General features: G+C 71.3%; 52 protein-coding genes, 3 pseudogenes and 1 riboswitch. Of the genes and pseudogenes, 24 read left to right on the forward strand and 31 right to left on the reverse strand.

Annotated features, from left to right (window positions below; genetic code table 11):
• Positions 1-311, forward strand: a 311-nt coding sequence (locus ACH4U8_RS41440) for a hypothetical protein (RefSeq protein WP_395783424.1), incomplete at its 5' end; no start/stop codon positions are given.
• 432 nt (positions 312-743) lie between these two features.
• Here the strand turns inward: ACH4U8_RS41440 and ACH4U8_RS41445 are convergent.
• Positions 744-1595 (reverse strand): MgtC/SapB family protein, encoded by an 852-nt coding sequence (locus ACH4U8_RS41445; RefSeq protein ID WP_395783426.1) that lies wholly within the window; start codon positions 1593-1595, stop codon positions 744-746.
• Between the two features lie 79 nt (positions 1596-1674).
• Here ACH4U8_RS41445 and ACH4U8_RS41450 point away from each other — a divergent pair, with 79 nt between their 5' ends.
• The 3 genes from ACH4U8_RS41450 to ACH4U8_RS41460 are packed head-to-tail and all read left to right on the forward strand — an operon-like array spanning position 1675 to position 4189.
• Positions 1675-2544: a MurR/RpiR family transcriptional regulator gene (locus tag ACH4U8_RS41450; RefSeq protein WP_395783428.1), complete on the forward strand. Its 870-nt coding sequence runs from the start codon at positions 1675-1677 to the stop codon at positions 2542-2544.
• Between the two features lie 8 nt (positions 2545-2552).
• Positions 2553-3242 (forward strand): HAD family hydrolase, encoded by a 690-nt coding sequence (locus ACH4U8_RS41455; RefSeq protein WP_379990363.1) that lies wholly within the window; start codon positions 2553-2555, stop codon positions 3240-3242.
• Positions 3239-4189 (forward strand): metallophosphoesterase family protein, encoded by a 951-nt coding sequence (locus ACH4U8_RS41460; protein WP_395783430.1) that lies wholly within the window; start codon positions 3239-3241, stop codon positions 4187-4189. Before ACH4U8_RS41455 ends, ACH4U8_RS41460 begins: the two co-directional genes overlap by 4 nt.
• Before the next feature lie 1023 nt (positions 4190-5212).
• Here the strand turns inward: ACH4U8_RS41460 and ACH4U8_RS41465 are convergent.
• The 8 genes from ACH4U8_RS41465 to ACH4U8_RS41500 form a co-directional block, all read right to left on the reverse strand.
• Complete coding sequence (locus tag ACH4U8_RS41465) at positions 5213-5599, reverse strand: nuclear transport factor 2 family protein (RefSeq protein WP_379990361.1); 387 nt, start codon at positions 5597-5599, stop codon at positions 5213-5215.
• A 36-nt stretch (positions 5600-5635) separates the two neighbouring features.
• Positions 5636-7081 (reverse strand): aldehyde dehydrogenase family protein, encoded by a 1446-nt coding sequence (locus tag ACH4U8_RS41470; protein WP_395783432.1) that lies wholly within the window; start codon positions 7079-7081, stop codon positions 5636-5638.
• A gap of 147 nt (positions 7082-7228) precedes the next feature.
• Entirely contained in the window at positions 7229-8188 is a 960-nt protein-coding gene (locus ACH4U8_RS41475) for a helix-turn-helix domain-containing protein (RefSeq protein WP_379990359.1), read from the reverse strand.
• Between the two features lie 528 nt (positions 8189-8716).
• Positions 8717-9301, reverse strand: a complete 585-nt coding sequence (locus tag ACH4U8_RS41480) for a snapalysin family zinc-dependent metalloprotease (protein ID WP_395783434.1) — start codon at positions 9299-9301, stop codon at positions 8717-8719.
• Between the two features lie 740 nt (positions 9302-10041).
• On the reverse strand, positions 10042-10794 hold the full coding sequence (locus ACH4U8_RS41485) for a (2Fe-2S) ferredoxin domain-containing protein (RefSeq protein ID WP_395783436.1): 753 nt from the start codon (positions 10792-10794) through the stop codon (positions 10042-10044).
• On the reverse strand, positions 10791-11606 hold the full coding sequence (locus tag ACH4U8_RS41490) for an ABC transporter ATP-binding protein (RefSeq protein ID WP_395783438.1): 816 nt from the start codon (positions 11604-11606) through the stop codon (positions 10791-10793). Before ACH4U8_RS41490 ends, ACH4U8_RS41485 begins: the two co-directional genes overlap by 4 nt.
• A complete protein-coding gene (locus tag ACH4U8_RS41495) occupies positions 11603-12685 on the reverse strand; it encodes a FecCD family ABC transporter permease (protein ID WP_395783440.1) in 1083 nt (360 codons plus the stop codon). Before ACH4U8_RS41495 ends, ACH4U8_RS41490 begins: the two co-directional genes overlap by 4 nt.
• Positions 12682-13653, reverse strand: coding sequence for an ABC transporter substrate-binding protein (locus tag ACH4U8_RS41500; RefSeq protein ID WP_395783442.1), 972 nt, complete (start codon positions 13651-13653; stop codon positions 12682-12684). Before ACH4U8_RS41500 ends, ACH4U8_RS41495 begins: the two co-directional genes overlap by 4 nt.
• Before the next feature lie 107 nt (positions 13654-13760).
• Positions 13761-13986, reverse strand: a riboswitch (cobalamin riboswitch).
• 141 nt (positions 13987-14127) lie between these two features.
• Between ACH4U8_RS41500 and ACH4U8_RS41505 the strand changes: the two are divergent.
• Positions 14128-14244, forward strand: a pseudogene (locus ACH4U8_RS41505) (DUF2975 domain-containing protein); the annotation flags it as partial.
• Between the two features lie 42 nt (positions 14245-14286).
• Here ACH4U8_RS41505 and ACH4U8_RS41510 read toward each other — a convergent pair.
• Both ACH4U8_RS41510 and ACH4U8_RS41515 read right to left on the reverse strand, forming a co-directional pair.
• On the reverse strand, positions 14287-15006 hold the full coding sequence (locus ACH4U8_RS41510; RefSeq protein ID WP_395783641.1) for a hypothetical protein: 720 nt from the start codon (positions 15004-15006) through the stop codon (positions 14287-14289).
• Positions 15007-15086: 80 nt separating this feature from the next.
• The gene (locus ACH4U8_RS41515) at positions 15087-17603 is read right to left on the reverse strand and encodes an ABC transporter permease (RefSeq protein ID WP_395783444.1); all 2517 of its coding nucleotides are present in this window, start codon (positions 17601-17603) and stop codon (positions 15087-15089) included.
• 342 nt (positions 17604-17945) lie between these two features.
• On the opposite strand from ACH4U8_RS41515, the gene ACH4U8_RS41520 reads away from it, so the two are divergent.
• The 4 genes from ACH4U8_RS41520 (at position 17946) to ACH4U8_RS41535 (ending at position 21066) form a co-directional block, all read left to right on the forward strand.
• Entirely contained in the window at positions 17946-19145 is a 1200-nt protein-coding gene (locus tag ACH4U8_RS41520) for a sensor histidine kinase (RefSeq protein ID WP_395783446.1), read from the forward strand.
• On the forward strand, positions 19142-19801 hold the full coding sequence (locus ACH4U8_RS41525; RefSeq protein WP_360317877.1) for a response regulator transcription factor: 660 nt from the start codon (positions 19142-19144) through the stop codon (positions 19799-19801). Before ACH4U8_RS41520 ends, ACH4U8_RS41525 begins: the two co-directional genes overlap by 4 nt.
• A gap of 191 nt (positions 19802-19992) precedes the next feature.
• Positions 19993-20145, forward strand: a complete 153-nt coding sequence (locus ACH4U8_RS41530) for a hypothetical protein (protein WP_395783448.1) — start codon at positions 19993-19995, stop codon at positions 20143-20145.
• A gap of 750 nt (positions 20146-20895) precedes the next feature.
• Positions 20896-21066, forward strand: a complete 171-nt coding sequence (locus tag ACH4U8_RS41535; protein WP_395783450.1) for a hypothetical protein — start codon at positions 20896-20898, stop codon at positions 21064-21066.
• Between the two features lie 221 nt (positions 21067-21287).
• Here the strand turns inward: ACH4U8_RS41535 and vanX are convergent, their stop codons facing one another.
• From vanX to vanH, 3 genes are read right to left on the reverse strand one after another with little or no spacing between them, the layout of a single operon-like run.
• The gene (gene vanX / locus ACH4U8_RS41540) at positions 21288-21896 is read right to left on the reverse strand and encodes a D-Ala-D-Ala dipeptidase VanX (protein WP_395783452.1); all 609 of its coding nucleotides are present in this window, start codon (positions 21894-21896) and stop codon (positions 21288-21290) included.
• Positions 21893-22933 carry a D-alanine--(R)-lactate ligase gene (vanA, locus tag ACH4U8_RS41545; protein WP_395783454.1) on the reverse strand — a complete coding sequence of 347 codons (1041 nt, stop codon included), beginning with the start codon at positions 22931-22933 and terminating at the stop codon, positions 21893-21895. Before vanA ends, vanX begins: the two co-directional genes overlap by 4 nt.
• Complete coding sequence (gene vanH, locus ACH4U8_RS41550; RefSeq protein WP_395783456.1) at positions 22926-23966, reverse strand: D-lactate dehydrogenase VanH; 1041 nt, start codon at positions 23964-23966, stop codon at positions 22926-22928. The genes vanA and vanH overlap by 8 nt, the downstream gene beginning before the upstream one ends.
• 166 nt (positions 23967-24132) lie before the next feature.
• Between vanH and murF the strand changes: the two genes are divergently transcribed.
• Complete coding sequence (murF, locus tag ACH4U8_RS41555; RefSeq protein ID WP_395783458.1) at positions 24133-25476, forward strand: UDP-N-acetylmuramoyl-tripeptide--D-alanyl-D-alanine ligase; 1344 nt, start codon at positions 24133-24135, stop codon at positions 25474-25476.
• 67 nt (positions 25477-25543) lie between these two features.
• Here murF and ACH4U8_RS41560 read toward each other — a convergent pair whose 3' ends face one another.
• Positions 25544-26746: a lipid II:glycine glycyltransferase FemX gene (locus ACH4U8_RS41560; RefSeq protein WP_395783460.1), complete on the reverse strand. Its 1203-nt coding sequence runs from the start codon at positions 26744-26746 to the stop codon at positions 25544-25546.
• A gap of 86 nt (positions 26747-26832) precedes the next feature.
• On the opposite strand from ACH4U8_RS41560, the gene ACH4U8_RS41565 reads away from it, so the two are divergent.
• Together ACH4U8_RS41565 and ACH4U8_RS41570 are read left to right on the forward strand one after the other, a co-directional pair.
• The gene (locus ACH4U8_RS41565) at positions 26833-27537 is read left to right on the forward strand and encodes a response regulator transcription factor (protein WP_360317895.1); all 705 of its coding nucleotides are present in this window, start codon (positions 26833-26835) and stop codon (positions 27535-27537) included.
• Positions 27530-28660 carry a sensor histidine kinase gene (locus ACH4U8_RS41570; RefSeq protein WP_395783462.1) on the forward strand — a complete coding sequence of 377 codons (1131 nt, stop codon included), beginning with the start codon at positions 27530-27532 and terminating at the stop codon, positions 28658-28660. Before ACH4U8_RS41565 ends, ACH4U8_RS41570 begins: the two co-directional genes overlap by 8 nt.
• A gap of 650 nt (positions 28661-29310) precedes the next feature.
• Here ACH4U8_RS41570 and ACH4U8_RS41575 read toward each other — a convergent pair.
• On the reverse strand, positions 29311-30492 hold the full coding sequence (locus ACH4U8_RS41575) for a hypothetical protein (protein ID WP_395783464.1): 1182 nt from the start codon (positions 30490-30492) through the stop codon (positions 29311-29313).
• A gap of 702 nt (positions 30493-31194) precedes the next feature.
• Between ACH4U8_RS41575 and ACH4U8_RS41580 the strand changes: the two genes are divergently transcribed.
• Complete coding sequence (locus ACH4U8_RS41580) at positions 31195-31419, forward strand: hypothetical protein (protein WP_395783466.1); 225 nt, start codon at positions 31195-31197, stop codon at positions 31417-31419.
• A 730-nt stretch (positions 31420-32149) separates the two neighbouring features.
• On the opposite strand, the gene ACH4U8_RS41585 is transcribed toward ACH4U8_RS41580, so the two are convergent.
• Positions 32150-33079 carry a hypothetical protein gene (locus tag ACH4U8_RS41585; protein ID WP_395783468.1) on the reverse strand — a complete coding sequence of 310 codons (930 nt, stop codon included), beginning with the start codon at positions 33077-33079 and terminating at the stop codon, positions 32150-32152.
• 172 nt (positions 33080-33251) lie between these two features.
• The gene (locus tag ACH4U8_RS41590; RefSeq protein WP_395783470.1) at positions 33252-33701 is read right to left on the reverse strand and encodes a hypothetical protein; all 450 of its coding nucleotides are present in this window, start codon (positions 33699-33701) and stop codon (positions 33252-33254) included.
• A 179-nt stretch (positions 33702-33880) separates the two neighbouring features.
• Here ACH4U8_RS41590 and ACH4U8_RS41595 point away from each other — a divergent pair, with 179 nt between their 5' ends.
• The 3 genes from ACH4U8_RS41595 to ACH4U8_RS41605 all read left to right on the forward strand — a co-directional run bounded on the left by ACH4U8_RS41595 (position 33881) and on the right by ACH4U8_RS41605 (position 36655).
• Positions 33881-34033, forward strand: a complete 153-nt coding sequence (locus ACH4U8_RS41595) for a hypothetical protein (protein ID WP_360317907.1) — start codon at positions 33881-33883, stop codon at positions 34031-34033.
• Positions 34034-35182 carry a methyltransferase domain-containing protein gene (locus tag ACH4U8_RS41600; protein WP_395783472.1) on the forward strand — a complete coding sequence of 383 codons (1149 nt, stop codon included), beginning with the start codon at positions 34034-34036 and terminating at the stop codon, positions 35180-35182.
• Positions 35183-35989: 807 nt separating this feature from the next.
• Positions 35990-36655 carry a nitroreductase gene (locus ACH4U8_RS41605; RefSeq protein WP_395783474.1) on the forward strand — a complete coding sequence of 222 codons (666 nt, stop codon included), beginning with the start codon at positions 35990-35992 and terminating at the stop codon, positions 36653-36655.
• A gap of 333 nt (positions 36656-36988) precedes the next feature.
• Here the strand turns inward: ACH4U8_RS41605 and ACH4U8_RS41610 are convergent, their stop codons facing one another.
• Complete coding sequence (locus ACH4U8_RS41610; protein WP_395783476.1) at positions 36989-37579, reverse strand: TetR/AcrR family transcriptional regulator; 591 nt, start codon at positions 37577-37579, stop codon at positions 36989-36991.
• A gap of 209 nt (positions 37580-37788) precedes the next feature.
• On the opposite strand from ACH4U8_RS41610, the gene ACH4U8_RS41615 reads away from it, so the two are divergent.
• Positions 37789-40245: an MMPL family transporter gene (locus tag ACH4U8_RS41615; protein WP_395783478.1), complete on the forward strand. Its 2457-nt coding sequence runs from the start codon at positions 37789-37791 to the stop codon at positions 40243-40245.
• Between the two features lie 1077 nt (positions 40246-41322).
• Here the strand turns inward: ACH4U8_RS41615 and ACH4U8_RS41620 are convergent.
• Positions 41323-41868: a hypothetical protein gene (locus ACH4U8_RS41620; protein WP_395783480.1), complete on the reverse strand. Its 546-nt coding sequence runs from the start codon at positions 41866-41868 to the stop codon at positions 41323-41325.
• Positions 41869-42506: 638 nt separating this feature from the next.
• A complete protein-coding gene (locus ACH4U8_RS41625) occupies positions 42507-42743 on the reverse strand; it encodes a hypothetical protein (RefSeq protein ID WP_360317928.1) in 237 nt (78 codons plus the stop codon).
• Positions 42744-42918: 175 nt separating this feature from the next.
• Here ACH4U8_RS41625 and ACH4U8_RS41630 point away from each other — a divergent pair, with 175 nt between their 5' ends.
• The 3 genes from ACH4U8_RS41630 (at position 42919) to ACH4U8_RS41640 (ending at position 44878) form a co-directional block, all read left to right on the forward strand.
• Positions 42919-43449, forward strand: coding sequence for a SigE family RNA polymerase sigma factor (locus ACH4U8_RS41630; protein ID WP_395783482.1), 531 nt, complete (start codon positions 42919-42921; stop codon positions 43447-43449).
• Between the two features lie 47 nt (positions 43450-43496).
• Positions 43497-44393: a hypothetical protein gene (locus tag ACH4U8_RS41635; RefSeq protein ID WP_395783484.1), complete on the forward strand. Its 897-nt coding sequence runs from the start codon at positions 43497-43499 to the stop codon at positions 44391-44393.
• Positions 44394-44740: 347 nt separating this feature from the next.
• The gene (locus ACH4U8_RS41640) at positions 44741-44878 is read left to right on the forward strand and encodes a hypothetical protein (protein ID WP_395783486.1); all 138 of its coding nucleotides are present in this window, start codon (positions 44741-44743) and stop codon (positions 44876-44878) included.
• A 261-nt stretch (positions 44879-45139) separates the two neighbouring features.
• Here the strand turns inward: ACH4U8_RS41640 and ACH4U8_RS41645 are convergent, their stop codons facing one another.
• The 8 genes from ACH4U8_RS41645 to ACH4U8_RS41680 form a co-directional block, all read right to left on the reverse strand.
• Positions 45140-45904, reverse strand: coding sequence for an alpha/beta fold hydrolase (locus ACH4U8_RS41645; RefSeq protein WP_379992371.1), 765 nt, complete (start codon positions 45902-45904; stop codon positions 45140-45142).
• Positions 45905-45922: 18 nt separating this feature from the next.
• Entirely contained in the window at positions 45923-46342 is a 420-nt protein-coding gene (locus ACH4U8_RS41650; protein ID WP_395783488.1) for a nuclear transport factor 2 family protein, read from the reverse strand.
• Positions 46343-46493: 151 nt separating this feature from the next.
• On the reverse strand, positions 46494-47015 hold the full coding sequence (locus ACH4U8_RS41655) for a flavin reductase family protein (protein ID WP_395783490.1): 522 nt from the start codon (positions 47013-47015) through the stop codon (positions 46494-46496).
• A gap of 17 nt (positions 47016-47032) precedes the next feature.
• Complete coding sequence (locus ACH4U8_RS41660; protein WP_360317943.1) at positions 47033-47377, reverse strand: cupin domain-containing protein; 345 nt, start codon at positions 47375-47377, stop codon at positions 47033-47035.
• 20 nt (positions 47378-47397) lie between these two features.
• Positions 47398-48852, reverse strand: coding sequence for a 4-hydroxyphenylacetate 3-hydroxylase family protein (locus tag ACH4U8_RS41665; RefSeq protein ID WP_395783492.1), 1455 nt, complete (start codon positions 48850-48852; stop codon positions 47398-47400).
• Complete coding sequence (locus ACH4U8_RS41670; protein WP_360317949.1) at positions 48852-49535, reverse strand: DUF2848 family protein; 684 nt, start codon at positions 49533-49535, stop codon at positions 48852-48854. Before ACH4U8_RS41670 ends, ACH4U8_RS41665 begins: the two co-directional genes overlap by 1 nt.
• Before the next feature lie 10 nt (positions 49536-49545).
• Positions 49546-50364 carry a nitrilase-related carbon-nitrogen hydrolase gene (locus tag ACH4U8_RS41675; protein WP_395783637.1) on the reverse strand — a complete coding sequence of 273 codons (819 nt, stop codon included), beginning with the start codon at positions 50362-50364 and terminating at the stop codon, positions 49546-49548.
• Positions 50364-51050 (reverse strand): GntR family transcriptional regulator, encoded by a 687-nt coding sequence (locus ACH4U8_RS41680; protein WP_360317955.1) that lies wholly within the window; start codon positions 51048-51050, stop codon positions 50364-50366. Before ACH4U8_RS41680 ends, ACH4U8_RS41675 begins: the two co-directional genes overlap by 1 nt.
• Before the next feature lie 184 nt (positions 51051-51234).
• Here ACH4U8_RS41680 and ACH4U8_RS41685 point away from each other — a divergent pair.
• From ACH4U8_RS41685 to ACH4U8_RS41695, 3 genes and pseudogenes are all read left to right on the forward strand, one after another.
• A pseudogene (locus ACH4U8_RS41685) lies at positions 51235-51393 on the forward strand (LLM class flavin-dependent oxidoreductase); the annotation flags it as partial.
• 298 nt (positions 51394-51691) lie between these two features.
• Positions 51692-52065: pseudogene (locus ACH4U8_RS41690) on the forward strand (aldo/keto reductase); the annotation flags it as partial.
• 756 nt (positions 52066-52821) lie between these two features.
• Positions 52822-54048 (forward strand): RICIN domain-containing protein, encoded by a 1227-nt coding sequence (locus ACH4U8_RS41695; protein WP_395783494.1) that lies wholly within the window; start codon positions 52822-52824, stop codon positions 54046-54048.
• A 77-nt stretch (positions 54049-54125) separates the two neighbouring features.
• On the opposite strand, the gene ACH4U8_RS41700 is transcribed toward ACH4U8_RS41695, so the two are convergent.
• Positions 54126-54284, reverse strand: coding sequence for a hypothetical protein (locus tag ACH4U8_RS41700; RefSeq protein ID WP_395783496.1), 159 nt, complete (start codon positions 54282-54284; stop codon positions 54126-54128).
• 782 nt (positions 54285-55066) lie between these two features.
• A complete protein-coding gene (locus ACH4U8_RS41705) occupies positions 55067-55645 on the reverse strand; it encodes a hypothetical protein (protein ID WP_395783498.1) in 579 nt (192 codons plus the stop codon).
• A 495-nt stretch (positions 55646-56140) separates the two neighbouring features.
• Here ACH4U8_RS41705 and ACH4U8_RS41710 point away from each other — a divergent pair, with 495 nt between their 5' ends.
• On the forward strand, positions 56141-56956 hold the full coding sequence (locus ACH4U8_RS41710) for a hypothetical protein (RefSeq protein WP_395783500.1): 816 nt from the start codon (positions 56141-56143) through the stop codon (positions 56954-56956).
• The last annotated feature ends 3 nt before the right edge of the window (positions 56957-56959 follow it).

Below are 56959 nucleotides of genomic sequence, written 5' to 3' on the forward strand. Positions count from 1 at the left end.
GCGTGCGCGACGTGCTGAACCGTTCGGCGCATCGGACGAGTTCCCGGATCGTACTGCTCGACTGCTGCTACAGCGGCCTGGCCGGCGCCATGGGCTCCGGAACACTCACGCGAACCGACCTGAGGCACTCCTTGTCCGAGGACGAGGACGCGGTGGTCGTGAGCGGTGGTCGCGGCGGGTGCGGAGGGGGCCGTGCGGGCGTTGACGCCGATCGGCGCCGCGACCGGGTTCGCGGGGCGCGGGAGCGGGGTCGCCTGGCGATCAACCGCCCTGCGGGGGCGGGGCGTTCGTCGGGAGTGATGGTGCGGTGACCATCCGTCATGACATGATCCACACGAGTCGGCAGCGAGCCGGCCACACCGAGGAGTCGCCTGGTCCGAGACCACGCCCGACGCGAAGGGCCCCGCCAAGGCACGGATCTCACCCGAGGCGGCCGCGAGCCCGGAGGAACCCATGCGCCGTATCGCGCACATCCCGACCGCCTGGGCCGCCGCGACGATGACGACCCTGGCAACCGCAGCCTCGGCCCACGCCGCCTCGGGCCGCTGATCATCGACGACGTGGGCTACGAAAACCCCACCGGCTGCACCAACTCCTCGCCACCGGGCGCACTCGACATCGTGAACGACACCGACAGGGCCGTGGACGTCTATCGGTACGGGGCGCCGGCCGCGGTGATCGCGGCCTGGCCGGTCCGGGTGAGCTGCCGGATGTCGGTCCGGCCGAGCGCGCTCGGCCAGGGGTCATGCTGCGGTGGGTGGCGAGTCGCGCGTGTCGTGCGTGAGGCCGGTGGGCCCTGCGGCGACGGTGAGGATGCCGTCGAGTTCGGCGAGTTCGGCGATGAGGGCCTGGGGCTCGGCGGGTTGTTCGGTGCGTGCCGCGGTGCGTCGCTCGGTTCGTCGTCTGGGGGGTGCTTCGAGGTGGAGGACGACGTGGGTGACGCGCCCGCGGATGCGGTCGACGGGGTCGCGGGCGGCGGCCGCGGCGGGGTCGTGGTCGCGGTTGTGGACGGTGACATCGGTGACGTGGAATCCGTGGGCGACGGCGGCGACCAGGGTTCGGGGCAGTACGCCGCGCGCGGGCAGGTAGGTCAGGCGTAGCTCGGCGATCCGGTGGCCGGTGTCGGTGAAGCGCCGGATCAGTGGCGTGTAGCCGAAGACGACGACGAAGTGCAGCGCGGTGACGGCGAGAGCGTGCAGGGGGAGGCCGGCGGCGCAGGCCATGCCGACGGCGCAGGTGAGCCAGACGACGGCTGCGGTGGTCAGGCCGCTGACGCTGTCGCGGCGTACGAAGATCAGGCCGCCGCCGAGGAAGCCGATGCCGGAGACGATCTGCGCGGCGATACGGGACGGGTCGTAGCCCTGAGCGCCTGGCGGCAGGACGTCGGCGAAGCCGTACTTGGAGACCTCGACGAACAGCGCGGTCCCGACGCCGACGAGTGCGTGGGTGCGCAGGCCCGCGCTTTTGTTGCGGATCTCGCGTTCGACGCCGATGGCGCTGGACAGTACGAACGCCAAAAGGATCTCCCACAGTTGTGGCCACCCGGCGCCGTGGTGGAGGCCCGAGCCCGGGTCGGGCCCGGGTATCGCTGACATTGCGGTGATCGTCGCGCCCATGCGCACCTGCCTCGGTCGACTCTTGCGCCGGAAGAATATTCCAGATAATCATGTCTCTATGGATGATCCTTCCACAACGGTTCCCGCCGACTCCCCGCCGCTGCGTGAGCTGGTGCGCCGGGCTTCCGGCCTGTCGACCGCCGAGCAGCGGGTCGCCCGGACGGTGGCCGAAACCCCGGCCGAGGTGGTGCAGATGTCGGTGAGCGACCTGGCCGCCGCGTCGCAGTCGTCGGTGGGCACGGTCGCGCGGTTCTGTCAGAAGCTGGGGCTGCGCGGCTTCCACGACCTCAAGCTCGCCCTCGCCCGCGAGACCGCGCCGACCCACCGGCGCCTGGCCGAGGACGTGGCGCCGGGCGACGACGCGGGGCAGATCGCCCGCAAGGTGCTGTCCGGCTCGGCGCGCGCCCTCGACGACGCGGTCCGCGCCGTCGACGCGGCCATGGTCGAGGCCGTGGCGGACGCGCTGCTGGGGGCGCGGCGGATCCTGTTCGCGGCGGTGGGTACGTCCGCGCCCCTGGCCGCAGACGCGGCGTACCGGCTGACCACACTCGGCCTGGACGCGGTCTTCCCCGGCGACACGCACCTTCAGCACGTCACCGCCCGCACGCTGCGGCCGGGCGACGTGTGCTTCGCGATCAGTCACACCGGCGCGACCCGCGAGACCATCGCCGCCGTGCGGACCGCGCGGACGGTCGGGGCGAGCACCGCAGTGCTGACCAGCTTCGCCGGCGCGCCGATCGCCGACGCCGCGGACCTGGTACTGGTCGCGGGCAGCAGCGAGACCGCGTACCGCGTCGAGGCGATGAGCAGCCGCCTGGTGCACCTGGCCCTGCTCGACGCCTTGTACGTCACGGTCGCGCTGCGCCACGCCCCCGCCCGCGACGCGCTCGCGGCGACGGAAGACCTCCTGACCGAACACCGCTACTGAGGACCCGCATGCCTCCCACCGCGCACCACCCGGCGGCCCCGCCGCGCCTCGATCTCGCCGACACCCTCGTGCTGTTCGACTGGAACGGCACCCTGGTCGCCGACACCGACCGCGCCCTGCGCGCCACCAACGCCGTTCTCACCCACCGCGGCCTTCCCGGCCTGACCGCCGAGGACTTCCCCGCAAAGTGGAAACTGCCGCTGGCTGCGTTCCTGCGTGACCTGGGCGCCGCCGACCCCGAAGCCGCCGAGCAGTACTGGAACCGTGCCCTCGCCGCCGAACCGGCGCCGCTCCGGCGTGGCACCGCCCGCATGCTCGACACCCTGCGCGCCTGCGGCGCACGCCTGGGCGTGGTCTCCGCCGCGGGCGCCGCGGCCGTTGCCGACGACATCCGAAACACCGGCCTCGACGACCGGTTCGACGTCGTCCTGGCCGGAGTCGCCGCCAAGACGTCCGCCCTGCTGAGCCAACGCCCCACCCGCCCCCGGGCGTACTACGTCGGGGACACCGAGTACGACATCCACTGCGCCCGCGCCGCCGGATACCTCGCCATCGCCGTCACCGGCGGCTACCGCCCCGCCCACGCCCTCGCGGCGGTACGGCCCGACGCGGTCGTCGACCACCTCGACCAACTCCCCGGCGTCGTCACCGCCCTGCACGCCAAGACACCCGCGCCCCTCGGAGGAACCCCGGCATGAACCCGCACCTGACCCTCGGAGCCACGCCCGACGAAGCCGGCACACCCGGCCGGCCGCCCGCCCCGGGGCCCTGGACGCACCTCGACATCGCCGACGACCCCCGGCAGTTCACCTTCGCACTCATATCCGACCGGACCGGCCTCGCCCGCCCCGGCGTCTTCGAACGCGGCATCGCGGCCCTGAACCTGCTGCGCCCCGCGTTCACCGTCCAACTCGGCGACCTCATCGAGGGGTACACCGACGACGAGGACATCCTCGCCGAGGCGTGGGCCGAACTCGACCGGATCGTCGCGCCCTTGGACATGCCGCTCTTCCTGGTGCCGGGCAACCACGACGTGTCCGACGACCTCGCCCGCCGGCATTGGCTCGGCAGGTACGGCCGACTCCACCACCACTTCCGCTACAAGGACGTCCTCTTCCTCGTCCTCGACACCCAGGACCCGCCGGTCCGGCAGTCGCCCGAAGCACTCGAAGCACTGGCCGAAATGCACGCCTACGCCGAGCGCGACCCGGAGGGCTTCCGCCGCCTCGTCGAGACGTCGATCGACTGGGAAGGCGACCAGACCATGGCCTGCGTCTCCGAGGGCCAGATCGCCTGGGCCGAGAACGTCATCCGCGAAAACGCCGACGCCCGCTGGACGTTCGTCCTCATGCACCAGCCCGTCTGGCAAGGCGAAGGCCACCCCGCCATCCACCGCATCCGCGCCGCACTCGGTGACCGCCCGTACACGATGTTCGCCGGACACGTCCACAACTACAAGAACGCCGTCATCGACGGCCGCGACCACATCCGCCTCGGCCCCACCGGCGGCCTGTGGGTCAAAGCCGAAGGCGACAACGGCAACTTCGACCACATCACCCTCATCACCATGGAACCCGACGGCCCCCACATCGCCAACGTCACCCTCGAAGGCCTCCGCGACCACCACGGCAGGCCCCTCACCTGAGCAGGCACACCAGCCACGCGGCAGCGACGGCGCACGCACCCCGCCGGCGCCGGCGTGCTCGGCCGCCCTCTCCGCGAGTTCGGCCCGCCGCCGTCGACGTTGCGGGACCCGGTCGTCGTCATCGCCATGTCGGGCACATCGGTGTCCGCGTCGGGTCGGTGAGCGGCGGCCGATCGTGCCCGCGGCACGGGGCCGTCGACCGGTTCGCCCGCTGTCCGCTCGACGATCGCCGACCCGGTCCACAACCGAGCACTCCAGGGGCGGGACCGGGAACGGGCCCGAGGTGCCGAATCCGGCCTCGGGACAGGCCGTCGAGCACGATGACGGCATGCAGGCGATCATCCCGGCGGGTGGCGAACCGGTGCTCTGCTCGATCCGATGACGGATCCCATGAATGCGGCTGATTTCCGTCAGTTCGGGTGCGGGGGGCGGGCGTTCGTCCTGGCGTACTCCGCCCCGGGTGGGGCGGGTCGGTGGCGAGATACCAGGTGGGCCCGGTCGGTGCGTGCCCGGATCCCCCGCCGCAGCCTCGACGCCATCGCGAACGGCGCCACGATGTCGGCGAGTTCACAGCGAAGGCCGTCCTGGTCGCCGTACGCGCGGGCCGCGGCAACCATCCGAATGGACCCCCGCCGGCCTGCTTCGCCGCACGGGCCGGAGCGGCTGGTTCTGCAGTTTCGTGCGGAAACCGGGGTGGGCGTTCCCCTTCGCGAAGTAATGGGCCGGCGTGCAGCGGATGGTGGGGGCGCTCGTCCGCCCGACAAGTGGTCACCGCGGTGGATCCTCCCGACGGACGCCGGGTACTGCCCGCCCACGTACGGGCGTTGATCCGCTCGTGGCCTCAGGTCGACTCGGACGGGAAGAACCCGAGCCGCCGCACCGCCGGGTGCTGCGCACCGACCACCGGCTCCGCCCCTGTTCGCCCGCCCACCTCCCTCGCCGCCGCGCCGCCGCGAATCGACGACGAGAACGCCCGATGTCCGGCACGAACTCGCCCTGGGATTCGGGGCCATGGACGGGTCGTCACGTGGCCGGGCTGTGGAACGTCTTGCCGGCGATCAGCCATCGGCCGTCCGTACGCACCAGGGAGAAATGGTTGACGAAGTCGGCGCCCTGGTAGCCGTATTCCTCCAACACCGCCACCGCGACCTCGCCGTTCACCTCGATGGAGCGGATTTCCCAGGAGTACTGCGCCGACCATTGCCGCTCGCCGGACTCGGCGGCCACCACCCCGCAGAACGCCTCGATGGGCGCGGAGACGAACGCATCGCCGAGGTAGCCCCACATGTGGGCGTCGGGGTGGAAGACGGCCCGGACGGCGTCGCTGTCCCCGGCGGTCACCGCGCGCACATAGGACAGGACGGCGGCGTGGACGCCGTCGTGGTCGGGGTGAGGGTGGACGGAGGTCATATCGGGTACCCGGCTTTCGTCGTCGAAGCGGGACGCTCAGCCGTGGTGCAGCCAGACGCCCTTGGTTTCGGTGAACGCGTCGAGGGCGTACGAGCCCATCTCCCGTCCCCAGCCGCTGCTGCGAAACCCGCCCCAGGGCGCCGCCGGGTCGGGGATGGGCGGCATGTTCACGAACACCGCCCCGGCCCGGATGCCGGCCGTCAGCCGGTGCGCGGTGCGCAGGTCCGCGGTCCACACCGCGGCGGCCAGCCCGTAGTCGGTGTCGTTGGCACGGGCGATCAGCTCGTCCTCGTCCTCGTAGGTGAGCACCGGCAGCACCGGGCCGAACACCTCGTCGCGGGCGATGGACATGGTGTCGCCGACGCCGGCCAGTACGGTGGGCCGGTAGAAATTGCCCCGCGCCAGGTCGCCGCCGGCCCGGCCGCCACCGGTGACGACCTCGGCGCCCTCGGCGACGCCCGCGGCGACCATGGACTCCACCCGGTTCAGGTGCTCCTCGCTGACCAGGGGGCCGAGGTCGGTCCCGGCGGCCAATCCCGGGCCCAGTCGGAGCGCGGTGACGGCCGCGGCGAGCTTGTCGGTGAACTCCGCAGCGCGGGCGCGGTCCACGTAGAACCGGGAGTACGCCGCGCACACCTGACCGCTGTTCAGCAGCGCGCCCTGGAGGTTGCCCGCCACGGCGGCGTCGATGTCCGCGTCGCAGGCGATGATGCTGGGGGCTTTGCCGCCCAGTTCGAGCGTGACCCGCTTGAGGTCGTCGGCGCTCGTCCGGGCGATCTCCCGGCCCACCGCGGTGGAGCCGGTGAACGAGACCTTGTCCACTCCCCGGTGGGCGACCAGCGCCTGTCCGGTCTGCGGGCCGCCGGTGAGCAGGTTGACCACCCCGGCGGGCAGTCCCGCCTCCTGGCAGAGCCGGATCAGGTGTACCGAGGTCAGCGAGGTCTGCTCGGCGGGCTTCAGGATCACCGTATTGCCGCAGGCCAGCGCGGGCGCGATCTTCCAGGCCGCGATCATCAGCGGGAAGTTCCACGGGGTGATCAGCGCGCAGACGCCGACCGGTTCGCGCCGGGTGTAGTGCAGGGTGTCGGGAAAGGACACCGGGGCGACCGACCCCTGGATCTTGGTCACCCACCCCGCGTAATAGCGGAAGTGCTCGGCGGCTCCCGCCACGCTCACCGCGCGCGCCACCCCCAGCGGCTGACCCTGGTCACGGGTCTCCAACTCGGCCAACTCGGCGGCGTCGCGCTCGATCAGGTCGGCGATGCGCCACAGTAGGCGGGCCCGTTCGGCCGCGGTGATCCGCGCCCAGGCCGGATCGCCGAGGGCGGCCCTCGCCGCATCGACGGCGGCGTCCACGTCCGACCGACCGGCCGCGGCCAGCCGACCGAGCAGAGCACCGTTCGCCGGGTCGTGCGCGGGGAACTCCGCACCGTCCGCCGCCGCCGTCCACGTTCCGCCGATGAGAAGCCGGCCCTTCGCCATGCCGCCGCCCCGGTGTCACGGCGCGTCCGACGCGCGCCTCCCGGAGCGAGGATCTCCCTTCGGGGGCCGGGTCTTCTTGTCTTTGGGCGCCCGGTACTTGTCCGTGGGCGCCGGCCCGGTCCGCGTTCCGGCCGCCCACGCGACGCCTCATCCGAGCGCCGTCGCCCGATACTCGCGCGGGCTGCATCCGTACGCGCGGCGGAACGTGCGGCTGAATCGGGCCGCGTCCGTCAGGCCCCAGCGGGCGGCGACGGCCCCGACCGGGCGTTCCCGGAAGGTGGGATCGCCCAACTCGCGGCGGCAGTGCTCCAGTCGGCGATGCCGTATCCAGCCGGACACGGTCGTCCCCTCCTCCTGGAAGAGCCGGTGCAGATGACGGGTGGAGACGTAGTGCGCGGCGGCCACCCGTTCCGGGCCCAGGCCGGGATCGCCGAGCCGGTCCTCGATATAGGCCCGGATCGTGGTGATCGACACCCCTCGGCCCGTCCCGCCGGCGGACGCGACCGGGTCGAGCCGGGCCGTGACCAGACCGGCCACCAGATCACTCACCGTATCCGCCAGTCGGTGCAGCTCGGCCCCTTCGAACTCCGCGTGGTGCTGCGGAAGTTCCCGCAACAGGCTCACCGCGAGGGCACCGAAGCCGCGCTGCCCGGACAGCCGCCGGGCGGTGGCCCGGCCCATCTCTCGCAACGGGACACGCAGCAGGGGCCGCGGCAACATCACCACCAGTTGGCGGTATTCCGCCCCGAAGGACAGGCTGTACGGGCGGGTGGTGTCGTAGATCGCGAAGTCACCGGCCGCGAGCGCCACTTCCCGGCCGTCCTGGCTCAGCACGCATGCTCCGGAGAGTTGGAGGCCCAGCTTGAAGTACTCGCCACCGGACGCCGTGATCAAGCGAGGGGTCCGGTGTACCGCGTGAGCATTCGCCGAGACCTCGGTGATCTGTAGCGCGCCCAGCTCCATGGACCGCATCCGGCCCCGGAACGGCCGCCCGGAGCTGTGCGCCGGCTCGGCGCGCAGCGGGACGAAGGTTTCGGAGACGGCCGATCGCCAGTACTCGAAGCGGTCGGCGCCGCGCAGGCCGTCCGTCGTGACCACGAATTCCATGCCCCGCCAAGCCTTCCGATGTCTCGGTACGCGGTCATTGTGTCCGCCGGCTGGTATCGCGCGCCAGATCGGCGGGGCATCGCCGGCCGAGGGCGGGGCGGCGACGACCGGTGGTGCGGCTTGGTGTTGCTCGGCACGGCTTGGTGCGGCTCGGTGTTGCCCGGTGTGGCTCGGCATGGCTTGGTGCGCCGGGGAATGCCACGCGTTGGTTCCGGCTGCGGCTGCTTCCCGGAACGGTCCGTCGCCGAGACATGCGCTGGACATGGGGTGGGTGTCGCCGCGGCCGGTGGTGTCGATACCACCGGCCGCGGCGCATCGCCTCGCGGCGGCGGGTCGGGCGTCGGGCGTACCGGCGGCAATGGCGGGGCGACCGCGTCGATACGGGGCGAAACCGTTGCCGGGCGGGGTCGTCCCCGGTGGTACACACATCTCATGTGGCTGCCCCGCGCCCTCCGGTGGTTCGCGGCCGACCCGAGACCGGTGCGCGGGTCGGGCGTTGCGATCGGCGGACGCGTTCGTCGTCGGACCTCAGGGCACGTCGACCATTACCCGACCGTCGGCCGGGGTCTGCGCGGCGGCGGCACGGCCGCCGTAGGCGGACTCGACGCGGGACCGCTCGGCCGCGTCGGGGACGGGGTTCCTACAGGCGACTCCCGCGCTGGAGCCTGACATCAGCTTGGAGCACGGACCTGGTTTGGTGTCCGGAAGGCCCAGGTTGTGGCCGATCTCATGGGCCGCTATGCGGGTCTTGTCGTAGCCTTGGGCGACCGCCTGGCTGCCGAGTTCCACCCATCCCTGTCCACCCGGGCGGACAGGGCCCAGGCTTGCCTGCGGCCAACCGTTGGTGGCGATGATCCGAATCTGGGCACGAGTACCGGACGGCGCCTTCGCCAGCTTCACGTTGGTGACGTTCGCGTTCCAGGTGGCGACTCCGGCCGCGATGGCCGCTTCCCAACCACCGGCTCGGGAGTCGTCATAGTAGAGGGTCGTCGCCGCCGAAACGCTGTTCGGGGCGGCGTTGGACGGCGCGGAGGCGGCTTGCTGCGCAGGCACCATGACCATGGTGACGACCGCGGCGGTCCCGACTGCCGCGAACCACTTGGAGTGGGGCATAAGCGTCCTTCCGCTTGATTTGTCCGTGGCGGGGAGAGCACAGGTCCCTGGGTTGTCGGCGACCTGTCGACTCGTGTTCGTCTTTGGGAGTATGTGCGTGCCCGTGGGTTCACAGGCATACCAGTCGGCCATAACGTCCACGCAGGAGTGAAGACGCCGCTCGGCCGGACGCCTGTCGCGCCGAATCGCACCGCAGGTCGCGAGCCCCCGGTCGCCTCACCGACACGAGACCTCGGCCACCGCCGCACGCGTGCGGAAGGTGGCAGCGTGTGGCGCGAACCCAGGGCTACGGGCCGGAGATTCGTCACGACTTCGACCAGGCGCGACCTCGCACACGGCCGACGACCGTGCCCGAACGTCGTGGGAAAACCGTGCCCGAACGTCGGGGGAAATCGGAACCGGTGACGCCGCAGGGACAGGTCGCGGTGCGGTGTTGCCGGTCGAAGGTGAAATCGTCCTTGGCGAAACCGGGGGCGGTCCGCCGCGTGGGTCGACGCGCATCGCACCGGCTCCGAGTCCCGCAATCACGAACAACGCGAGAAGCCGGCCCCCGCGATCGCCTTCGGCGATCCGATCGCTGCGTGCGCAACCACCCGCTCGCTGCCGGGTGTCCCCGACGGCACGACGTCGCCTCCCGCGCCGCCTCCGCCCACGCCTCCGCTGTGGCAGCGCCGCGCGGAGGGGGCGGGCACGAGCGACTCCGTCGGCCGTCGGGGCATCCGTGTCACCGGGCGGACGGGTCAGTCTTCCGGCCGGTTTGCCGGCTCCTTCCTGCGCCGTGGGAGGCGATGCGTCGTGATCGGCCGGCCGCCGATGAGATGGTCGGTCACGATCGCGGTGATCGCCACCGGGTCCACGTGCCCGTACCAGACGTCGTCGGGCTGCACGCTGACCAGCGGAGCCTGGTTGCAGGGGAACTGGCACCCCGTCTGCGTGACGAGGACATCGTCGTCGCCGAGCCCGTGCTCCCTGAGTTGCCGTATCAGCGAACGCTGGGTGTCGTCCGCGCCCTTGGCCGTGCAGCGCGGCCCGCGGCACACCATCACCTGGTGTCGGTGGCCGGTGACCTCCTCCCAGACCGGAGAGGTGAGACCGGGTTCCTCGCCGGTGATCCGTTCGGCGGAGGCCACGGCATCGGCCACGCCATCCGCCGAGTCGACGAGCCGGGCGGCGACGAGCAGCACGGGGCGATGGCCGGCGCGCTCGCGCCACCAGTAGGCCGCGATCCGCCGCAGCCAGGAGTGGCCCGGACCGGATGCGCCGAGGCGGACCCCGATCAGGACGACGGTCTCCGCGCCCGCGTCGGCCAGCCTGGTCAGCTCGGCCGACAGGGACGGCTCACCCAGTTGCAGGAACGCCGTCGTGGCGTGCCACGACACGGCGGCCGTGCACAGCTCGGCCCGGCGATCGACCTCCGTGCCGGACATGCCGACCAGGACCGTCGTACGGCCCGAAGCAGGCCCTGCGGAGGGTCCCGCACGGTCTTGGCTCATGACTCGATCCCCTCGGAAAGCAAGCCGTTCCATCGGATGTGTGGTCGGTGGTGCAAGGGGTGCCGCTCCACGGTCGCGTCGACGCCGTAGACGCGCGCGATCGTGGCGGAGGTGAGCACCTCGGCGACGGGCCCATGGGCCACCAGCCGGCCTTCGAGCAGCACGGCGACGTCGTCGCAGTAGGCGGCGGCGAGTTCGAGGTCGTGCAGAGCCGCGACGGTGGTGATACCGAGCCCGCGCACGGTGTCGAGGAAGCCGAGTTGGTAGCGCAGGTCGAGGTGGTTGGTGGGCTCGTCGAGCAGGAGCACCTCCGGTTCCTGGACCAGGGCGCGCGCGAGTTGCACGCGCTGGCGCTCGCCGCCGGACAGGGACGACCAGGTCCTGTCGAGCAGCGCGCCGACATCGGTGGCTGCGGCGGCCTCGGCGAGCACGGCCTGCTCGTGTGCGGTCGCGAGGCCGGGCAGCACGGGCCACCGGCCGCGGTGCGGCGTGCGCCCCAGGTCGATGACCTGGCGGGCCGTCAGCGGCAGCGCGGTGTCGGCCTGCTGTTCCATGAAGGCCACCCGGCGCGCGCGTCGGCGGGCCGTGAGGCTGTACAGGTCGTCGCCGTCGAGGAGGACTCGGCCCGTCTGCGGCCGGCGCAGCCCGGCCAGGGCCCGCAGCAGCGTCGTCTTGCCGGCGCCGTTCGGCCCGAGCAGGCCCGTCACCCGACCGAGGGCGAAGCCGACCGTCACGTCCGTCAACAACGTGGCGCCGTCGACGCGCACGCCGACGTTTTCGGCGGCCGGCGCCGCCGGGTTCACGACGATCACGGCCGACTCCCCCCGGCCGACCTGCCGGCCGCCTGGCGCCACAACAACCATGCGAAGAACGGCGCTCCGAGCCCGGCGGTGACGACGCCGACGGGGATCTCCTGCTCCGGGAGCACCGAGCGCGCCACGATGTCGCTGCCCACGAGCAGCGACGCGCCCACGAGCGCGGACATGGGCAGCAGGAGGGCATGGCGCGGGCCGCACACCAGGCGGACGACGTGCGGCACGACCAGACCCACGAACCCGATGACGCCGGTATTGGCGACCAGACATGCGGTCACCAGCGCCGCCGCGGCGATCAGGGCCCAGCGGGTGCGTTCGACGTGCACACCGACGGAACGGGCCGCGGTCTCGCCGAACGCGAACGCGTCGAGGTCCCGGGCGGCCGCGACCATCGCCACCGTGCCGAGGACGGCCACCACGACCAGGAAGACGGCCGTGTTCCACCGCACCCCGGCCACCGAGCCCAGCGTCCACTCCATGACGCCGCGGACGGCGTTGCGGTCGCCGAGGACGAGCACGACGAACGAGGTGTACGCGCCGCACAACTGCCCCACCGCGATGCCGGCCAGCACGGTCCGCGAGGCCGGCAGGGTCCGGCTGTGCGCACCGGCGAGGGTCAGCACGACCAGGACGGCGAGCAGGGCACCGACGAAGGCGGCGGCCGGGAGCGCGCCGATCACCGCGGTGCCGGAGACTCCGACACCGAGGACGATCACGGTGACCGCGCCGACGGCGGCGCCGTTGGAGATCCCGAGCAGGTAGGGGTCGGCCAGGTCGTTGCCGGTCAGGGTCTGCAACACCGCGCCGCACACCGCGAGTCCCGCGCCCGTCGCGGCGGCCCCCAGGACGCGCGGCAGCCGCAGTTGCCAGATGATCCGGTCGTCCAGCGCCGTGACGTCGGAGCCACCGAGACCGAGTCGGCGCAGCACCACGTCGGCCACGACGTGCGGCGGCTCGTGGACCGATCCCACGGCGAGGCCGAGCAGCACGGTGGACAACAGCAGTACGGCGGCGACGGCCAGGGCCACCGCCGCACGGCTCGCGCCCGCGAGCCGTGCGGCGGGACGATCCGTCACGGACGCGGGGTCAGGTTGCCCAGGCCGGCCGAGACCCGGACGGCACCGTCGGCGAGCAGCACGCCGGGGGTCGACTCGGAGAACGGCACGACCACGTACGCACGGCGCTGCACTGCTTTGAGCTTGTTCAGCACGGGGTCGTGTTCGAGATAGTCGATCTTGGACTGTGCGGTGTCCCAACCGGCGTCCGCGAGCACGATGGCGTCCGGGTCCGCCGCGACCACCTGCTCCCAACTCGTGGTCTTCCAGCCACCGGCCAGCGTGTCGAAGACGTTGCGGGCGCCGACGGCGTCGAGCACGAGCTGGGGTCCGCCGTGGCCCGCGCCGACGTACGGGGTCTTGGTACCCGAGTCGTACCAGAGCACGTTCAGGCCCTTGCCCGCCGACTTGGCCGTGACTTCGGCAAGTTGCCGCTTCTGCGCATCCCGGATGGCGGCGGCGCGCGGTGCGACACCGAACACCTCGGCGACATCGCCCAGTTCGTCCCACACCGTCTGGAAGGACGCCGACGCCTGCTGCTTGCTGTCGGCGCACCCCAACGGCGACAGGTAGGTGGTGATGCCCTGGGAACCCAGTTCGTCCCGCGTGCCCGCCACCTTGTCGGTGAAGGCGCTGGAGTAGGAGGCGTAGAGGAAATCCGGGCGCGCCGCGAGGAGTTTCTCCTTGGACGGGTACTTCTCGGAGAGCACCGGGACGGTGTCGTAGGCCGCCTTCCATCGCGCCGGGACCGCGTCGTCGAGGTACGCCGTCCCGGCCATCCGGGTCTGTAGATCGAGAGCCAGGGCGACTTCGGTGGCGCCCTGGTTGAGGGTGACCAACCGGGCCGGCGGTGACGTCACGGTGGTGGTGACGCCGCACCTGCTCACGCTCACCGGCGTCGAGTGGCTGCTCCCGGCCGCCGCGGCGGGCTTGTCGGCCTCGGGGGCACCCGTGCACGCGCCGAGCGCGCCGACGAGCAGGATCGCCACGGCAGCGAGTCCGGAGCGCGTGGAACGCGGGGCGCGCGCCGGAGGTATGAAACGTTCGAATCGAAACGGGCGCAGGGCAGCGCGGGGCATGTGTTCTCCAACCCTCGTGGAACATGTCGCGCCGTGGCCGGTCTCCTGGCTTCCGCATCGACGTTCCGCAGCCGGCCTTCCCGGTTGGCTCGTTCCCGATCCACCCAGTGACCCCGACCGCTGTGGGAGCGGTCGGCGAGGGCCGCAGGACTCCGCGGCTACAGTGGCGAGGGCCGCGCCGGCATTCGACCGGCTTCCCGTACACCACGGCGGCGATAGGCTACCAAACCGCTCGTCGTGCCTCGTCGGCGCTCACGCCCACCGACGCCGGCCGGGTCCTCTCGGGACCGGCAACCCTCTCCGCGCCTGGACCCACGGGTGGAACAACGGGTGGAGACGCGGATGGATCCGAAGGTGGGTCCCTGCGGCGGAGGTCGCCTACGGGGCATGGCCGTCCTGGGGGTTGCGCTCGTCGGGCTCGTGCTGCGGATGCTGCTTGCCCAGGCCGTCGCGCGCGACGTCCAAGCGGCCCGGATGCGGGCCGAGTCGGAGGAGGTGATACTCCCCCATCCGGCGCATCGGCCGGAGCCGCACGGGGCGGCGCTACCGCGTGTGGAGGATGTCCGCCTCGCCGGACGTGGCATGCACCCGCACCCGGTGCGGTGCGGCCGGATCCCGGGCCACGTCGACCTTGACCGAGCCGTGCTCGCTGCTCGCGTCCGTCGCGTAGGCGGTGCCGGCCGGCAGCCGGACCCGGGCGTTGTCGCCTTCGGCGTCGACTCGATCGGGCGGCGCGGCGAAGGACAGGTCCACCGCGTCCCGGTCGGCCCGGGCGACGACCGTACGCGTGGTCAACCGCTCGCCGCGGATGCCGCCTTGTGCCGTCCGCGCGTCCAGATCGCCGGACAGGCCGGTCAGCGTGACCTGCCCCGAGGTGGTGCCGACCCGGACCGCGAGCCCCGGCGGCACGCTCACCTCGTAGGAGACCTGCGCGCTGCCGCTCACGGTGTGCCGCAGCGTGAGCGTGCCCTCGGCCGACATGTGTTCGGTTGCGGGTTCCGCGGTGCCGAAATGCTTGATCTCGGTGACCCGCACCGACCCGGGCCCGCCCTGAACCACCTGCACCCGACCCGCTCCGCCGACGATCACGAGCCGGGTGAGCGGCGCGTCGATGGTGTACTGCGCCCGGCGGGTGGTTGCCTGAGACGGCGAGTCCGGTTCGGCACACGCGGATCCGCCCAGCAGGAGGCCGGTGAGCACGCACAGGCGCACCGGGCGACCGAGTGCGCGGCCGGCGAAAGATGGTGAACGCTTGGGCCACATGGGAGTTCCCGTCCTGATCGGAGTCGGCGAGCACGAGCTCGTGGGCACGAGTGCGGCGGCGGACCGGACTCGGCGTCGCACTACTGTGCCCCGATCGCGGTGAGGACCGGGATCCGTGCCGCCCGGCGTGCGGGGAGCAGCGCCGCGAGCACACCCACCACTGCGGATCCGGCTGCGATCACGGCGAGCGTCGACCACGGGACGGCGAGCACCTCCAGGCCCTGATCGGCCAGTCCGCGCCGGGCGGTCACTCCCCAGCCGACGCCCAGCAGCAGTCCCAGGAGCGTGCCGTACGCCGACAGTGCCACCGATTCGGCCCGGACCATGCGCCGGATCTGCCCGCGCGAGGTGCCGATCGCCCGCAACAGGCCCATCTCCCGGGTGCGTTCGAGCACCGAGAGGGTGAGCGTGTTGACCACGCCCAGGGCGGCGATCAGGATCGCCAACCCGAGCAGCGCGTAGACCAGGTCGAGCACCCCGTCGATTCCGGCCCGGATCACGTTCTTGTACTCCTCCCGGTCGCGGGCCGCGGCCTGGGGGAACGGTGCCAGGGCCCGGGCCAGGCTCGCCTTCAGCGCGGCTCGCTCGGTGCCCGGCGCGGCGTCGACGAAGATCATCGCCTCCTGCGCGCCCGGCGCGATCCGGGCCGGCGTGTCCAGGTCGGTCAGCGGTGCGTCCCGACGGCCGATCGACCGACCCGCCGGGTCCGGCGCCCGCAGCGCACCGACCGTCACGGTGGCCTCGGCGCCGGCGGGGCCGCGCAGACGCACCGGGCTGCCGACGGACAGCCGCAGGCCGGCCGCGTATCCGGCGCCCAGGCTGATCGTGCCCGGAGGCGGCGCCGGCAGCAGCACGCCGGTCGGCGACCGCTGCCGCAGGACCGCGGGCAGGTCCGGATCGGCGCCCTGTACCCACGCGTTTCGGGATCCGCCGTCGGTTACCACCTCGACCCGGGCCTCGCGCAGCCGGATCACCCGGCCCACACCCGGCGCCCGGCGGACGGCCTCGACCACCTCCGCGGTCAGCGGGGCGTCGCCCTTGCTGCTCTGAACCGTGATGTCGGACCCGAGGGTGCGATCGATCCGGGCATCCATTGACGCACTCGCGGACGCGGCGACCACCGCGGTGGCCGAGGTACGTCGGGGGTCCCGCACCAGGTTCTCCCGCCCGAGTCGATCGATGCCGGCGCCGCGCCGGCCGGTGAGCCGCGCGAGCACCGGGATCACCGTGCGCACCAGCAGCGGGCCGAGCACGATCACGGCCACCAGGCTCAGTACGACCCCCACGATCGCGAGCGCCCCGCCGACCAGGGCCGCCAGGACGCCGGCCGCGCCGATCCCCGCGCCGATCACGGTGCGCCGCCGGGCGGGACGGGTGGTCGCGGGACCCGCCGCCTCGCGCAGCGCCGCCATCGGCGCGACCCGGCTCGCCCGGGCGGCGGGCACGGCGGCGGCGAGCAGGGTGCCCAGTACGCCGACCAGGTAGGCCGCGATCGGCGTGCGGGCGGTGATCGCCAACGGGGCGTCGGCCGGGCCCACGCCCGCGCCGCCGATCGCCTCACGCACCAGCGCGGCCAGGCCGATACCCGTGGCCAGGCCCAGGGTCGAGCCGATCGCGGCGAGCAGCAGCGCCTCGACCAGGACCGAGCGACGGACCTGGCCACGGCTGGCGCCCAGCGCTCGCAGCAGCCCCAGCTCTCGGGTGCGGCGGGCGACAAGCATGGAGAGCGTGTTGACGATCAGAAAGCCGGCCACCAGCAGCGAGACGCCCGCGAAGCCGAGCATCGCCGTACGTACAAACTCGACACCGGCACCCGCCTCGTCCGCCTCCGCGGCGGCGAATTGGGCCCGAGTGCGCACCTGCGCGCTCGCGCTCGCGCCCAGGGCGTCGCTCACGCGCCGGGCCAATTCGGTGTCGGCGACACCGGCCGCCGCGTCCACCCGTACCGAGGTCAGCACGTCCGGCACACCCAGGAGCCGGGAGCGGGCGGCGTCGGTGTCCAGGAAGACCGCGGGATATCCGGGATCGAGGGCGCGAAACGTCGCGATGCCCACGATCACCGCCTCGAAGCCGCCGGGCACCGCGACGATCCGGACCCGATCACCGAGCCTCAGGTGAGCCCGCCGCGACGAACTCGCGTCGAGCACCACCTCACTGGGGCCGTGCGGCTCCCGGCCCGAGGTCAACCGGACGGGCGAGCCCGGATCGGGAAGCCGGTTCCCGGCCACGGTCCGGCCGCCCGCCGTGCCCTCCACCCGCTGATCGCCGCGCGCCACCACGGCCACGTTGTGCACCTCGATCACCGGATGGGCGGCGGCCACCCCCGGCACCCGCCGGACCGCCTCGAGCACGCCGGCCGGCAGGGTCGGCGGCCCACCGGGCGCGGCCGAGCGCAGCCCGGCGTCGCTGTCCGGATCCGGCGCGCGCACCGTCACATCGGCTGCGCCGTCCACCGCCAGATCCGTCGCGGCCCGGGTCGTCGTATCGGCGAGCACCAGCGTGCCCGTCACGAACGCCACCGACAGCAGCACCGCGAGACCGGACAGCAGCAGCCGACCGCGATGTGCCAGGAACCCGCGCAGGGTTGTCCGCAACATGCGCTCACCCCCGCCCGATCCGGAACCGACGGGCCCGCGCGGCCGATTCGACCGGGCCCGGGCCCACGCGGTCGGCTCGGGTGGTGTGCCCCGGTGCGCCCGGGGCCGGCGCCGGTGTGCGGTGTTTCATGACCGTCCTCACTCGAAGCGGACCGCGTCGACGCGGTCCCGGTGCCGCAACGCTCCCGCCGCCACCCGTTCGCGCGCGTCCGGCTCGCGACCCCCGGGCGGGACCGGGTCGCCCGGTCCGGGTCCGCCTGCGGCATCGGTCGTGCGACCGATGCCGGAAGGTCCCTCCCCGGGGGGACGCGCGGTCGAGCGGGGGCGAACTACCGTCTGTCCGTGGAACACAGCCGACCGCCCCTCACCCAGCGCCTGACCCTGCGTCACCTGGTCGCGCTGGACGCGATCGCCGCCGTCTTCGTCACGGTCGTGGTCAGCCCGGACCCGCGGCGTCTGGACGAACGCGGCCTGCCGCCGGCGCTGTTCGTCCCGGTCGTGATCGCGCTGGCCGCGGCCGTGTTGGTGCGCCGACCGGCTCCGCTGCCGGCCTTCGGGCTCTGCTGCGTGGGATACGCGACCATGGCCACGCACGGCTACGCGAAGTCGCCGCTGATCCCGCTGATCTTCGTGATCTACACGGTGGGCCTGACCCAACCACCGCGGCGATCGGGCGTGCTGGTGGGCACGGCGACGCTGATGGTGGGCATCGCCCCGCGCCTGGCCGGGTCCGACGAGTCGACCTGGTCCTACCTGACCGGCTGGCTGCCGGCGGAGATCGGGCCGCTGCTGGCCTTCTGGGTGATCGGGGTGACCGTGGGCAAACAACGGGCGTACAACGCGGGCCTGCGCGAGCAGGCCGAACGACGGGCCCGGGCACAGGCGGAGCAGGCACGCCGCACGCTGATCGAGGAGCGGCTGCGGATCGCCCGGGAGATGCACGACGTGGTCGCGCACAGCATGAGCGTGATCGCGGTGCAGGCCGGCGTCGGCCACCACGTGAGCGGCAACCGACCGGACGAGGCGGCCAAGGCGCTCGCCGCGATCGAGACCACCAGCCGCTCGGCACTGCGCGAACTGCGGGCGCTGCTCGGTGTGTTGCGCGAGGAGAAGGCGCCGGCCGACGACCCGTCGACCTTCCACGCGGCGCCCGGTCTCGCCGACGTGCCGGCTCTGGTGGAGAAGACCGGCCGGGCCGGCCTGCGGGTCGCGGTCCGAGTCGAGGGCACCCCGCGCGAGTTGCCCGCCGGGATGGACCGCGCCGCGTACCGGATCATCCAGGAGGCCCTGACCAACGTGGTCAAGCATGCCGGGACCGAGTGCGGCGACGTGCGCATCCACTACGGCGCCGGCGACGTGCGGATCGAGATCACCGACGAGGGTGTCGGCCCGATCGCCGACCTGCCGGGACCGGCCGTGGGCCACGGCCTGGTGGGCATGCGCGAGCGGGTCGCGCTCTACGACGGCGAGTTCCAGGCCGGCCCGGGCATCCGGGGCGGATTCCGGGTGGTCGCCCGGCTGCCGCTGGGGGCGGGCGGATGAACATCCGGGTGTTGGTCGCCGACGACCAGGCGCTGGTCCGGGCGGGCTTTCGGGTCCTGGTCGAGTCCGACCCCGAACTGACCGTGGTGGGCGAGGCCGCGAACGGGGCGCAGGCCGTCGAGTTGATCCGGCGCGAACGACCGGACGTGGTCCTGATGGACATTCAGATGCCGGAGGTGGACGGCATCGAGGCGACCCGGCAGGTACTCGCCGAGGGCCCGCAACCGCCGACCACCCGGGTGCTGGTGCTGACCACGTTCGACCTGGACGAGTACGTGTTTGCCGCACTGCGCGCGGGGGCCAGCGGTTTCCTGCTCAAGGACACCCCGCCCGCCGACCTGCTCGCCGCGATCCGGGTGGTCGCGGCCGGGGACGGTCTGCTCTCGCCCGGCGTCACCCGGCGCCTGATCGAGGAGTTCGCGCAGCGCCCGCTCGCCGCGGTGCGTGCTCCGGCGCTGCTCGGCGGCATCACCGATCGGGAGCGCGAGGTGTTGCACGAGGTGGCGCGTGGCCGGTCCAATGCCGAGATCGCCGAGCGGCTGCACCTGTCGTTGTCCACGACCAAGACCCACGTCAGCCGGCTGCTGCTGAAGCTCGACGCGCGCGATCGGGCCCAGTTGGTGATCGCCGCCTATGAAGGCGGGTTGATGAGTTGAACGCACCGACGGTCGAGGAGCGAGCCCGTCCGTGGCCTCTCCCCGCCACTGTCGGAAGACGGTCCGGTTCGCGTGACAACGAAGCCGGGCCGTGGAGACAACCGACGCTGTAACGGCTCGGCGACGCGATGCGCAAGGCGCGGCCCCGGACTGAGACATCTACCCCCATCGAGCGCGATCTGCCGGAAGGGGTGTTGCTGGACGGCGAGTTGGTGGTGTGGCACGACGGCAAGCTCGCGTTCGACCTGCTTCAGAAGCGCATGAACCGCACCCTCGCCGCAGCGGCGCGCGAGGCACCCACGAGCCCCGCGAACTTCGTGGCGTTCGGTCCGGCCGATTCGTAGGCGAGGCGCCGGAGGGTCTTCTCCCGTAGCGGCGCGTCAAGGCGGAAGACGGCATCGACCTGCGCGCGGGTCAGGGCCCGGGTGGTGTCGACCGGGATCTTCGGCCGGACCAGGCCGATGCTCGGGTCAGCGGTGACCCATCCGGCGTCCTGCCACCAAGCGATGCCCGAGCGCAGTGCGGACCGGTGCCGGGCGTAGGTCGCCGGAGCCGGGGCGGCGAACGCCGCCTGCCGCGCCGGCCGGGTCCGTCCAGCAACGCGATCGATGCGGCGGCCGCTGAGTCCGGCGTGGCGCCGAGCGCGGTGAAGGTCTCGCGGTACTTCTTCGCGGTGCCCATCGACCGCGCGCCGGGGCCGGCGGTGTGCGCGGCGAGGAACGCCGCGGCCGCGTGGTCGAAAGTCGGCGCGGTCGTCGTCGGCAACCGGTGGATCCGGGCCATCGCGGGCTCCCCGGGTCGGTGTCGCAGGAAATGCGTACACGTCGAGGATGCCGGGCGGCACCGACGCAGCGACAGCGCGGCAGGTGAGCGTGGTGGGGCTCCGGAGACCGGGATACGTTGTCGCGGGGAATCCGGCATTCCCCGCGACAACTGCGCGGCCGCCCGGGTGGCGATGATGCGGTGGTTGGTGGACGAGCCCGGCCATGCTGACGGCTGACCGCCTTGGCCCGATGTCGGCGATACCGAGTTCGACGAGGATCGACGTGGCCAGGATGCCGGCTTCAGGACGGTGCCGATGGCCACGAGCGCTTGTGGAATTCGGGGACCCCGAGCCGGCCCAGGGCATCCGGGTCGGTGCAGTCAGCCGGTACGCCGTGGGTGGGTTGACCGGCGAGCGACTGCGCCTGCGGCTGTGCTCCGCCGCACAGATCGTCACGACCGGCCGTCGAACGATCCTGCGGCTCGCCCGCCTCTGGCCGTGAACCCACGTCGTCACCGGCGCGGCCGGCCGCCTGGACACACTCCCGAACCCCCGGCTGACCAGCAGCCTTCGAGCACTGCACCACGCGCCCGGGCCGTGGGAACCGGCGCCCACCCGACGCGACAGCCGGGCCGCCGGCACACCCAAGCACCGGACATCCACAGACCCCAGGACACCCACGACCCCGCCGGCAAGCTGACGGGCCGTCACGAAACGTCGAGGTTAGGTGATGGGGAAGTCGAAATACGTGTCCGGATACGGTTCGTCCTTCAGGGTGTAGTGCCACCACTCGCAGTCGTAGGAGCTGAAACCGCAGGCCTCCATGATCGCGGAAAGGTGCAGGCGGTTTCTCGCTTCGACCGGTGTGATCCCTGGTGCTCCGTGATGGGAGATCGAGTCCATCAGGTCGTGGTCGCCGCCCATGGGGGCGAGTTCACCGGTGTCCAGGTGGAAGAGCGTGAGGTCGACGGTGGCGCCCCGGCTGTGGCCCGACTTGGCGGCCACGTATCCATGGTCGAACATCTCGGTTCGGTCGATGTTCGGATAATGCCGGGGCTTCGTCCGGCCGTCCTCCGGCTGCTGTGACCAGCGCAGAAAGCAGTCCACGGCGTGTTGCGGGCGGTAGCCGTCCCAGAGGAGCAGGCCGAAGCCGAGGGTCTCGGCCTCTTTTCGTGCTCGGTTCAGGGCCGCGCACAACGCCCTTGTCCCGACGATGCGATTGGCCAGGTAGCCGTCCACCGGCTTGCCGGTGAAGTTGTCCCAGGTGGCGTACTTGGCGTCCCAGCGTATTCCGGGGACGAACTCGTCCGCGAAGACGAAGTCATGGTTCATCGGACTGTTCCCGTCAGGGCCTGCGACACCATCCGGTCGAGCACTTCGGCGAGCGGCAGCCCGGCCGCCGCCATCATGCGCGGGTAGCGGCTGTAGGAGGTCAGGCCGGGCAGCGTGTTGACCTCGTTGAGGATCACTTTTCCGTCGCCCGCGAGGAACATGTCCACCCGTGCCGGCCCCCGGCAGCCCATGGCGCGGTATACGGCCTTTGCGGTGTCCTGGACACGTGCTCGCGACGCCGCCGAGATGTCGGCGGGAACGATGGGTGTCGAGTTCTCGGAGCCGCTTTCCGGCTCGTCCTCCTGGTGGATGCGGAAGAAGCCGTGGGACAGCGCGATGCGGTCGACCTCGCCGGCGATCACGTCCAGGCCGTTCCCCAGGATGGCGCATCCGACCTCGCTGCCGACGACGGCCTGTTCGATCAGCACCTTCGTGTCGTACTGCCTCGCGGATTCCACCGCGCACTGCAGTTCCGACGTCCGGGACACCTTGCTGACGCCGAAGGACGACCCGGAACGGGCCGGCTTCACGAAGACGGGATAGGTGAGCCGGTCGGGGTCGATGTTCTCGTCCGCCGCGACGATCCGGAAGTCCGGGGTGGCGATTCCGGCGCTCCGGGCGACCACGTAGGCGAGGGACTTGTCCATGCACACGGCGGAACTCTGTACGTCGCAGCCCGCGTAGGGGATGCCGGAGAGCTCCAGCAGGCCCTGTATCGCACCGTCCTCGCCCAGCTTGCCGTGCAGCACGGGCAACACGACGTCCAGGCCGATGGTTTCGTATCGCCCCCGGTCCAGCACGAGCAGGCCGCGCACGCCGCTGTCCGGCGCCAGCACGGCCGGACGGGCGCCACCGTTCTCCCAGCCCGGGCCGGGACGGTCGCAGAGCAGCCAGGCGCCGCTCTTCGTGATTCCGATGTAGAACGGCTCGTACTTTTCGGTGTCGAGGCTTCCGGCGACCTCCTGTGCGGATTTGACGGAGATGAAGTGCTCTTCGGAACGGCCCCCGAAGATGATGCCGACCCTGGGCCTAGCCATGCTGGTTCCCGCTCTCGTGTTTCAGGCAGTTGGCCATGGAGTTTTCGACGGTGTCGCGCAGGGCGCGGTCCGTGTAGTAGGCGGTGTGCGGACTGACCAGCACATTCGGAAGTTTTTGCAGTCGCAGCAAGAGATCGCTGCGCAGGGGTTTGTCGCTGCAGTCGGCGTAGAAGATTCCCTCCTCGCCTTCGAGGACGTCCAACGCGGCACCACCCAATCTGCCGCTTTCCAAGGCCGGCACGAGGGCCTCGGTGTCCAGCAGTGCGCCGCGTCCGGTATTGACGATGAAGGCACCGTGCTTCATGTGCCGGATGCGTCGGCGGTCGAGGAGGTGGTGGGTTTCCGCGGTGAGCGGCGTGTGGAGCGTCACCATGTCGCTCCGGCGCAGCAATTCATCTAGGGGGACGTAGTCGGCGGTGGTCTTGGGGCCGGTGTCGTGGGCCAGTATTCGGCAGCCGAAGCCCCGCAGCCTGTCGATGACCGCCGCACCGATGCGTCCGGTTCCGACCACACCCACGGTCAGGTCCCGCAGTTCCTTCCCGCGCACGTCGTGCAGCCGGTAGTCGTGCACGTCCGCGCGGCGAATGACGGATTTCGCGTGGCGTACCGCCATGAGCATGAGCATGAGCGTGTAGTCGGCCACGCTGTCGGGCGAGTAGGTGACATTCTCCACGGAAATTCCGATACTCTCCGCGTACGGCACATCGATGTGGTTGTAGCCGATGCTTCTGGTGGAGACGTACGTGACGCCGGCTCGGCGGAGCTCGAGCAGTGTGGAGTTTGCGATCCGGGTCTTGTGTCCGATGCTGATGCATCGGTTTCCGAGTGCCAGGTCGATATTGGCGTCGGATACCGGGGCCTCGGCAATGGTCGGCAGGACACCGAAGGGAGGCGCCAGCTCCCGGAACAATGCGGCCTCGTCGGGCCCGCATCCATATATGGTGATCCCCGTTGTCGCGGCGACCGAGGAGGAAAGCGGCGCCGGCGATCGGGTGCGGCGGGCGCCTGTTCGCGCTGGTTCGCTGTACGTCATGCGTCCCAGTGAAAGCGGCGCGGCGTTGCGCGAGCGTATGCGGTTTTCGATATGCCGACAATAAGCTACTTCTCGATAGCATTTCGTCGGTGTATGGAAATCCGCATACGCTCGCGCAACGCCGCGCCGCTTTCACTGGAGGCATGACCTACCGCGAAGCAACCTCATGATCCCGCTCGGCCTCGACGAGATCGCCGCGATCGTCGGCGGGACGGTCAAGGGCGACTCCTGCGTCACGGTGACCGCGCCGGCCGTACTCGACGGTCGGCAGGCCGAGCCGGGCGGCCTCTTCGTCGCCGTCGCCGGCGAGCGGGTCGACGGCCACGACTACGCCGCCCAGGCCGGCCGGGCCGGTGCGGTGGCCGTGCTCGGCTCCCGGCCCACCGCGCTCCCCACCGTCGTCGTCGAGGACGCCCAGGCCGCGCTGCAAGCCCTCGCCACTCACGTCGTGGCCCGGCTGCGCGACCGGCTGACCGTCGTCGGGCTGACCGGTTCCCAGGGCAAGACCGGCACCAAGGACCTGCTGGCGGCGGTGCTTTCGGGTGCCGCACCGACGGTCGCCACGTTCGGCTCGCTCAACAACGAGCTCGGTGTGCCACTCACCATGCTGCGCGCCGACGCGGCCACCCGCTTCCTCGTCCTCGAGATGGGAGCCCGCCACATCGACGACATCGCCGACCTCACCGCGTTGGCCGCGCCCGACGTCGCCGTCGTCCTCAACGTCGGCCAGGCCCACCTCGGCGAGTTCGGGTCGCGCGCGGCCATCGCCAAAGCCAAGGGCGAGCTGGTGCAGGGGCTGGCGGCCGGCGGCACCGCCGTACTCAACGCCGACGACCCCCGGGTGGCCGCCATGCGCGCGCTCACCGACGGCCCGGTGCTGACCTTCGGCCGGGCGGCCCACGCCGACGTACGAGTGCTCGATGTCGCGCTGGACCGGCTCGGCCGGCCGTCCTGCACGCTGCGGACCGCCGACGCCTCGGCTCCCCTGGCACTGCCGTTCGTCGGCGCCCACCAGGCGTTCAACGCGTCGGCCGCCGTGGCGGCGGGGCTGGCGCTCGGCGTACCCCTCGACGTGGCGACGGCCGCGGCGGCCTCCGCCTCGCTGTCGAAGTGGCGTATGGAGCTGCGCGGCCTCGCGTGCGGCGCGACGCTGCTCAACGACTCCTACAACGCCAACCCCGAGTCGACCCGCGCGGCCCTGGACGCGCTGGCCACGATCGAGGGCGGGCGCCGCATCGCCGTCCTCGGCGAAATGCTGGAGCTCGGTGCCGCCGGCGGGGCCGAGCACCGCGCCGTCGGGGAGTACGCCGCCTCCCGGGCCGACGTGGTCGCCGCGGTCGGCGAGGCCGCCCGGCCGATCGCCGACGGCGCGGGCGAGCGGGCGGTGGCACTGACCGACAACGCCGCGGCCGTGGACTGGCTGCGCGGCCGCCTCGCCGCCGACGACGTGGTGCTCGTCAAGGCCTCGCGCGGGGCACGCCTCGACGAGGTCGCCGCGGCGTTGGCGTAGCCGGTTGCTCGGTGGGTCGGCGCCCGGCCGGGGCGCGGGCCGGGCGATCCGTGTACCCGATCCGCCCTCATCGCCCCCGTCGCCGCATGTACAGGTCGAAGGCCCGGTAGACCATCGGCCGCAGCGGCAGGTCCCACTCGCCGGCGTACCTGACCGCCTGACCGCCGGTGCCGACCTTGAACCGGATCAGTCCGACGTGTGGGTCGTCGGAATCGAGGGTGGGGGTGATGCCGCGCAGGTCGTAGACGTCGCAGCCGGCCGCCAGCGCGTCGCGGATCATCGCCCACTGGCAGGCGTTGGAGCCGCGTACCTCGCGCTTGCGGGTGGAGGAGGCGCCGTAGGAGTACCACGCGTGGGCGCCGACGCGGACGAGGATGGTCGCGGCGACCAGGTCGCCCTGGTGGTGGGCCAGGTAGAGCCTGATCCGCTCGGGGTCCTCGGCGCCCATCGCCGCGAACATGGTCTCGAAGTAGCGCAGCGGCCGGGGCCTGAAGCGGTCGCGCTCGGCGGTGTGGACGTAGAGGTCGTGGAACGCCTTCAGGTCCGCAGCGACGCGGCCCGCACCTGCCTGTCCGTCTTCCGCCGAGGCACCTGTCGGTCCCCCGGCGACCGTGACCTCGACGCCTTCCTTGGCGGCCTTCTTGATGTTGCGGCGCCAGAGCTGGTTCATGCCCCCGAGCAGGTCCTCCTCGGTCCTGCCTGCCAGCGGGATCTCGTACTTGAACTGCGGATGCCCGACCCCGAAGCCGTTCTCGGGGCTCTGCGGCAGCCAGCCGGCGCCCCTGAGGCCGGCTGCCACGCGGGCGCCGACCGGATGGGCCTGCCAGGTGGGCATGTCGGTGAGCCGCTTGCTGCCCGGGTCGGCGATGCCCTCCTTGACCTGGGCGGCACTCCAGGCATCCGTGCGCACGGGCGGTCCGAGCCGGATCGCGAACGCGCCGTGCGCCTTGAGGTGGGCCGCCAACGGGTCGAGCCACGCGCCGATGTCGCCGGTCCAGTCGATGGCCGGGCCTTCGGGCAGGTAGGCCAGCGTGTAGCGCTCCAGCCGCGGCACCGGGCGGTGCAGCACGAGCCCGGCGCCGACCAGCCGCCGCCCGTCGTACCAGCCGAGGGACTCGCTGCGCCATTCGGTCTTGACCTGGCCCCACGCCGGGGTCTGCAGGAAGCTGACCGACCGCTGGGTCCGGACGAACGCCAAGTGCTCGGCGTCGCTGATCGGCCGGATGCTCGGACGCGTACCCGCCGGTCGTGCCGGTTCGCTGTGGTTCATCCGCCCAGTCGAGTCGCCGCGGTGTTGTCGGCGCGTATCCGGTTTTCGATACGCCGACGATACGCGTCGCCTCGTAGCCTCGGAGCGTGCGTGTGTTGATCGTCGAGGACGAACCCCTGATGGCGGAGGCGATCCGCGATGGTCTGCGCCTGGAGGCGATCGCCGGCGATATCGCGGGGGACGGGGACACCGCCCTGGAGCTGCTGAGCGTCAACGCGTACGACATCGCCGTCCTCGACCGGGACATCCCCGGCCCCGACGGCGACGAGATCACCCGGCGCATCGTCGCCTCCGGCAGCGGCATGCCGATCCTCATGCTTACCGCCGCCGACCGGCTGGACGACAAGACCACCGGGTTCGAACTCGGCGCCGACGACTACCTCACGAAGCCGTTCGAACTCCGGGAACTCGTGCTCAGGCTCAGGGCACTCGACCGCAGGCGGGCGTACAGCAGGCCGCCGGTGCGCGAGATCGCGGGCCTGCGGCTGGACGCGTTCCGCCGCCAGGTCTACCGCGACGGCCGCTACGTCGCGCTCACCCGGAAGCAGTTCGCCGTACTCGAAGTGCTCGTCGCCGCCGAAGGCGGTGTGGTCAGCGCCGAAGAGCTCCTGGAGCGGGCCTGGGACAGCAACGCCGACCCCTTCACCAACGCCGTCCGCATCACCATCTCCGCGTTGCGCAAACGTCTCGGCGAACCGTGGCTGATCGCCACGGTGCCCGGTGTCGGCTACCGGATCGACACCGGCACGGACACCCTGGACACCCCCGGACCCGGCGGCACTCATGCATAGACGAGCGGGGCTCAGCGCCCGGCTGAAGCTCACCTTCAGCTACGCCGGATTCGTCCTCGTCGCCGGCACCCTCATGCTGGCCGTGTTCTGGGTGTTCGTACTGCGCTGGGTGCCGACCCGCACCCACCCGGACGAGTACAAGCAGGAGTACGACTCGGTGATCATCGTCACCGGGCCCGGCCGCTCCGAACTCATGCGCGGCTTCACCCCTGCCGCCGTCGCGGCGCTGGCCTTCCTCCTCGTGTTCGGCCTCGTGGGGGGATGGATCCTCGCCGGACGCATGCTCGCACCGCTCACCCGGATCGCGGACGCGGCGCGGATGGCCTCGCACGGATCACTGACCCACCGGATCCGTCTGGCGGGCCCCAACGACGAGTTCCGCGAACTCGCCGACGTTTTCGACACGATGCTCGCGCAGCTCGAAGCACACGTCGCCGAACAACAGAGATTCGCGGCCAACGCCTCCCACGAACTGCGCACCCCGCTGGCGATCGCGCAGACACTTCTCGACGTCGCCCGCAACGATCCGGACCACGATGCCGCCGAACTCATCGAACGTCTCCACTCCGTCAACACCCGGGCGATCGACCTCACCGAGGCGCTGCTCCTGCTCAGCCGCGCCGGCCGGCGGTCCTTCACCCTCGAATCCGTCGACCTGTCCCTGATGGCGGAGGAGACCGTCGAAACTCTCCTCCCCCTGGCCGAGAAGCACGACGTCACCCTCGAGACCTCCGGCGACGTCACCCCTGCCCTCGGCTCACCCGCGCTCCTGCTGCAACTGACCACGAACCTCGTGCACAACGCGATCGTCCACAATCTGCCCGACCGCGGCACCGTGTGGGTGCATACGAGCCTTCGCCCCGACGCCGCGGTCCTCGCCGTCGAGAACACCGGCGGGATGGTCACCCCGGAACTGGCCTCGACACTCACCGAACCGTTCCAGCGCGGCACCGAGCGCCTCCACGCCGACCACGCGGGCGTCGGCCTCGGCCTGGCCATCGTCAAAACCATCACGCGCGCACACAACGGAACCCTCACGCTCACCCCGCGCCCCACTGGCGGGCTCCGCATCACCGTGGAACTCCCACCGGCCGTGCCCGCCGCCGAGGTCGTCCGCCTCTGAGCCCGAGCGGCGCCGAAGCCGTTCTTCGCTATCGCCATGGGCGACTGAATCGTTCGGTGGGTCCGCGGGCGGCGCGCCGCGGAACGATCCGGCCGTCAACGATCCAGCCGGGAGTGCCGGATCCCAGGCCGACGCCGGCCGCCTCGCCGCCTCCGAGCCCGCGGTCGGCGCGGTGGCGATGGCCCGCTACCGGATACTTGCGCCGTGCCTGGACGGGCGGATGTCGCCGGCGGCGGCCGCGGCCGCCGCCGGGGAGCGCCGACGGCCCGGCGGGCATGGCCCGTTCGGGGAGCCGGGGCGCCGGGGCCCTCCGCGCGGATGCCGTGCCCGGCGACGGCGTCCCGAGGCCGAGTCGCATGCCCCGACGGGTACGGCGTGCGGAAGGTCTCGGGGGAACGCCCGTGGGACGACGTCGACATCCGATTTCCCTCCGCGTTCGACGCCCGGCCGACGACATGTACCGTTTCGGTCCACCCGCGCACCGCCCTCTCCCTCGTGGCGCTCCGCGCCGAGGCGCCCGCTTGTGCGGGTGGGGAGGCGGTCGAACACGCGCTGCCGCGGCGGGCATTCGGCCGGGGGGTCTCGATCACGTCGAACGAGCGTCCCATCCGGACCCGGCTGAGCCGTGTCCGGATGGGCGGGTGGGGCGGTCAGGGGCAGATGGCGAGGACGACGGAGACCACGGTGCAAGTGGCGGTGGCGCTGTCGTTGGCGGAGTTGGGGTCGGCAGGCGCGGACGCGGTGCGCGTGCCGGTGACGGAGACGTGTCCCAGCGACAGCAGGTGCAGCGGGACGCGGAACGACTTGGCGGAGTTGGAACCGTTGGCGATGGCGCCGTAGGAGCAGGTCACGGTGTCGGTGGTCGTGGTGCATCCGGGCGAGAGGTCGGTGGCGGTCGCGCCGGTGGGCAGCGTGGCGGTGAGGGTGGCCGAGGTGACGGCGTCGGGTCCGGTGTTGTGCGCGGTCAGCGTGTAGGTCAGGTACGGCACCAGGATGCCCAGGTGTGGCTGCGCGGTGACGTCGACGTCGATGTCGGCCTTGGGGTTGGGGAAGGTGAAGACGACGAGGCCGTTGCCGGCGTTGACGCCGTCGGTGACCGAGGAAGGTGAACCGGGAACGGTTCCGGACACCAGGCTGGAGCCGCCGCCCCCGCTGCCGCCGGCACCACCGGTCTGCCCCCCTCCGGGGACGACGTTCACGCCGCCGCCACCACCGGCACCGCCGGAGCCGTAGCCCGCGCCGCCCTGGCCGCCGTAGCCGGCGCCGTCGTAGATGTTGGGGCTGGGGAACCCTCCGGCCGCGTTCGGCCACGCGCCCGGGTTGCCCGCGCTGGGTCCGGGGGTTTGTCCGGCGCCCGCTCCCGTGCCGCCGGCGCCGCCCGCGGTCGCGCTCCCGGCGCCGCCGCCTCCCCCTCCCCCTCCGACGGAGTCGCCGGCACCGGCGGACCCGGCGGCACCGCTGTCGCCGCCGGGCGTGCCCGGGAAGGCGGGGGTCGCGACACCGGGCCCGCCCGCGCCGCCGCCGGAACCGGCGGTCAGCAGACGGGTGCCGCCGGAGTCGGTGACCGCGACGAGGCCACCGCCGAGACCGGAGGAACCGCGGTAGCCGCTCAGGCGTCCCCCGCGGGAGCCGACGACGACGTCGAGTGTGGTGCCCGCGGTCACGGCCAGGGTCGCCTCGACGTGGGCGCCCTTGCCGCCGGGTACTCCGTCGGCCGAGGCGCCGCCGCCCGCGCCGTCGAGGACGACCTGCCCGAAGGTGACGTCGGCCGGCACGGTCAGGCTGCCGGTGCCGCCGGCCGTGCAGGTGATCGTGGTGGTGGTCGCGGTCACCACGGGGACGGCGCACACTCCGGCGGCCGACGCCGGGGACGCCGCCAGAGCCACCAGGCCCCCGCACAACAGCGCACACGAGGAGATGACGGCGCCCAGGCGCCGCCGCGTTCGCGGTAGACGTAAGTGGGACGAAACGGTCGTGGACATGAGCTCGAGGCCCCTTCCGGCATATCGACACCGCTGCGGCCCGGAGTCCGAGTGGCCCCGCATCCCCCATCGGTGCGATCGCGCCCGCACGACGGCCCCGACGAGAGCGACAGCGCGCAACACCGCCCATCCGCCGTCGCGGGGGCCCTCCGCCCCACGATGACACGCGAACCCAGTTTTTCGCGGCGGAACGGGCATACGAGGTGCGCACCGACGCGACCCCTCACACACGGAGGCAACCTGACACGAATCCGGGCCGGATACCGCGCCTCCGGCGCTCCCGTGGTGGCGTGATCGGTGACGAGGCCCCAACCACGCCCGACGGCGGCACCCGCCGGGGCAGGATCGCGAACGCTCCTGGCAAATCGGCGGGTTCCACGAGGAAGAGCAACCGCGGAGCGTACGGTGTGTCGCACAGTCGGGGCGCCTGCGGACGCGTCACCGGAGCCGCATGTCGCCGATCGTCAATCGCGACCTCGATCGGCCGATGTTCCTCCCCGGGCCCCGACACGACCGTGAAAGACCTCGCACCGACCGAGGGGGCGACCGGCGATGGCACGCTACACACCGATCGGGTGGACGCGATACAGCCCGGACCACCACCACAAGAACACCGTCGCCCACCGGGAACGATGCAGCCTGCACGGCAGCGACTGCACCGAGCCACCCGTCGCGTCGATGATCGGAAGGGACCGCAGCGGCAACGACGTCCGCTTGGCGCTCTGCGCCCGCGGACAGGACGAGTACGCACTGGCGGACATACCCACCGGCTGGTGAGCGGGAGCGTCGCGGATGCGGTGGACGCGGCAGCGGTGTTCGCCGCCGATGATGCCGACCGCGACCGGGGCGCCGCAGTCGAACGGATCGGCGGTCACCGGTTCAAGCGGGACACCGCCACCTCGGATCACCCGCAACCGGGACGTCACCGGCACACCTTCCTCGCACCCGACCCGTCAAGGCGGCACCCGGAGATTCCGAGCACCAGTGCGAAGACCAACGAAGACGGTGGGAGAGGGATGCGGGCCGGTTGCGGCGGCAACCCCTGAGAGCGAAGATCCGCCGATCCGCCGATCCGGCGGATCCTTCGGGACGTCGTCGCCGATCGTCCGCCGCAGCCTCGACCGCCGCATGCAGCGGTGTTGTTCGAGTCCTCGGACGCCTCGTTCCGAAACGACACGCTCTTCCCGGGCGACGCCCACAACGAGTTCCTCCGCCAGGCAAGGTCGGAACGGCCCGCGCAGGGCCACACGCCAGGCAATGACGCGGCCCCGAGGACGGGGAAGCCGTGACGTCCACACCACAAGGCATCATCGCCCCGAAACACCCGCCTCAGCCGTGCCGTCGAAATCGGCGAACATCCTTGGCCCTGATGATCGTCTGCTGCCGTCGAACCCATCGCCGAATGCTCCTCCTGGAAGTGGACGAAGCCATTACGCCGGAGAACGCGGTGGGCGTCCGGACCTGGGAGGACTACCTCGGAACTCCGATACCCGGGCGATATCGCGACTCAGGCATCGAAGTGGGTGGGTGCGAACACCGCGTCCGTGCCGTGCAGGCGCCCGAGTTTGACGATCATCCACACCGCCGCGGCCCAGGGCGCCGCGGCGGCCGGGACGGCGAGGAGGATGTCCGTGCTGCCGTCCGGGTGGCCGAGTACCAGGGGCAGCAGCAGCGCGCCGCCCGCGCCGAGGATCAGCATGGCCGGCAGGTGCACACGCGGATGGAAGATCCGCAGGCGGCCGATGTTCACGGTGGCGAGGCCGCCGGCGAGGACGAGCGTGAGAACGCCGGTGAACGCCCATATGAAGATCATCGGGAAGGTGGTGTCGAAGAACCCGTACGGGTCGTCGTGGACGCCGAGTTCCGGGTGATCGGCGGCATAGACCAGATGTGCGGCGCGACCAGGGGCGGGCGCATCGAGCGTGCGCACCCCCGACACGGTGACACTGCGCGGGCCGTCGGTGAACGGGACGGTGACGGTGACCGTGGCGGCGTACTGGTCCTGCTCGTTGATGCTCGTGCCGGTTCGGCGCGCCGTGCCGACGACGCTGTCGATGGGCAGGGTGTGGCGTCCGCCACCGGCCTCGCGGACCTCGGCCACGCGGCGCCCGTACTCGCCGTCGGGTCCGATCACCTGGATCAGCGCGGCACCGCTGCCGAGGCCGACGACGACGGCGAGGCCGATGCGTACGAGCCAGGCGGAGCCGGGACGCGCCTGGCGGGGGGTGTCCGGCTTGTCGAGGTCCACACGCGCGATACCGCGCCGGTCGGACGCGGACAACGCGGCCCAGGCGACGGCGAACGCCGGCGCCGCGACGGCCGGATACAGCATTGCGCCCTTGGGCGGGACGAGGAAGAGCGGCAGATTGCCGACGACCACGGCCACCACCGCGCACAGGAGCGCCAGGCGCCCACATATTTGCTTCATAAGCGTCACGCGCAGAGGCTACGGGCAACGCGCTCGAGCAGGTCCGCGTCCGCGCCGAGCAGCAGACACCCGCAGGGAAGGCCCGCACGGCATTGCCACCACACCCTCGGCCATTCGGCGCGGATCGAAGGCCGGCCCTCGGCGCCGGGCGGCGGGGCCCGACGAGGTCGTGGTCGGGGGCCTACCGGACCGGGCGGGGATCGCGGAGTTCCTCCGGCGTCTGCTCGGGCAGATCCGCGCCCGGATCGGTCCGCAGCAGCAGCCCCGGGGCGGGCTCGAACCGCTCGTTGGGCGGAGAAGCTCGGTGAAACCGCTCCGTGCGCTCGATGGCGACCTCCACGAGCCTGCCGTCCCGGAGCATCCACAACCCGAAACAGTCGTCGTCCTGGTCGCGGAGCAGCACCCGCACCGTTCCCGGATACGGCCACGGCAGCGACTCCAGATGCCTGAGCAGGCCGTGGCGGGCCCGGGCCTTGTCGAACTCCAGGGCCCACCCGAAGTCGAAGCCCCACCGACCCGAGATCGGCCCGACATGGCCCCGCCAGGTGCGTTCCGTGTCCTGCCAGGTCAGCGGCTCCATGACCTCGTCCGCATGACGGGCCGGCACGATGACCTCGGCGTCTCTACTCATGCAGGAGTACCACCGCATCCGCCCGACCCGCCGCAATGCGTACGAACACAGCGAGGTGGTCCTCGACGGCGGCGGCACGGGAAGGCGGCCATGACACTGCGTCCTGTCGCGTGATGGCTTCGGTCGTCACGAACCGTTCCCCCTCCGCTCTCGGTTGCGTCATCATGAGGTTTCGGACTGTGACGACCCGAGAAGGGGCGACCACCATCATGGGCGAGCACAACAAACCGGCCCCCGACCCGTCCAAGGGCAACCCCCCGCCAGGCAACAAGGACGGGCAGCCCACTCCGGAGCCGACCCCGGACGGCCGCCACAAGAAGGACCCGAAGTAGATGGCCGGCGTCCTCGAAGTTCGTCGCCGTGCCCTGGACGAGGCGATGCGGGCGCGTCACGCTTGGCCCGAGGACGCCCCCTGGGTTCGCGACGCGTTCGACGCGCTGCCCCGCCACACGTTCGCACCGGACCGGCTCTGGGACTGGAACGAAACCGCTTATGTACCCGTCGACCGCACCGCCGACCCCGACCGATGGGCCGAACTCGTCTACGCCGGGCCCGACGACGCGGCCGTCACCGAGATCACCGACGGCATCCCGTCGTCGTCGCTGTCGGCGCCTGCGGTCGTGGCGACCATGCTCGACTCCCTCGACGTCGAACCCGGCCACCGCGTGCTTGAGTTGGGCACGGGGACCGGCTGGAACGCGGCACTGCTCGCACACCGCGTCGGCGGCTCCGGGCGGGTGACCGGTGTGGAGGCTGCGGCGGGACTCGCGGACGCGGCGGACGGGAGGCTGCGGCGTTCCGGGGTTCGCGTCGACGTCTCGGTCGGCGACGGCAACCTCGGGCGGCCCGAAACGGCCCCCTACGACCGGGTGATCGCCACCTACGCCGTCGACCACGTCCCCTGGGCCTGGATCGAACAGACCGTCCCCGGCGGCGACCTGGTCTTCCCTCTCGGCCGCATGGGGCACTTCGCCGTCACCGTCGCCGACGACCATCGCAGCGCCCGAGGCTGGATGCACGGCCTCGCGCAATTCATGCACGCACGCGGCACCCCCGCCCCCGCCGCCACCGTCCGCTCCTGGACCCAGGTCCGCGCCGGCCGGGCCCCCGACGACAAACGCGCCGTCCACCGCGACATCACCCCCCTGCACACCGACCCGAACCTCCTGTGGGCGCTGCGCATGGCGCTGCCCGACGTGCTCTACACCACCGACACCGACGACGACGGCGTCAACGCCTGGATCCACGACGGCACCTCCTCCTGGGCCGTCGTCACCACCGAGCCCGACGGCGGCGCCCGCACCGAACAAGGCGGTCCCCTGCGCTTGCTCGACGCGCTCGAGACCGCCTGGGACGCATGGATCGCGCACGGGCAGGTAAGCCGCTGGGACCACGGCATCACCATCGGCCGGGACGAGCAGTACGTGTGGGAGGGCGACCCCGACACCGGCCGCCGCTTCCACCTCCCCACCTCGGCCTGACAAAGACCAAGACTCGCCGCACGACACGCCCGCGCCGGGACGGGACCATCCGGTAGCGCTACGGCCCGGGAGGATCCGGATCACGCGTGGTCGTGTCGGCGTACGGCTTTAGCGCCCGTCGAAGTGGGCGAACGCCCGAACAGATGGAAGCCTGTGCCGTCGGCGGTGGTGAGTCGCACGAGTGGACCGCCGGTTTCGTTCGTTGGGTCGCCCTGTCCGGGTGTGGGGGTCGGCGCGAGGACGATGTCGGGGTGGTAGGAGGCGACTTGTCCCACGGCCAGGACGCGTCCGGCCACGTCGATGTCGTAGGGGCCCGCGGAGAGAAGCTTGCTGCTTCTCCGCGAAGGAGGGCGCGTACGGTCGGGTCGGTGTCGTCGAGTAGTCGGGCGGAGCGGAGGTTGCGTGTGGGGTGGACGACGCAGTGTCCGTCGAGGAGGAGGCGGACGACCCGTAGGTCGACGCGTTCGCGTCTGGTCAGGGTGGGCGGATGGCGAAGCGAGTGTTGCAGTGCCGTTGGACCGTGTCGAGGCCGCCTTCGGCAAGCATGTGCGACACCGGGCCGCAGTCGTCCGGCCACGTCGTCGTGCCGTGTCCGACGTGGGAGACCACCCAGTCCGTTCCGGTACCGGCTGTGCTGGTCCGGCAACACGCTGACGACGAAGGACACCGTTTCCGCGAGCCGGCCGACAACCCCGTGACCACCATCCGTACCGTCGAGGAAGAGCTGAACCGAGACGACCCGGGACCGACGAAGAGCCTTTGCCGACCGACAGGTCGAGCTGCGTCGACTGAGAGGACGAGAACCACGTGGATGTGTATGAAGCGGTGGACGGCCGCCGGGCCGTGCGGGCGTTCGGCGACGAGCCGGTACCCCGGGAGGTTCTCGAACGAGTGCTGACCGCGGCAACGCGGGCTCCGTCGAGCGGGAACCTCCAGCCGTGGCATGCCTATGTCGTGGCGGGCGAGCCCCTGGCCGAACTGAAGAGGCGCGCGACGGCCAGGGCCCTGGCGGGCGACCCGGGCGACGAGCGGGAGTATCCGATGTACCCGGCCGAACTGACCTCGCCGTACACGGACCGCTTCGCCGCCGCGGCCGCCCAGCGCTACGAAGCGTTGGGCATCGAGCGCGACGACCCCGAAAGGCCCATGAAGATCGCCGCCTTGAACTCGCGGGCCTTCGGGGCGCCGGTCGTGCTGTTCTGCTACCTCGACGAGACGATGGGTCCCGGGCAGTGGGCGGACGCGGGGATGTACCTGCAGACGGTCATGCTGTTGCTGAGGGCGGAAGGGCTGCACAGCTGTCCGCAGGTGATGTGGACGATGTATCGCAAGACCGTCAACGAAATGGTCGGAGCCGACGAGGGGCTCGTGCTGTTCTGCGGTGTCTCCGTGGGATTCGAGAAGGAAGGCACGCCACGGCTGCGCACCGGGCGGGCGGACACGACCGAAACAGTGAGCTTCGTCGGAATGTGACCATCCGACGGTCGGGATCCGCAGGTGCATCGCCTTCGACGGATGCCGGTCGGCCGCACGCAACCGACCGCCCCGCGCGACGTCCGCGGACTCGGCCCACAGGCCGAGCAGGAGGCCATCACCTGGGCCGCACGCGCCCTGGTGGAGACGGCGATCAGGGAACAGCCGGCAGCCGGCCCGGAAGACGACACCGCCCCGCGCACCGGCCGGCACCGACCCCAACCGCGTGGGGCCGGCGACCCGAGGCCGGCACCGACGGCGAACGAACAGCCGACGCCGGCGACCGGGTTCGGCGTCCCCGACACGGGGCGACGTACAGGTGTACGCCGACGCTCACTGTCGGTCGGCGTCCGGGGCGAGCAATCGGTGCACGGCGCGCAGGGCGAACGAGGTGACCTCCGCGGGGTCGTCGCCCTGGTCGATCCTGCGGATGCACGCGTCGACGACCGCTTGGATCACCGCTGTGGTGAGTTCGGGCTGCGCCGGACCGAGTTCGGCGACCACGCCCTCCAGCGCCCTGTGCAGCGACCCGTGCAGATCCCTGACCCGCTGCCGGACGCGATCGGACAGCGAGCCGCGGGACAGCGACGCGCGCCGGCCGTGGGTACCGCGGGCCGCCTGCTCGACATTCGCCCGCACATACGCGGCGGCCCGGGCCCGGGGTGTGGCCTCGGCGGCGATGGCGTCCTCGACGGCGGTGACCCAGGCGGGGAACTCGCGGGTCACGACGAGTTCGAGCAGGTCTTCGATGGAGTCGAAGTAGCGGTAGATGCTGTTGCGGGCGATACCGGCCCGCGCGGCGACCGCGCCGGCGGTGAGGTTCTCCACGCCGTCCTCGTTCAGGATCGCCTCGGCCGCGTCGATCAGCCGAGCGAGCCGCTTGGCCCGGTGCTCACGCACACTGCCGGCTTCGATCTTGGGCATTCTCCCCGCTCCGCCTCGGCCATTCGCTGTCCCCCGCGCCAATCTACCGCCGTATCCGGGGTGCCGAGAGAGCCCGTGCTAACTTGGCCGCAACTTAGCGACACCCCTGTCGCTAAGTTCTGTCCGTGCTTCCGGCCGAAGGCTTCCCGATGCAACCGATGTACTCCCGCATGCTCCGATGTCTCCTGGGATCCAGAAAACGTGCCGCCGTGGTGGTCGCGTTCTGGGTACTGATCGCGGGCCTCCTCGCCGGGGTCGCCCCCGCTCTGGAATCCGTCGAGGACAACGCCTCCGCCAACCTTCCGCCCGCCGCCTCGGATTCCATGAAGGCCCGCGCCCTCGTCCGTGCGCAGCTTCCGGGCCAGGACGCGACGCCGGCGATCATCGTGGTGCGCGGCGAGGGAACCGACGCCGCGGCAAGCGCCGGGGAGGCCGTCACTCGCATCACCTCGGCGCTCTCGGAATCCACCCGGCCCGACCATGTGGCGAGCGTGATCTCCACGGTGACCGCTCCCGACGCCGTAGCCGAACTGGTCGCGCAGGACCGCAGCGCCCAACTGGTCATCGTGCCCATGACCGGAAGCCCCTCGGACGAGTCCTTCCAGCACGCCGTCGACGAGGTACGCGCCCTCGCGGCCGACCGTGCGGGTCCCACCGAAGTCGCCGTGACCGGCCCCGCCGGGATCGCCACCGACACCGTGAAAGTCTTCAGCGGCGGCGACAAGGTCATGCTCCTGGCCACCATCCTGCTCGTCCTCGTCATCCTCCTGGCCGTCTACCGCTCACCCCTGATGGCCCTCGTGCCCCTCCTCGCCGTCGGCGTGGCCATGCGCGTGGCGGAGACGACCGGAGCACTCCTCGCGGACGCCGGGATCATCACGGTCAGCTCCCAAACCGCCTCGATCATGACCGTGCTGCTGTTCGGCGTGGGCACGGACTACGCGCTGATCATCACCGCCCGCTACCGCGAGGCCCTCCTCGACGAGACGGACCGTCCGCGCGCGATGCGGACCGCGGTGCGCCGAACGACCGAATCCGTCCTCGCCGGCGCCTTGACCATCGTGCTCGCCATGTTCGCCCTGCTCGTGGCCGTCTCCCCGGCGCTGCACGGCTTCGGGCCCTACCTCGCTCTCGGCGTGGCCGTCATGGCGCCGGTGGCGTTCACCTTCGTCCCCGCCCTGATCCTGCTGCTGGGCGGGAGCGTCTTCTGGCCCGGTGGCGCGACCAAAGCCGCCGAACGAAGCCGCGGCACGGGCGTCTGGCACCGCGTTGCCGCTCTCGTCGCCCGGGCCCCGGTCCGAGTGGGCATGGCCGTGGTCGCGCTGCTCGTGGTGATGAGTGCCGGGTTGCTCGGCTACCACGAGAGCTTCAACACGCTCGGCGGCTTCCGTGCCGCCACCGAGTCCGAGCGCGGACAGCACCTCATCCAGGAGAAGTTCGGCCCGGGTGAGATCGCGCCCGGCACCGTCGTCGTGCAGTCCCGGGACGACCTGAGATCCGGCACCGCGCCCGCCGCCATCGCCGCCGCGCTCGCCGGCGTCGACGACGTCGGCAGGGTCGGACGGCACCCCCGCTTCGGGCCCGACGGCACAACGGTCTTCTACGACGTCGTCCTCAGCCTCGACCCGTACAGCTCGAAGGCACTCGACGCCATCGGTCCGCTCAAGGAGACCGCGCGGGCCGCGGCCGATGCCGCCGGCGTGACGGGCACCACGGTGTTCATCGCGGGAGAGACGGCGCAGACCGCCGACATCCGCTCAGCCCTCGACCGCGACACGACCTTCATCGTGCTCCTGGTCCTCGCCATCGTCACAGCGGTCCTCATCCTCCTGCTGCGCTCGCTCCTCGCACCGCTCTACCTGGTGGCAACCCTCCTCCTGTCCTTTCTGGCCACCTTGGGCGCCACCACCTTCCTCACCGTCACCGTCCTGGGTGACGAAGGCATCGGCAACCGCGTCACCGCATACATCTTCGTCTTCCTCGTCGCACTCGGCGTCGACTACAACATCTTCATCATGAGCCGGTTCAAGCAGGAGCTGCGCACCCTGCCCCCGGACAAGGCCATCAGCGCCGCCCTCACCCGCACCGGCGGCGTCGTCTCCTCCGCGGGCCTCATCCTTGCAGCGACCTTCGCCGTCCTGATGACCCAACCGATCCGCGAACTGTTCCAGTTCGGCTTCGCCATGGCCTTCGGCATCCTGCTGGACACCTTCCTCATCCGGCCGCTCCTGGTCCCCGCCATCGTCCGCCTGCTCGGTGACCACGCCCTGTGGCCCGCACGCCCCAGCCGCAGGACAACTCCCCGGCCCGCCGGCGAAACCGCCGTCCCGACCGGGCGCCTGCTGCGCGCCTTCACCTGGATCGCGGTCATCGAGGCATGCACCTGGGCCGGCCTGCTGATCGGGATGTACGTCAAGTACATCCCGAAGACCACCGAACTCGGCGTACGGATCTTCGGAACACTCCACGGAGCCGCCTTCATCGCCTACCTGCTCCTGACCGTTTTGGTGGCGATCCGGCTGAAGTGGCGGCTGGGCCGGACGACTCTCTTCGCCCTGCTCGCCGCCATACCTCCCTTCATGACCGTGGCATTCGAAACCTGGGCCCGCCGCACCGGCCGGCTCACCGAGCCGGCCCCGGCCCCGCACCCCTCTCCCTCCGCATGACTCGAGTGCCCGTATACAGCCCCCGGCGCCGCACGGCGTCGGGGGCTCCGGTCGACTCCCCCGCCACTCCCCGAAGGGGCCAGGACAGCGGCGGCCGAATGCCCGCCGCGGCAGACTGTGTTCCATCGGTTCACCCCCCGGGCCCGCGACGGAACCCGGCGTCGGATCCCGGTCGCTACCGGCCCGGGCCGGTGGCGACCGCCGGCACGAACCTCACTTCCACCCGCTCGGGCGTCAGGCCCGTGGCGGTCCGCAGAGTGACGTATTCCTTGCCCTGCGAAGATCCGTACCGATCCCCCCACCGGCGTTCCCGGTCCCAGAAAGTCCGAGGTTCCGGACTGCACCGTGGCGGTGGCGCTGTCCGTTGTCACCGCCGCGGTCGGGAAGTCCGTGAGGGGGATGTCGACCGTGCCCGTGGTGCCGTTCATCGACCAGTCGCCGTAGGCCGACGTGGCGTCGGCATAGCAAAAAACCGCCCACCTCATCGGCAGCAGCGTCCGTACCAACCACGTTCACTGCGCCAAAACTTCGGCCCGCCCCCGGCGCCGTCGAGGAACCGATCCGGTGGTTCAGCCGACCCAGCGGCCGACGCATCCGGCAGCGGCTGTGCGGCCGTGGTCCCGGCAATACGTAAGTGCGGCGCATCCGCCGGCAAAGGGCCCGTCGACGTAGGCGACCCGGAAGTTCGGTTGGAAGGACGCTATGTCGTTGCTGTCGAGGATCCGGGCCTGGGGAATGTCGTGACGAACCTCGGCAGGCATGGCGTCGCGCTTGGCGGTGACGGCCGATTGTGGGACCGCCTCGAGTTGGGCGATTCATGGTCCTCTCGGATACGACGACGCGGAGTCGGGCGGGGCCGGGTCGGTCGAGAAGGCGCTTGCGGGCGGCGCGGACGTCGTGCCCGTGGCGGTCGGAGTCCGAGCGCGTGCGAACGCGGTGATCGCGGCGGCGCGCCGGCAAGTTCCGCCGAGGCCGCCGCGCTGGTCACTCCGAGACCGAGTGGGCGACGAACGCCTCGACCGCGCAAGCCAGTTCGTCCGATTCGATGTGCGGGAAGCGCGTGCGCGGTGGGCCGCGTCAGGGCCGGCTCGGGCGCGGCCGGACGGGCCCGGGACCGGGCTGTGTTCCTTCGCGCCGCTCGACGAGGAGGGTGTTGAGTGCGGCGCGCAGAATCGCCGTGTCGACGTCGAGCAGAATCGGCAGCTTCACGGGCGGCAGCGGGCCGGCGGCGCCGCCGCGTTCGACCAGCACGTAGCTCTGCGGTGCCCGCCCCGCGGCGATCCCGGTCCGGAACTCGGCCACGTCCTCCCACGCCACGACACGCCGCCCGCGGACCGCGATGCCGTCCGCGTCCACCCGCAGCCGCACGCGCGGCACGACCAGCCACACGATCCACACGACGACGGCCACCAGCGGCACCGCCACGACCGGGACGAGCACCTTCGGCATGTCCGGATTCGGACTCGCGAACGACCCCGCCATCGCCGCGAGCAACGGCACCGTGCAGCCGGCAACGGCCGCGAGGGCCTTCGCGGAGGTCCGCGCCTCGAACGCGCCGTCGCGCCGAACGCCGTCGACGACGCAACGCATCGCTTGCCATTCGTCCAGCGGACTGCGCACCATGCGGCCACGCTAGCCGCACCCCTCAGACCTCCCCTCGTCCGCCCCCGCCCGCCCCCTTGATCGCCGACTACGACGAGCACGTCGGCTGTTGCGGAAGGGGCACCGCGAACCCCTTCCTCATCTTCAGACCCGCCCCGAACAGTGCTCGCGTAGGGCGAACCCGCAGTGCGCGCGAGAGTAATCGCGGCGTCGCCCCGCCCACCCGCCACCCGGGCAGGGATGTCCGGGTCTCTCGGACTCGGTACACGCGGCGCCGCACCCGGTAGAGAGAACGAGGCTCCGGCCGTGTCGGGCAGTGCGGCCGCGCCGGGCGCGGGCGGGTGACGCCCGCGGCCCGGCGCCCCACGTCACGCCGCGCCGGGCACGATCATCTTCGCCAGTTGGGCCGCGGCGCCGATCACGACGCCACCGCCCAACGCGATCGACGCGACGCCCAACACGATTCGACGCTTCACACATGCGCGCACATCCGCCTCCGGGGTGGGGGTTCGACGACCGAGCGTGACGCGACCATCCTCGCGGGTCACGGTGATCGACTCAACCCGTCCAGGTTTCGAGTCGGGTGGCGACCTCCCGCACCCGGCCCAACCCCCACCACCGGGTCGGACAGCGCCACGCGACACCGCCGGGGGCGGAGGTCACCCGAAGGGGGCGACGACCACCACGTTCGGGCCGGCCTCGTAGGTCGGGATCGCGTCGGCGAGGGTGACGTCGCGGCGGTCCCGGTCGCCACGCACCGGTGAGGAGCCGTTGCCGTACGGGTCGGAACCGAGTGCGCTGTCGGCCGCACTTTTGCTCTGCTGCCGGCGTGCGGCGGGGAGTTTCGCGATGTTGTTCTCGGCGCTGTCGGTGAACCGCACGCGATATCGGACCACCGCAGCAAAACCCAGGCCACGCAGCCAGAATCCAAAGTCCCAGATCCTGCAAATCCAATGGTCAACACATGATCAATCGACCGCTCTTCGTTCTCGCCTGCGCAGCCAGGTGTGACCGAACCGGCGGTTCGACCCGTCAAGACTCTGTGAGGTCGACGACGGAGCGGGGAGAAGGATGGGTTGGTTCCACAGGGAGCGCATCGGATTCGCCGAGTTCGCCGAGGCGAACCAGACCGTGCTGCGCCGCACCGCCTTCCTGCTCTGCGGCGACTGGCATTCGGCCGAGGACCTCGCGCAGACCGCGTTGGAGAAGGTCTACGTCGTGTGGCCCAAGCTCGAGCGGCAGGAGCACCCGCAGGCCTACGCCAAGCGCGTCCTGGTCAACGCGTTCCTGGATGGGCGCCGCCGCAAGAGCAGCGGCGAGATGACGGGCATAGACGCCGAGGTGCTGGCCCGCACCCCCGCCCTCGTTCACGGCGACCCCGAACTGCGGCTCACCCTCGTCGGCGCGCTGCGCACCCTCGAACCACGCGACCGCGCCCTGCTGGTGCTGCGGTACTGGGAGGACCTGAGCGTCGAGGAGACCGCACGGCGGCTGGGTATGGGCGTGTCCGCCGTGAAGACCGGCACGATGCGCGCGCTCGCCAGGCTGCGCGAGCGCGTGCCGGAGCTGACCCGCGAGGCCGCGGCGGAGGGACGGCCGTGAGGAAACGGCGCACGGCGGAATGGCCGGCGGCGGACACAGTGGCACACATGAGGGGAACCGACGTCGTGGAAGGGCAGGCAGTGGAGACCGAGGACCTGTTTCGCAGCGAACTGCGCGCCGAAGTGGACGAGTTGGTGATCCCGCCGGGCGCGGGGCTGGCTACCCGGGCGGCCGAGGGCGGCCGCCGCCGGGCGCGGCGGCGTGCGTTGGGGCAGACCGTTGGCGTGACCCTGGCGGTGGGAGTGATCGTGGCGGGCGGGCTGGGCGCGGCACAGCTGCGGACGAGTCCGGCGACCAAGGCGGGGCCCGCAGCGGATCCGTCGCCGTCCTGGATCGACGGACGGTTGGGGGGCGTGAACCCGGAACTGCCGGCGCAGCCGGTGGCACCGAATCCCCTCGCCGATCGGCTCGGTCCGATCATCAGGAACCTGCTGCCCGGGGGGACGAAGCAGATCACGACCAACACCGCCGTCGACGGCGGCCTCTACGCGAAGGTCACCTGGGACACCGGCCAGGGCGTGGTCGAGGTGACCTTCCACATGGTGGGCAAGCGGTTCTTCGGGTGCACCATGGCCGACGGCAGGCCGAAGCCCAAGGAGAACAACTTCGGCGGCTGCCGCAACGCACCGGACGGAACGCTGCTCGGCACCTTCGAGAAGCCCTTTCCGGACAAGGGCATCGCCTGGAAGAGCGTCAACTACGTCACCGGGGAGACCATGGTCGAACTGAGCTACGGAAACGGCGAACTGTCGGACAACGGCAAGCCCACCCGCAGCACCTTGCCGCTGACCGACGAGCAGGCCCTGTCCATCCTGAGGAACCCGGCCTGGGCGCCGATCCTCGCAGCCTACGTCCCGCCGCCGCCCGCCGACCCCGCCACACCGCCCACCTTGGGCACGACGTGGTCCCCGATCGCCTCGTTCGGCCCGGCACAACAGCCCTGACCCGTCCCGCCCACGCCGGGGGCGGCCCCGCCGGTCCGGCCGGGGCCTCCCCGTGATCCGCCGGAGGCGCCCGGCAAGGTCCGCGCCTGCTTGCCGGGCGCCACCGGACGAAGAGGGACATCGGTACGGGGAGCGGTCGGACAAAGACCGGCACGAGGCCACCCCCACCGACGCGGTCGCCCGAATCCGGCCCCGCCGCGGTCACGACCGCGCGCCCGGCGCCGGAAACGGTGACGACACGAGGCGGGGGTCGTCGTCGCCGACCGGGGTGCCCGCGGAGGCGCAGTCGCGCAGGTCGCCGGGGTTCCCCAGGGGGCGTCACCCGATATCCGGCGGACGCTCCCGCCGTGATCGAGCGCTACCGCAAGGCCCGGGACATGCCCGGCACCAGGGCGGTGATCGAGGCCGCGATGGACGCACGCCGGCTCGGCCACGGCCCCTTGCCGCGCCATGCGTTCCTCCAACACGCCGCCGAGGCCTGGTAGCGCTTGTCGTCCGCGAAGGATTCGAGGAGGGCGAGTGCGTAGTCCCCGCGGACGAGGGCCGTCGCGCGCACGAACGTGGCTGCCTGTTCGGCGTTCTCGGCCAGGGGTCCCGAAAACAACCGCAGGACGGGCTCACCGGCGCCGGCCGCATGCCGAGGAGCCGGGGCGACGTTGGTCGTCGCCCCGGCTGCTTCGCGCCTCTCGTGTCGAGACGGGATCGGTCGTCTTCGCCGGGCGGCCGTCCCGGCTTGACGTGTTCGGCTATTCGGGATTGCCCCGTCGGGATTCGGCCGCGGTGAGGAAGGCTCTCAGCGCGTCGTTGAACGGTCGGCCGATCCGCTGTACGGCGTGCGGGCTTCCCGGGAAGAGCCTGCGCTCGGCGTTCATGTGTGTCGCCAGCACGTCGCATACCGCTTCGAACGCGGGGGTTCCGCCGCCCGATACGACGAGCTTGGGGAAGGTGGTCCCGGCGAGCAACGGCAACGGAACTCCCGTGTCCCACGGCCGTTCCGTCTTCAGATTGTGTACGGCCTCCACAAACTCCGGGGGAAGCGGGCTCGGCAGCGAAAGCTTGACGCCGAGGGCCTCCAGGAATCCCGCCAGGAACGTCTCGTCGTCGGCCGAGACGTTCCGCTCCCAGTGCCGCATCAGTGCCTCGCGCAGCTCGTCGACCGCGGGATGGCCGATCCCGTTGGGCAGCGCGGGTGGTTCGATGACGGTGAGGGACCACACACGATCCGGGACCAGCGCCGCCGCCCGCATGGCCACGACACCGCCCATGGAGGTGCCCACGAGGTGGGCACCGGAACCGATCAGTTCCACGATCTCTTCGGCATCGCGATCGGGGTCGATGCGATCGGTGTGCGGGCTCGGACGGTAACCGCGTCGATAGGGCGCGATCACGGTCCATTCGTCCGCGAAGGCTTGCTGCTCCACGAATGCGGCGGCGGCGGAGTTCAGGCTGCCGTGAATCAGCAGGAGCCGGGGGCCGTGATCACCCCATCGCTCCGAGGCGAGCGTGTTCAACGACGTACTCCGTTCTGCTCAGGCACGCGGGCCGGTGGCGAAGACACCCGGGTCGATGTCGAGCCGGCGGGACTCGAATCGCCAACCGTCGGGCGTGCGGACCAGGGTGTCGCGGTAGATGCCCGTCGCGATGATGAACGGCGACTGCACGACCTGGAGTTTGACCACGACGCTGTACATCTCGGCCCGCTCGGCGTCGCCTTCGATCACGTGATTGACGCCCAGGTGTCGCGCGCCGTCCTCCTTGCCCGCCGCGATGTGACCGCGGAGGAACTCCTTGATGGACGTGTGGCCCTGGAAGGTCCCGTAGTTCGCGACGAACGTTCCGTCGGGGATCCAACACTGTGCCCAGGCATCGACGTCGTGCGCGTCGAGGTATTTGAACTGCCGGGCGGCGAGCTCTTGGATCGCCAGCTTGTCTTCCACTGTCAGGGGCATGTCTGTTCGCCTTCGCAGGGGCGCCGCGGGGCGGCGCTTGTCGGTTGCGGTTCGGGGGCTGCGACCCGTGGGGGCAGCCCGGATTGCGGCGGCGTCCGCCGTTCGGCCGTTCGGGGCGATCAGGCCCCGAGAGCGTCGGGCCGAGTGGGGTTCAGAAGTACCAGGGCACCTGGGCGTGCCCGCGGTCGACGAGGTCGCCGAAGCGTCCACCGAGGAAGGCCAGCGGTTCGCCGGCGCGCTCGCAGGTGTCCAGGACGCGGCCGACGACCACGATGTGGTCTCCGGCGACGAAGTGGCGCTCCACGTCGCATTCCAGGTGGGCGAGGGCATCCGGGATCACCGGTACGCGGTGCCTTCCGTAGGCGGGTTCGAGGCCGGCGAAGTGGTCCTCGGCGCGCCGGGCGAAGCGCATCGCGATCGGTTCCTGACGCGACGACAGGATGCTGACGGCGAATCGACCCGAAGCGGTGATCGCGTCGGTGCTGCGCGCGCCGATGTTGAGGCAGACCAGCAGCAGCGGCGGGTCCAGGGACACCGAGGTCAGCGAGTTGACCGTCATCCCGTGCGGCGTGCCGTCGGGAGCGTAGGTCGTGACCACCGCCACCCCGGTGGCGAAACGGCCCATGGTCCGGCGCATCGTCTGCGGGTCCACGGACGCGAGGGTGGAAGCCATGTCGTTGTCTCCGATGCTCAGGCGCGGTAGCGCACTTCGAAGGTGACCACGCCCTCGTCGGTTCGCCAGGGCCCGTGCGGCATGCCCGGCGGGCGGCAGGCGTACATGCCGGCGGTGAATGTGCGGCCCAGGGTGATGTCGGTGAACGAGCCCTCCAGGATGTACACCTCTTCCCAGAAGTCGTGGCGCTGCACGCCCATCGGGGTGGAATCGGCGCCCGGCGCGTAGCGCAGGATTCGGGTCGCGACCCCGGTGGCGGGGTCCTTGGCCAGGACTCGTTCGGTGATCGCCGGGTCGTCGCCCGGACACAGGGTGAACTCGATGTCGGAGACGGGGAAGAACTCGTGTTCGGGCTTGCTCACTTGGTCACGCTCCTGTGGTTTCACACGGTGCTCTCGACGTGGTAGCTCGCCAGGAAGGCGTCCACCGCGGCGAGTGGCGCGTCGAAGTCGTAGTTGCGGTAGGCGTAGCCCTTCACCACGAACGGCGCGCCCGCGTAGAAGAGTTCGTACTGGTGGTGGCGCCCGGCGAACTCGCTGCCGACGGCGTCCCAGACCAGCTTGAAGAGCTTGACCCGCTCCTCGGCCGTGGCACCGGGGCTCTGGATGTAGCGATCGATGTCGGCGCGCGTTTCGGGATTGGTCATGTCGGCGATGCCGGAGGGCACTTGGAGCACTCCCCCGCCGACGAGGTCGCGCAGGATCGCCAGCACGCGTGGGTACAGTTCCGACTGCATGCCCATCGCCCCGTAGACGGCCCGGGAGCCGGGGCGCCACATGCCCTGCTCGTCGGGCTCGGCGGTGTATTCGGCGGCGAGCACCGCGGACTCGGCGAGCGAGACCAGGCTCGCGAGTTCACCGAGTTTCTCGACGACGCCCGGGAAACGATCGACTCCGTTGACGGCGGCCACCTTGCGGGCCAGGCCGGCCAGGAACTGGAGCTTGACGCTCAGTCGGATCTGGGCCTGCCAGTTGCCCAGCACGTGGGCGCCGGTGTCGAAGAACTGGCGTCGCAGTCCGGGGACATCGCGGTAGACGAACACCTGCTCCCACGGGATGAACACATCGTCGAAGACCAACAGTGCGTCGGTCTCGTCGTAGCGCGTGGTCAGCGGGTAGTCGTAGGCGCTGGTGGCGGCCGGCGCGTAGGGGCGTCGACAGTACAGCTTCAGGCCCTGGGCGCCGACGGGCACCGCGAAGCTCAGCGCGAAGTCGGTGTCCTCGGGGCCGAGCGGTTTGATGCACGACACCAGGATCTCGTCGGCGACCGCGCCGCCGGTGGCCAGCATCTGCGCGCCGCGCACCACGATGCCGTCGGGACGCTCCTCGGCCACGCCGACCTGGACCAACTCGCCTTCCCAGGCGTGTGCGGTGGTCGCCCGGGAGACCTGCGGCGGGATGATCGCGTAGGACACGTACAGATTCTCGGTGGCGACCCGGCGTCGGTAGGCGACGATGTTGGCGGCCAGATCGCGCTCGCCGCTCGCGAACGCCTCCGGGTGGGCCCCGAACGCGGCGACGAACGCACCGACATGGTCGGGGCTGCGTCCGACCCAGCCGTGGGTGTGTCCGGCCCAGCGGGTCGCGGCGGTGCGGTAGGCGGTGAGTTCGTCCCGGCTTCGCGGGGCCGTGAACAGCAGGTTGATCGGCTCGCCGGTCTCCGGGTCGGGGCGGGTGAAGCCGGATTCGGGGTCGGCGGCGATGTCGAAGAGTTCGGCGATCGTCGTCGCGATGGGGGTGAAGGCCGGGTGGTGGGCGACGTCCGCGACGACCTCGCCGTCGACGTGGACACGACGGTCGTCCTTGAGAGAGGCCAGGTATTCGGCTCCGGTGCGCATCACGAACTCCTCTGGTGCACGGTGTAGTCATGGGTCAGGGAGGGCCCGCCGGGCAGTTCGATGGACAGCAGCCAGCGGGAGCCGTACACGAAGTCGCCGGTGAGCAGGGGCAGGGTGCCGCAGAACAACACCAGGTCACCGGCGACGTCGCCGATGGCCGCGGTCATCCGGTGGAGCAGTTCGCGGGGGTGGCGCAGCGCGGACAGTGGTCCGTGCTGATAGGGGCGACCGTCGATCGCGGATTCGGCGGTCAGCTGTTCCCAGTTCGGTGGGCGGGTGCCGGCGTCGAGTTCGATCACGTCGGTGCCCAGCGGCTTGGGGCAGGCGGCCTTGGACGAGGTGATGTCCAGGCGTTCGCGTTCGCGATCGGTATGGTCCGAGCCGACCGCCAGGAACAGGCGGCCTCGGTGGCGGATGACCACGGGTTCCACCTCGCCCGAGGTCGCCTCGCCGTCCACCGCGACGGTTCGTTCGGTGGTGAGCAGGGACGGGTCGAGATCGTAGAAGGCCGGCACGGTCGCGGGTGGCGGGATGCCGATGGCCGCGAGTTCCTCGATGTGGCGTCGTGCGGCGGCCTCGTCGCGCGCGGTGTAGCCCGCCACGACCAGGCGCGCCGGCCGCACGTCCAGGTATTCGTCGGTGTCGACCACGCGCATACGCAGCGGTGGTATCGAAGTGCTCACAAGTGGTTCCTTAGCGTGGGTCCGGCGCGCTCCCCCGGGGTGGAAACGACGAGACGGGGCGACGGTCGGCGAGGACCGGGAACTGGGCGCGTACCCGGTCGACGTCGGCGGGGTCGGCGTCGCAGAAGGTGACGCCCTCCTCGGTGCCGGCCTCGACCAGGACGCGGCCCCAGGCGTCGACGACACGGCTGTGTCCACCGAGTTCGACGCCGCCGTCCTGGACGCCGACCGCGTTGCAGGCGATCACGAGCAGTTGTTGTTCGACGGCTCGGCAGGAGGTGAACAGTTGCCAGTGCTCGCGGCGGGCGGCGGGCCAGGCGGCGGGTACGACGGCGATGCGGGCCCCTCCGTCGACCAGGTCGCGCCACAGTTCGGGGAAGCGCAGGTCGTAGCAGGTGGTGGCGCCCAGGCGCCCGAGGGCGGTGCCGGCCACGTCGATCCGGTCGCCGGGGGTGAGCAGTTCGGCCTCGCGGGAGGCGTGGCCGAAGACGTGGATCTTGCGGTAGGTGTGCGCGATCAGCCCGTCCGGGGTGATCAGGGCGGCGGTGTTGAACAGTCGGCCGTCGTCGTCGCGCTGGACGAAGCTGCCCAGGTGCACGTGCGCGTCCAGCGCCCGGGCCCAGGCGCGGGCCGCGGTGACCGTGGGACCGTTCAGCGGCTCGGCGTGTTCGGCGTAGGACTCGAAGCCGAAGTAGCCGGCCGCCCACAGTTCGGGGAGCACGACCAGGTCGGCCCCGCGGGCCTGTTCGACCATCGAGCCCACCCGCTCGCGGCGGGCTCGGGGCGTTTCGGTCGGCGGGCTGGCGACCTGGACCAGGGCGATCCTCATCACGCCCCCAGGGAGTCGTCGGAGCCCCGGCGGGCGACTTCGGGCAGGTGCAGCGCGGCGAGCGTGCTGCCCAGGTGGGTCCCCAGTGCCTGGGCCGCCCGGTCCGGATCACCGGTGCGCAGAGCGGACACGATCGCCGCGTGCTCGGCCAAGACCTTGCGGAAACGGCCCTCGTCGCCGACGACGGCACGCAGACCCATCCGGACCTGGCGCTCGCGCAACGCCTCGTAGAAGTCGGCGAGGACCGGGTTGCCGGCCTGCCGCACGATCGCGCCGTGGAAGGCCCGGTCGCAGTCGATGAATCCCACCGCGTCGTCGACCAGGCCCTCCTGGGCGGCCACGAGGGCGTCGAGCTCGTCCAGGAACGCTTCGCCGGCCGGGACCACGCGCCGCATGCTCCAGTCCTCGATCAGTTCGCGGGCTTCCATCACGGTGCGTACCTCCGCGTCCGAGATGGGCGGTACGAAGGCGCCCTTCTTCGGCATGATCTGCACGAATCCCTCGGTTTCCAGGCGCAGCAACGCCTCGCGCACCGGAGTTCGCGACGTGCCCGCCGCCTGGGCGACCTCGGACTCGATCAGGAAGGTTCCCCCGTCCCGAGGCAGGGCGGAGATGTGCTTCTTGAGCCATCGATAGGTGATGTCCTGGGCGGATCCACCGCCGGCGGGCTTTCGTACGCTGCTCATGAACACAATGTATACAACGCGCATACCAACGACAAGAGGTTCGCGTCGGCGACTCCGGTGAACGTCGCGGGCAGCCCGGAGGTCGTGGTGTTCTCGGCGTACGTCACGCGCGGGCCGACGATCGGCATCGTCGCTGCTCGTCGCCAAGGCCACCGCCACCGTCGACGTGCTCTCCGGCGGCCGGATGCCGCTCGGCCTGGCCGGCGGCGACCGTCCCGTCGAGTACCCGCTCCTCGGACGGGACTTCGAGGCCCTCGGCGCCGCCCTCCGCGAGGGAGTGAGCACCCTGCGCGCCGCCGGGCGCCCAGGCCCGCTGGAACTGCCCGGGGCCGGGCTCGGCTCGGACTTCCGGCTGGATGTCCTGCCGAAACCGGTGCAGCGGCGGGCATCCCGATCGCCGTCGCCGGTGGCGCGAACTCGCCTGGGAGAAGCCGTAGGTGACCCCGATGGTGCTCACCCTCCACGAGGACCCGCACGCCCCGGCCCGTGCGATCCGGCTCGGCCTCGGCACCGGCCGCAACGCCCTGATCGAGTACCTGGAGACCATGGCGCTGCTCGGGACCTCGCACGTCTCCTTCAATCTGCGGCCCAACGACCGGCCGGTGGAGGAACTGCTGCGGGAGCTCGCGGAGCACGTTTTGCCGCTCGACCACGAGCACGCCCTCGGGCGCCTGCTGCCCATGGCGCAGCAGCAGGGCGTCGACATGGTCGTCGGCGGCCCCTACAGCTCCGGCATCCTCGCCGGCGGCACCCACTTCGAGTACCGGGAAGCCCCCGCGCACATCATCGAGCGCGTCACCCGGCTCAAGGACCTGGCCGCGAGCACGGTGTGAGCATCAAGGCCGCCGCCCTCCAGTTCTCCCTCGCCCACCCGGTCACCGCCGCGGTCGTCGCCGGCGCCACCAGGCCCGGCCGCATCGCCGAGGACCAGGCGGCGCTCAACGAGAATGTCCCCGCCGCGTTCTGGCAGGAACTGCGTGCCGCCGGCCTCGTCGCCCCGGCCGGGACGACGCCGCCGAGGTCCAGTGGTCCGGCCGCTTCAACCCCGACGGCGCCACCGAGGCCGAGACCGTGGCCCTGTTCGCCACCATCTACCGCGACGGCCTCGACGCCCTCCACACCACCCTCGCCGGCTGAGACCCCTCCCTCCCGCAAGACCGGATACGCCCCCGCGTACCCGGGCTGCCGGCTGTTCCGGGCCCGGAGGGGCCCGTGTCAGGCGCGGGGAAGGTGACCGGGGCACCTCACGTCCGCCACACCCGGGTAAGCACGCGTGTGATTTCTCGGCGGCCGGTTCCGTTCGCACGGACCGTGCCCTCGGGCGGTCCGTGAGGTCTTGCGGATCAGGGTCGCCATCGCCGAGATGGGGGACGGCAGGTCGTAGTGGCGGCGAGTACTGAGTGGGCGTCAAGAGCGGCAGGGAGGCCGGGGCCAGCGCCTGTTCGGCTTAAATACGGCTACTCGAACGGCCGGTTCCACGCCTATACCGCGGCTTTATCTCGAACTTACCCTTGGTGTTCTCGCTGCCTGGCGGTCTCTGGAGGATCAGGGGGCGAGGGGGGTGGGGCAACGCCCTGACGACGCCTGCGTGGGGACGCAGGGCGCGTGAGGGGCCGAGGAGGGGGAGGGCACGATTACCACGTCGCATTTGACATGCCCGCGCCATTGGATCCTTCTGGCCGAATATAACCGATCGAAGCAAGATCTCTCGCTGTTGCCGCACGTCCTGCGCATTCCATATGAAGTCAACCGACGAAGAAGGTCGTGGGCAATGTTCAAGAGAACCTCCTCGAAGGCCGGACGTCTGGGGTCGGCCGCCATGGGAATCGGCGCCATGGCCCTTGGTGTGGTTGTCTCGCCTCTGGCCACCGGATCGGCGTATGCGACGCCGTCCTGCGGCGTTGATGGTGTGCTCTGCGGAAACATCATCGGCGGCTATACCAACGGCGGCATGCCCGATGTCGCTGCGACCGGTGGAGCCGGCAGTGCCGTGCGCCTGAGCACGAATTTTGGCGTCCAGAACCACTGGATGTTCGTTCCCAGTCCCGGTGGGAACGGCGCCTTCACGATTCGGGTCGCATCGAGTGGGCTGTGCCTCGACACCAGCAATAATTCCGATGCCACTTCCGTGCAGAGCTGCAATGGTCAGAGTTCCCAGGATTGGTACGCTCAGCCGCTACAGACAACGAATTCCGGATACGAACAGTTCCGCTTTCGGCATGCGAGTGACAACAAGTGTCTGAATGCTTGGGGCGCCAGTACGTCGGCGGGTACCACCGTGGGTCTCTGGAACTGCCAGGGTTCGAGTGCCTGGAACGACCGCTTCGCGATCGGCAAATACGGTCTCGGCCAGGAGCATGCGCCGGAGCTCGTCCAGCAGCTGAAATCCTGGGCCACGATGTATGCGTTGAACCAGTTCAACAACAAGTCCTCGGTCATCCCGACGGCTACATTCCAGGTGGGGACTCCGGCTCCGGCGAAGGCCGGCCCGGCCCAGGTGGTGGGCCCCCCGGCTTTCGCGGGCGCCAGTGGCTCGGTGTACCAGTACGGCTGGTCGCACAGCACGGGGTACACCTTCAGCAACGGCGGATCGGTCACGGTCACCGGAACGGTGGGAACCGGGCCCCTGAGTACTTCTCCCGTGGCGGCATCGATCTCTGTGGCCATTCAGGGGTACTGGGGAAGCCAGTGGAACACCACTACGACACAGTCCGGTCAAGTTCAATTCGACATCCCGCCCGGTCAGGTGGGCTGGGTGGCCCGAGCTCAGCTGCTGAAGGCGATGACCGGTACCTGGAGCATCACCAACGACAAGGGGGACAGCTGGCAGGGGACGGGAACGGCTACCATTCCGGCGGTTGACGGCACCGACTCTCCGGGCAACTCCAGCGTGCTCTACCAGTGCACGACCAACCCGTCCGCGGCCACGTGGGCCGAAGCCTGCTACAAGACGGTTCCCAACGGCTATCCGTACCCGGCGACGCGCCCGTCCGTGTAGTCCGTTCCGGTGCTGTAAGTCAGGGCTCTGGCACGGCTGATGTGGCCTGCCAAGCGGGCGCGGCTCCTGTCGAGCTTTCAGCTCTCCATGCTGAAGCTTCGTCGCGGGAGTCGCGCCTTGGCGCTGACACCCTCGAACTGCTGCCGCAGCCGATTGGGATACGGACCGTACTCGCCGACCGGCAAGTACGGTCCGATGAACTCCTGTTCCAGGTCAGTCGGTTGCACTCGTGTCACACACGAAGGTCTACCCGACCGACCCATACCCCGAAGACACAACCTACAGATTGATCACGACCCGATACACGCCCTATTTGTGCTCCGGTCTCTCCGGGCAGCGACCCGACCTCGTCGAGCGGCAGGCTCGTCCTCGCCCGCATGACGCACTGCACCCGGTACCCCTGTCCCGCCCCGTCCCCGTCTCGGGGCAGCGCCCGCATCTGACCGTGGCCCGATCCCCGTCGGACTTCCACCGTGCCGTCGTGTCTCGAGTCGAGGATCGGCGATCGCAGCGGGTGGCCGGTGCAAATGTGGGGCCATGAGCACGCGACAGGCACCCACGCATGGCACCTGCTGTGGCGCGGCGACCTCCTCTTCGACCGGGAACGTCCCCTGATCCCCGTCTCGCCGGCGTGGACCGCCGACGCGGCCCACCGGCAGGAGGCGTCGTGACGCCCGGCACGGCAACCGTGCAGGCACGGGCGTCGTCCGTCCACGCGATCCCGGACCGATGTCGCGTGGACCTGACGCCGGGAGTGACGGGTGCGCCGGCTGGGCGGCCTGTACGAGGTCGCCGCCCTCCAAGGACCCCGGGTGCACCTGCGTGCCCTGGACGAGAAGGGTGAGGACGCCGTCGCGCTGGTATCCGCACTGACCTGCGCCGCCGACTTCGCGCTGGTGGAGGCGGAGACACGGGAGCGGCCCGGCCCGCGGATCCCGGACGTGAGCATCGTGGACCTGCTCGACCCTCTGGAGCACGAGCGAATGCGCGACTGGGAGTGGCACCTGCACGAGGTCGTTCACGGACCGCCGCCCGGCGCGCCGTCGGACACCCGGCCGCGCCCGCAGTACGACCTGGAAGAGACGTCGCGGTGGAGCCGGCTGGACGCCAAGTCCCGCGAGCTCGGGTCGGACCAGCACGTGCGGGTGAAGCCGGCGGCGTCCTCGTGGCGGTGTTCCCTCGCCAGTTGCGCGATCGCCAGGACCAGGCCCGCGCGGAGGCGGGGAACCTCCTCGACGCGCAACCGCTCGTGCAGGGCGGCAGAGATCTCCCACGCGCGATGGGACAACGCTGCCGGGACGCACGCCGTTTCCTCCCGCACCGCCGGGTCCGGGTCGTCCAGGAGGGCGATCGGGATGTGCGCGTCCGCGGCGATCGCGTCCCGCGCCGCCCGCACCGACCAGTTCTGCGGATAACCGCCGACGTCGAAGCGCACGTCGTCGTCGGCGTCGGCGACCCGCAACAGGGCGGCGCGCGACCCGTCGCCCCAGTGGTTGCGACACGCCACCGCGGCGACCAGGCCCAGCGCATCCGCCCGCACGTGCATGGCCGGGTCCGCGGCGATCCGCAGCAGGAACGGCACCGTCAACGGCGCCACCGAACCCGTCGTGCCCTTCGGGCGGGCCGGTCCTGTCCCATGCGTCGCGCATGCCCTCGGTGGCCGTCTCCACCGTGCCCGGAGGAACTCCGGCGACCACGCCCCCTCCGGAGCCGCGACACCGAGCCACTCCCCGATCTCCACCCACCCGTACACGCGCACGAAGGCCACGTAGTCCCCCTGTTACGCCTCCTCGCCGGCGACACCGGGACGGGCAACGAACGTCTCTCCCGACCCCGGCTCCGGCGGCATCAACGACACGAGCACCCCGAACCAATCACCACCGCCGGCCACGGCCGTCCCCTTCCGCCACCCTGTCCCGCGCGACCCATGCCCCGTCGTTGGGTCGTCGAACGCTCGCTCGGCTGGATCATGCACGCACGGCGACACCGGGCAGGAATCCCGGCAGGGCCGCGACGGGAGTATTCGCGATGCGCGTGGTCGTCGCGCCCGGTACCGTGTGCAGCCGATCGTCCGGGGGATGGGTGGGGTGTCGTGGCGGGGTTGCGTATGACGGTGTGTCTGCCCGCGAAGGCACGAGGCGGCGACCTCGCCGCGGCGATCGGCGCGGCGATGGCTCCGTTCGAGGAGGACCACACCTCGGACGAGGCGCGCGACATCTGGGACTGGTGGACCGTTCGCGGCGGCAGCGACGGCTGCGGCTACTTCGTCGCCCCCGGCCACGCCGACGACCCGCGTCTCGTCCACGACACGCCGCGGTCCGACGGGGAGGAACTGCCGAGTCTGCCGGGCATGTCGGCCGGAGGCCCCCGGGAGACGCTCGATTTCACGGAGCCGCGGACCAGGGCGAGGACGGCCCTTGGCGCCGGGTGGGATCTGTGGCGTCGCATCGGCGCGGACGGTCGGCCCGTTCAGCCGCTGTCCCGGTTCGAGGCCCGGTACGAATCGGAGCACGGGGCGTATTGCGGCGCGGAAGCCTTTTGGGACTACCGTGCCCAACCGAAGGTCAGGGAGTTCTACGACCACTGGTGCCGGATGAAAGACATCCCCGGCATGCTCAACTTCGGGTACTCCGACGTCACGGATCTGGATTCCTGGTTCGCGGGCGACCGCGAGGAGTTCGTCGAGCGCGAGGCCCCAAGTGCGCTCCGACACTTCGGGGACCTCCTCACCCTCGACGGCTGGTGGATCGAGACGGGAAGAAACGACCCCGGCGTCCACGGCCCCTGTGCCGAACCGGTGCCGTGCGAGCACGCACCGGACGATCCCCTGTGCCTGACCGATCCGGTCACCTACCTGGAATCGCTCCCCGGCGACGCGCTCCTCGTCACACTCAGGTGCCACGTCTGAACC

It is taken from the genome of Embleya sp. NPDC020886, from assembly GCF_044333915.1.
Classification (GTDB): Bacteria; Actinomycetota; Actinomycetes; order Streptomycetales; family Streptomycetaceae; genus Embleya.

Excerpts from the sequence above, each read along its gene's own strand:
- ACH4U8_RS41680 (WP_360317955.1), bottom strand. The coding sequence starts at position 51,050 with ATGAGCAGCGTACGAAAGCCCGCCGGCGGTGGATCCGCCCAGGACATC.
- vanA (WP_395783454.1), bottom strand. The coding sequence starts at position 22,933 with ATGGCTAGGCCCAGGGTCGGCATCATCTTCGGGGGCCGTTCCGAAGAG.
- ACH4U8_RS41630 (WP_395783482.1), top strand. The coding sequence starts at position 42,919 with ATGGGTTGGTTCCACAGGGAGCGCATCGGATTCGCCGAGTTCGCCGAG.
- ACH4U8_RS41695 (WP_395783494.1), top strand. The coding sequence starts at position 52,822 with ATGTTCAAGAGAACCTCCTCGAAGGCCGGACGTCTGGGGTCGGCCGCC.
- ACH4U8_RS41655 (WP_395783490.1), bottom strand. The coding sequence starts at position 47,015 with ATGGCTTCCACCCTCGCGTCCGTGGACCCGCAGACGATGCGCCGGACC.
- ACH4U8_RS41590 (WP_395783470.1), bottom strand. The coding sequence starts at position 33,701 with ATGAGTAGAGACGCCGAGGTCATCGTGCCGGCCCGTCATGCGGACGAG.
- ACH4U8_RS41475 (WP_379990359.1), bottom strand. The coding sequence starts at position 8,188 with ATGGAATTCGTGGTCACGACGGACGGCCTGCGCGGCGCCGACCGCTTC.
- ACH4U8_RS41445 (WP_395783426.1), bottom strand. The coding sequence starts at position 1,595 with ATGTCAGCGATACCCGGGCCCGACCCGGGCTCGGGCCTCCACCACGGC.
- ACH4U8_RS41480 (WP_395783434.1), bottom strand. The coding sequence starts at position 9,301 with ATGCCCCACTCCAAGTGGTTCGCGGCAGTCGGGACCGCCGCGGTCGTC.
- ACH4U8_RS41580 (WP_395783466.1), top strand. The coding sequence starts at position 31,195 with ATGGCACGCTACACACCGATCGGGTGGACGCGATACAGCCCGGACCAC.
- ACH4U8_RS41510 (WP_395783641.1), bottom strand. The coding sequence starts at position 15,006 with ATGTGGCCCAAGCGTTCACCATCTTTCGCCGGCCGCGCACTCGGTCGC.
- ACH4U8_RS41455 (WP_379990363.1), top strand. The coding sequence starts at position 2,553 with ATGCCTCCCACCGCGCACCACCCGGCGGCCCCGCCGCGCCTCGATCTC.
- ACH4U8_RS41620 (WP_395783480.1), bottom strand. The coding sequence starts at position 41,868 with ATGGTGCGCAGTCCGCTGGACGAATGGCAAGCGATGCGTTGCGTCGTC.
- ACH4U8_RS41570 (WP_395783462.1), top strand. The coding sequence starts at position 27,530 with ATGCATAGACGAGCGGGGCTCAGCGCCCGGCTGAAGCTCACCTTCAGC.
- ACH4U8_RS41485 (WP_395783436.1), bottom strand. The coding sequence starts at position 10,794 with ATGAGCCAAGACCGTGCGGGACCCTCCGCAGGGCCTGCTTCGGGCCGT.
- ACH4U8_RS41675 (WP_395783637.1), bottom strand. The coding sequence starts at position 50,364 with ATGAGGATCGCCCTGGTCCAGGTCGCCAGCCCGCCGACCGAAACGCCC.
- ACH4U8_RS41635 (WP_395783484.1), top strand. The coding sequence starts at position 43,497 with ATGAGGGGAACCGACGTCGTGGAAGGGCAGGCAGTGGAGACCGAGGAC.
- ACH4U8_RS41600 (WP_395783472.1), top strand. The coding sequence starts at position 34,034 with ATGGCCGGCGTCCTCGAAGTTCGTCGCCGTGCCCTGGACGAGGCGATG.
- vanX (WP_395783452.1), bottom strand. The coding sequence starts at position 21,896 with ATGAACCATGACTTCGTCTTCGCGGACGAGTTCGTCCCCGGAATACGC.
- murF (WP_395783458.1), top strand. The coding sequence starts at position 24,133 with ATGATCCCGCTCGGCCTCGACGAGATCGCCGCGATCGTCGGCGGGACG.
- ACH4U8_RS41470 (WP_395783432.1), bottom strand. The coding sequence starts at position 7,081 with ATGGCGAAGGGCCGGCTTCTCATCGGCGGAACGTGGACGGCGGCGGCG.
- ACH4U8_RS41560 (WP_395783460.1), bottom strand. The coding sequence starts at position 26,746 with ATGAACCACAGCGAACCGGCACGACCGGCGGGTACGCGTCCGAGCATC.
- ACH4U8_RS41525 (WP_360317877.1), top strand. The coding sequence starts at position 19,142 with ATGAACATCCGGGTGTTGGTCGCCGACGACCAGGCGCTGGTCCGGGCG.
- vanH (WP_395783456.1), bottom strand. The coding sequence starts at position 23,966 with ATGACGTACAGCGAACCAGCGCGAACAGGCGCCCGCCGCACCCGATCG.
- ACH4U8_RS41460 (WP_395783430.1), top strand. The coding sequence starts at position 3,239 with ATGAACCCGCACCTGACCCTCGGAGCCACGCCCGACGAAGCCGGCACA.
- ACH4U8_RS41515 (WP_395783444.1), bottom strand. The coding sequence starts at position 17,603 with ATGTTGCGGACAACCCTGCGCGGGTTCCTGGCACATCGCGGTCGGCTG.
- ACH4U8_RS41465 (WP_379990361.1), bottom strand. The coding sequence starts at position 5,599 with ATGACCTCCGTCCACCCTCACCCCGACCACGACGGCGTCCACGCCGCC.
- ACH4U8_RS41665 (WP_395783492.1), bottom strand. The coding sequence starts at position 48,852 with ATGCGCACCGGAGCCGAATACCTGGCCTCTCTCAAGGACGACCGTCGT.
- ACH4U8_RS41650 (WP_395783488.1), bottom strand. The coding sequence starts at position 46,342 with ATGCCCCTGACAGTGGAAGACAAGCTGGCGATCCAAGAGCTCGCCGCC.
- ACH4U8_RS41450 (WP_395783428.1), top strand. The coding sequence starts at position 1,675 with ATGGATGATCCTTCCACAACGGTTCCCGCCGACTCCCCGCCGCTGCGT.
- ACH4U8_RS41610 (WP_395783476.1), bottom strand. The coding sequence starts at position 37,579 with ATGCCCAAGATCGAAGCCGGCAGTGTGCGTGAGCACCGGGCCAAGCGG.